The sequence below is a fragment of the Thermophilibacter gallinarum genome (assembly GCF_014982725.1).
In the GTDB taxonomy this organism is placed as follows: domain Bacteria; phylum Actinomycetota; class Coriobacteriia; order Coriobacteriales; family Atopobiaceae; genus Thermophilibacter; species Thermophilibacter gallinarum.
In genome coordinates this window covers 1-57,671 of the sequence record NZ_JADCJZ010000003.1, presented here as the reverse complement: position 1 = coordinate 57,671, position 57,671 = coordinate 1, and the positions used below count along the sequence as shown (strand labels likewise).

Below are 57,671 nucleotides of genomic sequence, written 5' to 3'. Positions count from 1 at the left end.
GGGGAGGTGATGCCGATGGATCTGACTGAGGTCGTCGCTCTTCTGACAGGGTGCGTTTCCCTGGTTCTGGCGATAGTAAGGCTTGTCCGAGAGGTGCGAGGTACGTCCGATGAACGAGAGGGCCGCCAGCGCTGAGCGCGAGCGGCCCGAATCAAGTAACGGCACTGCCTAGGTTCCCCAACGTAGGCGGCCGTCGAGCCTATTGTACCCACTCCCCAGCGACCCAAGCCCGCCAAACCCGACAAACCCACCGAGAAGAACCTCTCGCCAGCGCGTGAGAACCGACATGCGTCGGCCCTCCGACCTTCCGGAGAGAAGTTCCGCGCAGCGCACTTCTCGCAGGAAGGTCGGAGGGCCGCCACCTCGCGTAAGGGTCTACACCGCCACGATATTGACCAGGCGGCCCTTGATGACGATGACCTTCTTGATGTCCTTGCCGGCGAGCTGCTCGGCCACGGCGGCCTTGGCGGCCTCGGCGACCTCGTCGTCCGTGGCGTCGGCGGCGACCATGACGCGACCGCGGACCTTGCCCTTGATCTGGACCGCGATCTCCACCTCGTCGGCCTTGGCGGCCTCGGCGTCGAAGTCGGGCCAGGCGGCGTTGTAGACCGAGCCCTCCTGGACCAGCGCCTTGTGCCAGAGCTCCTCGGCCCAGTGCGGGCAGATCGGCGCGAGCATGGTCACGATCGCGTGCGCCACGGCGAAGCAGAGCGCCGGGTCGCGCTGCTCGGGCGCCACGTCGTTCACGTACTTGGACGCCGCGTTGGTGATCTCCATGACAGCGGAGATGGCGGTGTTGAACTGGCCGCGGTCGAAGTCGGTGGTGCACTTGATGCCCATGCCGTTAAGCGTGCGCCAGAGCTCCTTGCCCGCCGCGTCGAGCGTGCCCGCGCTCACGGCGCCGGCGGCCGCGCCCTGCGACAGCAGCCAGACCACGCGCCACGCGCGCTTGATGAAGCGGTTGGCGCCGGCGACGGCCTCCTCGTCCCAGTTGAAGTCCTTCTCGGGCGGGGCGATGAAGAGGATGGCCAGACGCATGGTGTCCGCGCCGTAGGGCTCGATCACCGAGGACGGCGGCACGACGTTGCCCTTGGACTTGGACATGGTGTCGCCGTTGGCGTCCTTGACCATGCCCTGGCAGAGCAGGTTCTCGAAGGGCTCGTCGATGCCGATCATGCCGAGGTCGCGCAGGACCTTGGTGAAGAAGCGGCTGTAGAGCAGGTGCAGGATGGCGTGCTCGATGCCGCCGATGTAGTTGTCGACCGGCATCCAGCGGTCCACGGCCTCGCGCGAGAAGGGCAGCTCCTCGTTGTGCGGGTCGCAGTAGCGCAGGTAGTACCAGCTGGAGCACGTGAAGGTGTCCATGGTGTCGGTGATGCGCTTGGCAGGCTTGCCGCACTTGGGGCACGTGGTCTCGTAGAACGGCGCGTAGGCGGCGAGCGTCTCGCCGGCGCCGAGGTCGAGCGCGTCGGGCAGCGTGACGGGCAGGTCCTCGTAGGGCACCGGCACGTCGCCGCAGCAGTCGCAGTGGATCATCGGAATCGGGTTGCCCCAGTAGCGCTGGCGGGAGATGAGCCAGTCGCGCAGGCGGAACTGCACGGTCTTGCGGCCGAGGCCCTGCTCACCGAGCCACTCGATGATGGCGTCGACGGCCTCGGAGTGCTTGCCGCCCTTCATGCCGGTGAAGCGGCCAGACTGCACGAGGTAGCCCTCAGCCTCCATCGCGTGGTCCCAGTCGACGGAGGTCACCACGAGCTCGCGCTCGTCCTTGAGCTGCTCGTAGAGCGGGTCGTCCTTCTCGCAGATGATCGGGGCGATCTCCAGGCCGTACTTCTTGGCGAAGTCGAAGTCGCGCTGGTCGCCGCAGGGCACGCCCATGACGGCGCCCGTGCCGTAGTCCATGAGGACGTAGTCGGCGACCCAGATGGGCGCCGGGCGGCCGTTCACCGGGTTGATGACGTAGCGGCCGGTGAAGACGCCGTGCTTCTCGCGCTCGGAGCCCTGGCGGTCGACCGAGGAGACCTTCTCCGCCGCGGCCTTGAGCTCGAGGAAGGCCTCCTCATGCTCGGTGCCGGCCACGAGCTCCGCGGCGAGCGGGCTCTCGGGCGGCAGCAGGAAGAAGCTCACGCCAAAGAGCGTGTCCGGGCGCGTGGTGAAGACGGTGATCTTGGTGTCGGTGGGGGTCACGCCGTCTTCCGCGGCCAGCGTGAAGTCGATCTCGGCGCCCTCGGAGCGGCCGATCCAGTTGGCCTGCATCGCGCGGACGCGCTCGGGCCACTTGCCCTCGAGCTTCTTGAGGTCGTCGAGAAGCTCCTGGGCGTAGTCGGTGATCTTGAAGTACCACTGGGAGAGGGCGCGCTTCTCGGGCACCGAGCCGCAGCGCCAGCACTTGCCGTCCACGACCTGCTCGTTGGCGAGGACCGTCTGGCAGCCCGGGCACCAGTTCACCGGCGAGTTGTCGCGGTAGACGAGGCCCTTCTCCCACATCTTGAGGAAGATCCACTGGCCCCACTTGTAGTACTCGGGGTCGCAGGTGTTGAACATGCGGTCGTAGTCGTAGGAGAAGCCCATGCGGCGCATGGTCTTGGTGGCCTGCGCGATGTTCTGGTGGGTCCAGACGCTCGCCTGCGTGTTGTGCTTGATGGCGGCGTTCTCGGCGGGCAGGCCGAAGGCGTCGTAGCCCATCGGGTGCAACACGTCGAAGCCGCGCATGCGGGCCTGACGGGCCATGGCGTCGCCGATCGTGTAGTTGCGCGCGTGCCCCATGTGCAGGTCGCCCGAGGGGTACGGGAACATCTCCAGCACGTACTTCTTGGGCTTCTCGGGGCTCTCCTCGGTCTTGTAGAGCTCCTCGGCGTCCCACTCGGCCTGCCAGCGGGTCTCGATCTCCTCAGCGTCGTAGGCCGGGACCTCGAAGTTCTTCTCGGCGTCGCTCATCTGCGTGACTCCTTCGTGTGCGATGGTCAACCGTGCCATTGTAGCAGCACGCCCGTAGGGGCGATTGGTGATGCTTAAGAAAACAGGGTTGTTGCAGGGCGTGGAGTATTTTGTGCTTAGGGTTTTGGGGTTGTTGCATCCTCGGGGCCGCCCAGGGGCGGCGAGAAGAACCGTCGGCTTGCAACCAACAGAGGTTTTGTTGGCGAGAAGTACTTCTCGCCGCGGACGGAGGTGCAACGACCCCAATTTCGTAAGCGCGCGCCGCGCGCGAAGGTGCAACGACCCCGATTTCCTAAGCGCATCGACAGCAGAAGGCCGCCCCGGGACGCGTGCCCGGGGCGGCCGGCAACTCGATCGTGCTTCTCGCCAGACTAGCGGTAGCTCACGCTGTGCTGGGAGTCCTTGACCACGACGTCGTGCGCGCCGCCCTCGACGATCGAGGTCGAGCTCACGAGCGTCAGGCGCGCCTTCTCCTGCAGCTCCTTGATGGTCTTGGCGCCGCAGTTGCACATCGTGGACTTAATCTTGTAGATCGTCTGGCCCACGCCCTCCTTGAGCGAGCCGGCGTAGGGCACGTAGGAGTCCACGCCCTCGACGAAGCCCAGCTTGGAGGCGCCGCCCTGGTCGTAGCGCTGCCAGTTGCGGGCGCGCGCGGAGCCCTCGCCCCAGTACTCCTTCATGTACTGGCCGTTGACGTTCACGCGCTCGGTGGGGCTCTCGTCGAAGCGGGCGAAGTAGCGGCCGAGCATCATGAAGTCGGCGCCCATGGCCAGCGCGAGCGTCATGTGGTAGTCGTAGACGATGCCGCCGTCGGAGCAGACGGGCACGTAGACGCCGGTCTCCTCGAAGTACTTGTCGCGCGCGCGGCACACGTCGATGACCGCGGAGGCCTGGCCGCGGCCGATGCCCTTGGTCTCGCGCGTGATGCAGATCGAGCCGCCGCCGATGCCGACCTTCACGAAGTCGGCGCCGCAGTCGGCGAGGAAGCGGAAGCCCTCCTCGTCCACGACGTTGCCGGCGCCCACCTTGACGGAGTCGCCGTAGTTGGCGCGCACCCACTCCAGCGTGCGCTTCTGCCACTCGGAGAAGCCCTCGGAGGAGTCGATGCAGAGCACGTCGGCGCCGGCCTCCACGAGCAGCGGCACGCGCTCGGCGTAGTCGCGCGTGTTGATGCCGGCGCCCACCATGTAGCGCTTGTTGGCGTCGAGCAGCTCGTTGGGGTTGGACTTGTGCTGGTCGTAGTCCTTGCGGAAGACGATGCCCACGAGGTGGTCGTTCTCGTCCACGACGGGCAGGGCGTTGAGCTTGTTCTCCCAGATGACGTCGTTGGCGCGCTTGAGCGTGATGTCCTTGTCGCCCACGATGAGCTTCTCGCGCGGCGTCATGAACTCGGCGACCTTCTTCTGGTGGTCGTCACGCGTGGGACGGTAGTCGCGGCTGGTCACGATGCCGAGGAGCTTGCCGCGGGAGGAGCCGTCGTCGGTGACGGGCATGGTGGAGTGGCCGGTGCGGGCCTTGAGCTCCATGACCTGCTCCATCGTCATGTCGGGCGTGAGGGTGGAGTCGGACTCGACGAAGCCGGCCTTGTGGTCCTTGACGGCCTTGACCATGGCCGCCTCCTGCTCGGGCGTCTGGTTGCCGTAGATGAAGGCGAGGCCGCCCTCGATGGCGAGCGCGACGCCCATGTCCACGCCGGAGACGGACTGCATGATGGCCGAGACCATGGGGATGTTGAGCGAGAGCGCCGGCTCCTCGCCGCGGCGGAACTTCACGAGCGGCGTCTTGAGCGACACGTTGTCGGGGATGTTCTCCGCCGAGGAGTATCCGGGAACGAGCAGGTACTCGGAAAAGGTGTGGGACTCCCCCTCGAAGAACGTTGCCATGTGCCGGCTCCTCTCCCCGCTCGCGGCGGTAGTTGGTTGAGTTCACGCCATTGTAACATCCGCTCACGGGTTTTACAGGCACCGTTTGCCGAGAAGTACCAGCTCACGAAACGCGCCAAAACAGCGCGCGGGCCTAGGCCTCCCCGACGACGTCCTTGACGTCGACGACGATGTCGTGCTTGGTGGGCACCCACTCGACCTTCTTGAAGAGCGCGACGACGTTGATGGGGATGTAGCTGAGCTCGAAGATCGGGAAGGTGAAGAGGTTGGTGACGACGCGCCACCGCTTCTTGGCGTGGATGTGCTCGCGCTCGGAGATCGTGGTGATGAGGCCCATAACGAAGAAAGAGAGGTACATGGACGCAATCGTCATGACGAGCGAGCCAACGCACATGTTGAGCTCGGCCTGGGTGGCGATGAAGCCGTGGCTGAGGGCGCCGATCGCGAGGTAGGTGAGGTTCACCGAGACGGAGAGCAGGGTGAGGACGTTGCCCGGCGCAACGGTGATGAGCAGGTCGTAGCTCGCGAAGCGGCCGCGCGAGATGCCCTTCAGCAGGTCACGTGCGTACGAGAAGAACACCTCGTACATACCCTTGCTCCACCGCAGGCGCTGGACCCAGGAGGCCTTGAAGGTGACCGGCTGCTCGTCGTAGAACTCCGCGGGGGCGTAGCCGATCTGCACGTTGTTCGCGCTGCAGAAGGTAGAGAACTGGATGTCCTCGGTGAGCGAGTGGAAGCCCCATCCGTGCATGCCGCGGATGATCCGCTCGGAGACGAGCCAGCCGGAGCCCGAGATCGCGCTGCTCGTGCCCGACATCATGCGGGCGTTGTTGAGGAACTTCGCCTCGCGCATGAACCAGAGCGCGTAGGCGGCGCTGATCCAGCTCGAGTCGAAGTTCTTGGAGTTTCGGTATCCGGTGCAGACGAGGTAGCCGGCGTCGAAGGCCCGGTTCATGACGGAGATGTAGTCCGGCGAGACGAGGTTGTCGGCGTCGAAGACGACGAACGCCTCGTAGGTGTCGGGATAGTCGTCGAGGATGCGGTTGAAGGCGTAGTCGAGCGCCCAGCTCTTGCCGCGGCGCGCCAGGTCGTTGCGGTCCCACACGACGGCGCCGGCCTCCTCGGCCACGCGGTGGGTGTCGTCGGTGCACGCGTCGCAGACGACGAAGACGTCCATGAGCTCGCGGGGGTAGTCCTGGGCGAGGATGGAGCGCACGAGGTTGCCGACGACCATCTCCTCGTTGTGGGCGGCGATCACGAACGCGTAGCGGTGGCGCCGCTTGGCCTCGGGGAGCTGGACCGAGCCCTGGAGCATGACCTTGACGGTATAGATCGCCTGGTAGAAGTAGGCGACCGTGAAGAGCGCGCCGATGATCAGGTTGAAGACGACGATGGGCGTGAGCGCGAACTGGTTGAACTCCATCTTATTCCCCGTGGTGGGCGCCTCGTCCGCCGGACGTCAGGAGCGGACAGATCCCCTCGCCCGCCGACGTCCGTCCCATGGACCTTTCGGAGAGCGATTCTAGTACATCGCGCAGGTCGTCCGGCAACGTGTCGGCAAGCTCCACCGTCTCTCCCGTTGCGGGGTGGTCGAAGCGAATGCGCCAGGAGTGCAGGAACTGCCGGGCGAGGCCGAGGTTCTGGCGGAGGTCGCCGCGGCCGTAGAGGGGGTCGCCCACGAGCGGGTGGCCCACGTGGCGCAGGTGCACGCGGATCTGGTGCGTGCGCCCGGTGTAGAGGTGGCACTCGATGAGGGTGTAGCCGTCGTCGCGCGGGCCCGCCTCGAAGCGCTCGAGCACGCGGAAGGTGGTGATGGCCTCGCGGGCCCCAGGCGCGTCGGAGACGGCCATGCGGATGCGGTCGCGGGTGGAGCGGGCGATCCCGGTCTCGATGGTCCCCTCGTCGTGGGCGATCGGCCCGTGGACGAGCGTGACGTAGCGGCGGTCGAGCACGCGCAGGCGGATCAGGTCCTGGAGCGCCTTCTGGGTGGCGTCGTCCTTGGCCGCCACCATGAGGCCGGAGGTCTCCATGTCGAGGCGGTGCACGATGCCGGGGCGCTCCTCGCCCTGGAGCATGCCGAGGTGCGCGTAGCCGCAGTGGGCCACGAGCGCGTTGGCGAGCGTGTCGTCAACGTGGCCGGGGCTCGGGTGGCAGACGAGCCCGGCCTGCTTGGAGAGGACGATGAGGTGGTCGTCCTCGAAGCGTATGTCGAGGGGGATGTAGGGGTTGGGCGCGAGCGGGCCGCCCACGGGCTCCGGCTCGTCCACGAGCGCGCGGATGCGGTCGCCGAGCAGGACCTTCTCGGACTTGGAGGTGGCGGGCGTCTCGTTGATCGTGACGGCGCCGTCCTCGACGAGGCGCGCGCAGGCGGAGCGGGAGGGCATGTCGGGCGCCGCGGCGAGGAACGCGTCGAGCCGCATGCCGTCGGACTCGGGTCCCACGAGCAGGTTGACGGGACGTTGCGCCATCTGATGCCTCCCTTGCGCGACAAGGCCGTCGAGTCTGTAGTTTATCGCCGCATCGCAAAGTACAGACTCGATGGACGAATTCTCTACCAGCGAAAACCTAATCGGAAATCGAGTCTGTACTCGACAGGTGGCGAAAAAAGTACAGACTCGACGAAAACTGCCCTCCGGGTGGCGCCTACTCCCCCGCCTCGGCGCGCTCGCGGGCGACGTCCCAGCGCCACCACAGGATGAGGGCGAGAGGAACACCGCAGGTCACGAAAATGTCGGCGACGTTGAAGATCGCGAAGTCCATGAACGTGGTCTTGAAGAAGTCCGTCACCGCGCCGAGGGCGACGCGGTCGATCGCGTTGCCGATGCCGCCGCCCACGACGCAGGCGAACGCGAGCAGCAGCGAAAGCGGGACGTCAGCGCGCCGCCACGCCACGCAGACGCCGGCGACGCACATGGCCGCCGCGACGAGCACGAAGAGCGGCCCCGCCCCCTCCCCCAGGGAGAATGCGGCGCCGGTGTTGTAGATGAGCGAGAGGTCCATCACGCCCGGGATCAGCGTGACGGGCTCGCCCGGCACGAGCAGGTCGCGCGCGGCGAGCTTGCTCAGCTGGTCGAGGAGCACGACCGCGGCGGCGACCAGCGCGAAGAGCGCCAGCCGCCGCACGCGGGCGGAGTTCGTGGCGTCGGGGCCGGCCAAGCCCTACTCCCCGAGCGCGGCCACGGCGTCGTGGCAGCGCGGGCAGAGGCCGTCCTCGCCGAGCTCGCGGAAGTTCCAGCAGCGCGGGCACTTCTCGCCGTGCGCGGGCTCCACGGTGCAGGCGAGCTCCTCGCCCTGAGCGAGCTCGACCTCGGAGCACACGAACGGCTCGGCCAGCTCGCAACCAAGCTCGCCGGCGAGAAGCGCGTGCAGCTCAGCGGGCGCGACCAGCGTGGCGCGCGCGGCCTGGGTGGTCTTCTCGGAGAGCGTGCCGTCGGCGATCGCGGCCTCGTAGGCCTTGGTGAAGGCGGCGCGGGCCTCGACGACGGCGTCATAGGCGGCGAGGTAGGGCTCGTACTCCTCGGCGCTCCAGGGCGCCTGGTACCAGTCGAGAAGGGCGGCGTACTGCTGGCCGTCGCGCAGCGAGGCGGGCAGATAGGCCATGACCTCGTCGGTGGTGTAGACGAGGATGGGCTGCAGGTCGTGGACAAGCATCGAGAGGATCTGCGCCCAGACGGTGAGGGCGCTTCGGCGCTCGAAGCCGTCCCTCTCGCCGCAGTAGACGCGGTCCTTGGTGGCGTTGAGGTAGCCGTTGGAGAGCTCGGTGATCACGTAGTCGTAGAGCGTGCGGTAGACCTGGTTGAAGCGGTAGCCCTCGTAGGCGGCGCTCACCTGGTCGTGCACCTGGCACAGGCGCGCCAGCGCGAGCTTGTCGTAGGGCGTGAGCTCGTCGTAGGGGACGGCGTCGGTCGCGGGGTCGAACTTGTCCTCGATCTCGCCCAGCAGGAAGCGCAGCGTGTTGCGGAAGCGGCGGTAGGCCTCGCCAACGTGGTCGAGAATCGAGTCGTCGCAGGGGATGTCGTTGGAGGTGTCGACCGAGGTGACCCACAGGCGCAGGATGTCGGCGCCGCGGGTATCGCACTCCTTGTTGGGGTCGATGACGTTGCCGAGCGACTTGGACATCTTGCGGCCCTGGCCGTCGAGCGTGAAGCCCTGGGAGACCACGGACTTGTACGGCGCCACGCCGTACGCGCCCACGGAGGTCATGAGCGAGCTCATGAACCAGCCGCGGTGCTGGTCGGAGCCCTCGAGGTACATGTCAGCCGGGAACGTGAGGTTGTCGCGGTGGCGGCAGACGGCGGTGTGGGAGACGCCGGAGTCCCACCACACGTCGAGGATGTCCCTGTTGGCCTTGAGGTGGTGCCCGCCGCACTTGGGGCAGACGCACGACTGCCCGAGGTAGCTCGCGGGGTCGTCGGTGAACCAGGCGTCGGAGCCCTTCTCGCGGAAGAGCTTGATCACGGCGTCGAGCGTGTCGTCGTTCATGACGGTCTCGCCGCAGTCCTGGCAGGTGAAGGCCGGGATGGGCACGCCCCAGTTGCGCTGGCGGCTGATGCACCAGTCCGGGCGACCCTCGACCATCGAGCCGATGCGCTTGATGGCGTGGCCGGGATAGAACCTGACCTTGGAGAGCTCCTCGAGTGCCTGCTCACGGAGGCTCTTGCCACCGCGCAGGGGCTTGTCCATCGAGACGAACCACTGGCTCGTGGCACGGAAGATGACGGGCTCCTTGCAGCGCCAGCAGTGCGGGTAGCTGTGGTTGATGTCCTCGTGGAGGATCAGCGTGCCGCGCTCGCGCAGCCACTCGATGATCTTGGGGTTGGCCTCGTTGACCTCCATGCCGGACCACGGGCCGCCGGTGCCCATGCCGTCGCCCACGAAGAAGCGGCCGTCGTCGTCGACCGGCATGACCGTGGGAATGCCGAACTTCTGGCCGGCGAGGTAGTCGTCCACGCCGTGGCCAGGCGCGCAGTGGACGATGCCCGTGCCGTCGTCCAGGGTGACGTAGTCGGCGTAGATGAACTCGCCCGTCTCGCCCTGGTCACCGAAGATCGGCTGCTTGTAGCGGTTGTGCGCGAGCTGCTCGCCCGTGGCGCGCCAGGGCTCGCCGTCCTCGCCGCGCACGAACTCGACCTCGCCGTAGCCGAACTTGGCGGCGCAGCGCTCGGCGAGCGCCTCGGCCACGATCTCGGCGCGGCCGCCCGCGACGAGCGCCACGTAGGTGGCCTCGGGGTGGCAGATGACCGCGTCGTCGGCGGGAAGGGTCCACGGCGTGGTGGTCCAGATGTCGACGAAAAGCCTGCCGGCCCAGGCCTCCAGGCCCTCCGGCACGGTGGTCATCTCGAAGCGCACGAAGATGGCGGGACTGACCTCGTCGCCGTACTCGATCTCCGCCTCGGCGAGGGCCGTGTGGCAGTGGGAGCACCAGTGCACGGGCTTGGAGCCCTGCGTGATAGCGCCGGCGTCGAAGATGGCCTTGAAGATTTCCACGTCCGTAGCGTCGTAGTCGTTCACGTAGGTGAGGTAGGGGTTGTCCCACTCGCCGAGAACGCCCAGGCGCTTGAAGCCCTGGCGCTGGGTGTCGACCTGCTCGACGGCCATCTTGCGGCACAGCTCGCGGATCTTCTCGGTGGGAAGCTGGTTGAACTTCTCGGTCCCGAGCATGGTCTCGACCTTGTGCTCGATGGGCTGGCCGTGGCAGTCCCAGCCGGGGACGTAGGGCGTCTGGTAGCCGCGCATGGACCAGTAGCGGTTGATAACGTCCTTGGAGATCTTGTTCTGCGCGTGGCCCAGGTGGATGGGGCCGTTGGCATACGGGGGTCCGTCGTGCAGGACGAACTTCTCGTGCCCCTCGTTCTTGGCGATCATCTGCTCGTAGACGTGGTTCTCCTCCCACATGGCCAGGCGCTTGGGCTCGTTCTGGGCCAGGCTGGCGCGCATGGGAAAGCCCGTGCTCGGCAGGTTGGTCGTCTTCTTGTACTCGTTCGCCACGCTCTCCTCCTTCGTGGCGGGGCCTCCCCCGCCGCCCTTCTCGGACACGAAAAAACGCGCCCGTCCCTCCTGCTGGGACGAAGCGCGCACGCGACTTCGCTTGTGAACCACCCAGCGAGCGGATATCCGCCGTACTCGGCTGGCCTGTGTCGGCGGCCACTCCGGCGACGCCTACTCGCTCGCGCTTTCGGGCCGCGGCTCGGGGGTGATCTTCGCCGGGACGCGACCGCGGGCTCCCACCGTCCCCGCTCTCTCTTGGCCGCGCGCCCCCGGGTACTCTCCCCGTCAACGCCTGTTGCAGCATGGTAGCACGTTTGCGCCGGAATTTGTGGACGTGTCGAGAAGGACGCTGCGCGCGCCGAAAACTGGTTGCTAAGACCGATACCACCCCGTCACGATGGAGTGGTCCGCCGCCGAGAAGGGAAGCGCATGCCTGACCGCAAGTACCTCGAGCTGCTCTCCGAGAAGTTCCCCACGGTCCGCTCGGCCCTCGCCGAGGTGATCAACCTCGAGGCCATCCTCAACCTGCCCAAGGGCACCGAGCACTTCGTCTCCGACGTCCACGGCGAGTACGACGCCTTCAAGCACATCCTCAACAACTGCTCCGGCGTCATCCGCGAGCGCGTGGCCACGACCTTCAGCCTCGAGCTCACCCGCGACGAGCAGGCCGACCTCTGCACGCTGATCTACTACCCCCATCGCAAGCTGCGCCGCCTGCGCTCGGCCGGCGTCGCGGGCCCCGAGTGGTACGCGATCACGCTCATGCGCCTCGTGCGCCTGGCGCGCTACCTCTCCGACAACTACACGCGCTCCAAGGTGCGCAAGGCCATGCCGCCGGAGTACGCCTACATCATCGACGAGCTGCTCCACGCCTCCCCCGGCGAGGGTGACGAGCGCCAGAGCTACCACCGCCAGATCATCGACACCATCGTCGACACCGGTTCGGCCGACGACTTCATCGTGAGCCTCGCCTCGCTGATCAAGCGCCTCGCGGTGGACCACCTGCACCTCGTCGGCGACGTCTTCGACCGCGGCGACCACGCCGACAAGATCCTCGACCGCCTCATGGAGTACCACTCCGTCGATCTGCAGTGGGGCAACCACGACATCGTGTGGATGGGCGCGGCGGCCGGCTCGGCGGCGTGCCTGGCGGCCGTGATCCGCAACAACATCCGCTACGACTCGCTGCAGATCCTCGAGAGCGCCTACGGCGTCTCCCTGCGCGAGCTGGCCCTCTTCGCCGAGGCCACCTACCAGGCCGACGAGGCCATGAGCCCGCTGGAGAAGGCGATCTCGGTCATCCTCTTCAAGCTCGAGGGGCAGACCGTCATGCGCCACCCCAACTGGCACATGGAGGACCGCCTGCTGCTCGGGCGCGTCGACCCCGCGCGCGGCACGGTCCGCGTGGGCGAGAAGGACCACGAGCTCGTCACCCGCGACTTCCCCACCGTCGACTGGTCGGACCCCTACGCGCTCTCCGACGAGGAGACGCTCGTGATGGACAACCTCCTCGCGGCCGTCCGTGGCTCCTACAAGCTCAACGCGCATGTGAACTTCCTCTACGAGCACGGCAGCGCCTACCTCGTCCACAACGACGACGTGCTCTTCCACGCCTGCGTTCCCATGAACGAGGACGGGACCTTCCACCCGGTGAACCACCAGGGGCAGCTCCTCGCGGGCAAGGCGTACTACGACTACGCCGACCGCCTGGCCCGGCGCGCCTGGCAGGAGAGCGACGAGGTCTCGCTGGACTGGATGTGGTACCTGTGGTGCGGCCGCTACTCGCCGCTGTCGGGCCGCGTCATGAAGACCTTCGAGCGGACCTACCTCGCCGATCGCTCAACCTGGGACGAGCCGCGCGACCCCTACTACGCCCTCACCGACGACGCCAACGTCTGCCGACGCATCCTCGAGGAGTTCGGCGTCGACCCCGAGCACGGCCACATCATCAACGGCCACACGCCGGTCCACACGGCGCAGGGCGAGAAGCCCGTGCGCGCCGGCGGCCGCCTCGTCGTCATCGACGGCGGCTTCTGCCAGGCCTACCACAAGACCACCGGCATCGGCGGCTACACCCTCATCTCCGACCCGCGCGGCATGCGCATCAAGGCGCACCGCCCCTTCGGCTCGATCGAGGACGTCCTCGACCTCAACGCCGACATCATGAGCGACGACGACCGCTTCGAGGTCGAGCCGCGGCCGCTCACCGTGGGCGACACCGACACCGGCGCCGACATCCGCGAGCAGATCTCCGACCTGCGGGCGCTTCTCGACGCCTACCGCGCCGGCGAGCTGCCCGAACGCCGGGGAGCCTAGCCGCGACTTTCCGCCGCGCGTGCCCGCCGGGCTGCTTAGGAATTCTGAGTGGTTGCAGCTTGAGGCGAGTTGATCGCTTACGAATCTGGGGTAGTTGTAGGTACTTCTCGCCCACCGTGGCGTGATTTGGAACTTTGGGTGGGGCTCAACTGGGGTTTCTCTGACGCAATGCCGCGATGGGCCGCCGCCACCCTGCAACAACCCCGAATTCTTAAGCATCCGCGCAGCGAGAAGATGCAACCACCCCAAAACCTTAAGCAGGAAGGTCGCGCAGGCGAGAAGTACGTCGTGGCAGTGGCCCGGGCCAAAGAGAAGGCGCGCACCCTCATGAAACTTCTGCAAAGCAGTGAGCGATGAGGTTGCGCGCCTTCCCTTTGGCCGCGCTCGCTACTCCGCGGGCGTCGGCATCTTGGGTGCGAAGCCGTCGTCGCGGGTGAGGATGTTCATGAACTCCTCGCCGGTGATGGTCTCCTTCTTCTGGAGGTAGTGCGCGATCTCGTGCAGCTTGAAGCGGTTCTCGCGCAGGGTGGTGAGGGCGCTCTGGTGGCCCTCCTCGACGAGCGCCTGGACCTCCGCGTCGATCTCCTGGGCGGTGCCCTCGGAGCAGGTGAGCTGCTGCCCGCCGCCGAGGTAGCGGCTCGCGGGCTGGCCGAGCTGCACCATGCCGAACTTGTCCGACATGCCGTACTGCGTGACCATGGCGCGCGCGAGCTGCGTGGCCTTCTCGATGTCGTTGGAGGCGCCGGTGGTCATCTCGTCGAAGATGAGCTCCTCGGCCGCGCGGCCGCCGCAGAGAACGGCGATCTTGTCCTTGGCCTCCTGGCGCGTGGTGAGGAAGTGCTCGTCCTCCTCGACCTGCATCGTGAAGCCGAGCGCGCCCGAGGTGCGGGGCACGATCGTGATCTTGGAGACGGGCGCGGAGCCCTTCTGCATGGCGGCGACGATGGCGTGGCCGGTCTCGTGGTAGGAGACGACCTCCTTCTCGTGCGGCGAGAGGACCGTGGACTTCTTCTTCTCGCCCGCGATGACCACGTCGACGGACTCGAGCAGGTCCTCCTGGGTCACGCGGCGCCGGCCGAGGCGCACGGCGCGCAGGGCGGCCTCGTTGATGATGTTGGCGAGGTCGGCGCCCGAGGCGCCCGGCGTGGAGCGCGCGATGATGCCGAGGTCGATGCCCGGCTCCATCTTCACGTCGTCGGCGTGGATCTTGAGGATGGCCTCGCGGCCGGCGAGGTCCGGGAGCTCCACGGGGATGCGGCGGTCGAAGCGGCCCGGGCGCAGCAGCGCCTGGTCGAGGGTCTCCGGGCGGTTGGTGGCCGCCAGCACGACGATGCCCTTGTGGTTGTCGAAGCCGTCCATCTCGGAGAGGAGCTGGTTCAGGGTCTGCTCGCGCTCGTCGTTGGAGGACAGCGACGTGTCGCGGCGCTTGCCCACGGCGTCGATCTCGTCGATGAAGATGATGCAGGGGGCCTTCTCGTTGGCCTGCTTGAAGAGGTCGCGCACCTTGGCGGCACCGCGGCCGACGAACATCTCGACGAAGGCCGAGCCCGCGATCTGGAAGAACGTGACGCCCGCCTCGCCGGCGACGGCCTTGGCGAGCAGCGTCTTGCCGGTGCCCGGAGGGCCGACGAGCAGCGCGCCGCGCGGGCAGCGGGCGCCGATCTCGGTGTACTTGTCGGGGTTCTTGAGGAAGCTGACGATCTCCTGGAGCGACTCCTTGGCCTCGTCCTGGCCGGCGACGTCCTTGAAGGTGACGCCGGTCTCCTCGCCCTTGATCTCCTTGGCGTTGGACTTGCCGAGGCCGCCGCCCCCGAAGCCGCCGCCGAAGTTCATCGACGGGCCGTCGTCGCCCATGGCCTTCTTCATGCGGCGGTTCAGCCACCAGCCGATGCCCAGGAACACCAGGATCGGCAGGCCGTAGGAGACGAGCAGCATGAGCCACAGGTCCCCGGAGGTGTCCTGGATCTGCGAGACCATCTTCACGTCGTGCTGCTCGAGCAGCTCCGCGGTGGACTGCTCGGTGCCGTTGTAGAGCACCGTGGAGTAGAGCTTCTGGTCGTCGCCCTCGCCGGTCGTGAAGGAGATCTCCGGGTTGCCGTAGACCGACGTGGCCTGCGTGACCTCGTCCTTCTCGACCATGTCGACGAACTCGCTGTAGTCCACGGTCGTCACGCGGGCGGCGTTGAGCCCGCTGCCGAGCGCCTGGCTGACGGCGAGGTACGCCACGATGGCGATCAGGATGTACACCAGCATGGAACGCCGGCGCTTGTTCTCGTTCATATCCATCTTCAGAGCTAACCCTTCGCTTCGGGTGGTCCTTGGGTGTAGAGATACCCAGAAATGACATTCTAGTCGCGCGAGAGCCCGGTCGTCCCGGCGTTCTCCACGGGCGTGCCCCTAGCGCAGCAGCTGCCAGAGCGCGACCGCGGAGCTCGCGGCGACGTTCAGGGAGTCGACCCCGTGCGCCATGGGGATGACGACGGACCGGTCGCAGCGCGCGAGCGTGCCTGGCGCCAGGCCGTAGCCCTCCGACCCGAACAGCAGCGCCCGGCGCTCCCCCGCCGCCCGCGGCGGCACGTCACCCAGGGGCACGGAGCCCGGCGCCAGGGCGAGCGCGAAGGTCGAGAAGCCCGCGCACGCCAGCTCGTCGAGGGCGCCGCCGGGCCACTGCCCCTCCTCGGCGCGGGCCCAGGGGAGCTTGAGGACGCACCCCATGGACACGCGCACCGCGCGGCGCGAGAAGGGGTCGGCGCAGTGCGGGGAGACGACGACCGCGTCCGCCCCGAGGGCGGCGGCGTTGCGGAAGACGGCGCCGACGTTGCTCACGTCGACAAGGTCCTCGAGCACCACGACGCTCTTCGCCGACGCGGCGATGTCGGCGACGCTGGGCAGCTCGGGGCGGCGCATGGCGCAGAGCAGGCCTCGCGTGAGGCGAAACCCCGTCAGCCGCGCGACCTGCTCGTGCGGCAGGACGTAGGCGGGGACGTCGTCGCCCGCGCGCCCGAGCACGTCCTCGCTCGCCGCGAGGTCGCGCTCGTCGACGAGGAAGGCGAGCGGCTCCACGCCGCACTCGAGCGCCACCTCGACGACCGTCCTCGACTCGGCGACGAAGACGGCGTTCTTCTCGTCAAGCCGGTTTCTGAGCTGATGGTTCGTAAGACGAGAGAAGACGTCGAGGCGCTCGTCGTCGATCGAGGCGAGCCTCACCGTGCGGGCCATGTCACTCCTTCGAACATTTTCGATTCCACGGCCACCTGGGCCGCTCCTAGGTTACGATAAGTTGGTTCAAGAATGTTGATGACGCACGGCGAGGTGCTACATGGCAAGCCACATGACCGTTAACGAGAACAAGAGCAAGGGCAAGGGCAGGCGCCTCGCGTGGATCATCCCGCTCGTCGTGCTGGGCGTGGCACTTCTCGCCTACCTCGGGGGCGTCGCCTTCTTCAACTTCTACTTCATGCCCGGCACCACGCTCGACGGCCAGGACGTCTCCCTCAGGAGCGCCCGCGAGGTCGCCGAGGAGAAGTCCCAGGCGCTCGCGAGCTACCAGACGCACGTCAGCGGCGCGGGCGTCGACCTCACCCTCACCGCCGCCGACATCAACCTCTCCTACGACGGCGACACCTACGCGCGGGAGGCCGTCGACCAGACCGAGCCCTGGGCATGGCCCGTCCAGCTTGCGTCCGGCACGCGCGACGTGAACGTGGAGAGCGGCGTGCTCTTCGACCAGCAGGCGCTCCTCGCGCTGATCAACCCCTTCGTCGACCAGGCGGCGCAGGCGGCGGGCGAACTCGGGGGCAAGGTCGTTGCCTACGACGCCGAGCAGGGCAGCTTCACCCTCGACCCGAGCGCGACCGCTCAGTACCTGGATAGCGACGCCGTGATCGAGACGCTCTCCCAGGGCTTTGCCGCGCAGGAGCCGGAGATCGTGCTCGGAAGCGACGTGATCGCCGTCGAGAAGGACGACGTCCACGCCGCCATCGACGCCGCGAACGCCTACCTCGGCGCCGCCGGCAGCACCCTCACGCTCGACGGCGAGACCGCCGCCGAGGTCACGAAGGACGACATCGCGGGCTGGGTGAGCGTCTCCGACGACCTGTCCGTCTCGCTCGACTCTGACGCCGTCTCCTCATGGGTGTCCTCGCACGTGAAGAACCTCAACACCAAGGGCTCCGAGCGCACCTTCGAGCGTCCCGACGGGAAGAAGGTCAAGGTCTCGGGCGGCAACTACGGCTGGAAGGTCAGCGCGGGCGACGCGGCCGACGCGCTCGTCCAGGCCGTCTCCGGCGGGACGCCCCAGGCCGTCGAGATCCCCTTCGAGGAGCGCGGCGAGGTCGTGCCCGACTCCGGCGGCCGCGACTGGGGCAACCGCTACATCGACATCGACCTCTCCGAGCAGCACGTGCGCCTCTATGACGAGAACGGCAAGGTCATCTGGGAGTCCGACTGCGTGAGCGGCAATGCATCCGACGGGCACGACACCCCCACCGGCGTCTATGCCGTGAACAGCTACAAGGCGCGCAACCAGACCCTCATCGGCTTCGACGAGGACAAGGACGGCGAGCCTGACTACGAGAGCCACGTCAGCTACTGGATCCCGTTCGTCGACAACGTCATCGCCTTGCACGACGCCAACTGGCGCGGCAGCTTCGGCGGCAACATCTACAAGTGGGGTGGCAGCCACGGCTGCGTGAACCTGCCCGTGAAGAAGGCTGCGGAGATCTACGAGCTCTCCAAGGTCGGCGACGTCGTGGTGGTCCACTACTAGGGTTTTGTCGGCGAGCGGTAGGCTCTGGTTTCATCGTCTATGAAGGGGCAGGTTGTTTGACCTGCCCCTTTCCTGTGCCGTGACAGCTTGCGTCACATTGGCGTCAGATTCGTGAACGACTTTTTTCGAACGTCGCGGGGCCCGCCTCCGAAGTCGCTAGGCTGTCCTCATGGCGATCCTACTGACATACACGAGCGCCCTCGAGGCGATGCGGTTGGAGGAGTTCCCCGACCTTCTCGACGCATGGGACGAGCGGACCGCCCACGTCCCAGAGAGACTCCCCAGCAAGGGGGAGCTCCTCGGCATGATAGAGGCCAATCCGCTCCTCCAGAAGCTCTCGCTCCCCCTCCATCTGCTCGTCTCCTCCGACAGCAACAGTCATTCCTACGACCTCGTCCAGCGGCACGTGAGCGGGTTCGCCTACCCCCGACGTGCCTTCGCGCGCATCGGCGAGGACGTCTACGTGGCCTCCCCCGAGCTCCTTCCCTTCCAGATGGCACGCGTCGGCGAGCCGCTCGAGCTGGCCCTGCTCATGTGCGAGCTCTGCGGGACCTACAGCGTGTGCCCGGACGGCGGCGGCATGCTCCAGCGCACCGGGCCCCTCACGACGCGAGAGTCGCTGCGGGACTTCCTGAGGCTGATGGGCACGGGATACGGGACGCGAAGGGTGCGCGCCGCCCTCCCGCTCGTGTGCGCGGACTCCGGCTCGCCGTACGAGAGCCGACTTGGCATGAGGTTCCGCGGCCGACGCGAGGTCGGTGGCTTCGAGCTGGAGTTCGTCTCGATGAACGAGGAGATCGGGCTCGAGGCGATCGGGAGGGAGCTCGACCGGAAGCAAATCCGCAAGCCGGACATACTCTTCCTCGCTCCCCCGCGCGTCGAGCGTGCGGAACGGATGCCCTTCCGGGGGATCGCCGTGGACTACAAGGGACGCGTCCACGACGAGCCGGCGGTCGCGGAGGTAGACGACACGAGGAGAAACGAGCTGCTCGCGCACGGCATCAAGCCCTACGAGCTGCGCAAGGCCCACTACGACGACTTTGACTACATGGAGTCGTTCGTCCAGAAGCTCAGAAGGGACCTCGGGCTCCCTCCCGACGACTTCTCGTACGGGAGGGAACTACGCGAGGACCTGTATCAGGACCTCGAGCGCATCGACACCGTGCACTGGAGCGGGCAGGACCCCGCCCGGAGACCGCCGCGCACCCGTCTGCCGTGACCCTCCCGACCCCCCTCCAGAGGGTTTGGGTTCGAGATTGCGACTTGGGCGCGTTAACACCTCAATGGTTAACGCGTGGACCAGCCAATATGTGGTTTCGAATCAACAGGTAGGTCCGTCCGTCCGAAAATTCGAACCCAAACCCGAATCGGGTTTGGGTTCGAATTTCGGGACATTCAACGACATAAATCGTCGTACGACGTCTCTAACTGGGGCGATGCGAACGGTCATCCGCGTGGGACGCGGTTTCCGAACCCAAACCCTCGAGAGGGCCTCGGGAGGGCTAGAACGGGAACCTTCCGCCGCCGCCCATGTTGCGCATCATCTGCTGCATCGCGCGGCGGTTCTTCTTGCCGGCGGCGCCGGGCTGCATCATGCCCTTCATCTTGCCCATCATCTTGTTCATCTCGTCCCACTGCTTGATGAGCTGGTTGACCTCCTGGACGCTACGCCCGGAGCCCGTCGCGATGCGGCGGCGGCGCTGGCCGTTGATGATCTTGGGACGGGCGCGCTCCTCCTTGGTCATGGAGCGGATGATCGACTCGATGCGCGTGAGCTGCTCGTCGCTCGCCGCCTGCGGCATCTGCGCCATCGCGCGCTCCATGCCCGGGATCATGCCGGCGAGCTTCTGCAGGCCGCCCATCTTGCGGATCTGCTGCATCTGCGAGAGGAGATCGTCCATCGTGAAGCCCTCGCGCAGCATGCGCTCGGCGTCGGCGACCTGCTGCTCGTTGGCGACCTTCTGGGCCTGCTCGATGATGCCGACGACGTCGCCCATGCCGAGGATGCGCTTGGCCATGCGGTCCGGGTGGAAGACCTCGAGCGAGTCGGGCTTCTCCCCCATCGACACGAACTTGATCGGCTTGCCGGTGACCTCGCGCACGGAGAGCGCGCCGCCGCCGCGGGCGTCGCCGTCGAGCTTGGACATGATCACGCCGTCGAAGTCCACGCGGTTGGCGAACTCGGTCACCACGTTCACGATGTCCTGGCCGGTCATGGCGTCGACGACCATGAGGATCTGGTCGGGGCGGACGGCCTGCTTGATGGCGACGGCCTCCTCCATCATCTCCTCGTCGATCTGCAGGCGGCCGGCCGTGTCCACGATCACGATGTCGCAGAGGCGGTCGACGGCCTCCTTGATAGAGCCGGAGGCCACGGCGACGGCGTCCTTGCCGTCCCCGCGGAAGACCGGCACGCCGATCTCGCCGCCGAGCGTCTCGAGCTGGTCGGCGGCCGCCGGGCGGTGCGTGTCGCACGCGGCCAGAAGCGGGCTGTGCCCCTGCCCCTTGAGCAGGTAGGCGAGCTTCGCGGCGGCCGTGGTCTTGCCCGAGCCCTGCAGGCCCACGAGCATGATCACGTTGGGCGTGCGGTTCTGCGCGAGCGTCAGGCGCGAGTCCGTGGAGCCGAGAAGGACCGTGAGCTCGTCGAGCACCACCTTGACGACGTTCTGCGCCGGCGAGAGCGATGAGAGCACCTCGGCCGTGAGGCACTTCTCCTTGCAGCGGGCGACGAACTCCTTGACGACGCGGTAGTTGACGTCGGCCTCGAGCAGCGCCATGCGAATCTCGCGCATCGCGACGTTGATGTCGGCCTCGGTGAGGCGGCCCTTGCCGCGCAGGCGCTCGAAGGTGTCCTGGAGACGGTCGGAGAGAGAGTTGAACATGGTCACATCCCTTCGCCCACGAGCGCGCGCGTGAAGTCGAGCGCGTCGAAGGTCTGGAGGTCATCGAGGGACTCGCCCACGCCGATGCGGTAGATGGGCAGTCCCAGCTGGCTGGAGATGGCGAGCGCGATGCCGCCCTTGGCGGTGCCGTCGAGCTTGGTGACGATGAGGCCGTCGAGCTCGAGGGCGTCGTTGAACTCGCGCGCCTGGTTGAGGCCGTTCTGGCCGGTGGTCGCGTCGATGACGAGGACCACCGAGACGGGCGCCGACGAGCGCTTGCGGGTGACGCCCACGACCTTGGCGAGCTCGCGCATGAGGTCGGAGGAGGTGTGCAGGCGCCCGGCGGTGTCGATGAGCACGAGGTCGACGGCGCGCTTCTCGGCAGCCTCGACCACGTCGTAGCACACGCTCGCGGGGTCCGCGCCGCGCTCGCGCGTGATCACCTCGACGCCGGCGCGCTCGCCCCAGACCTGCAGCTGCTCGATCGCGGCGGCGCGGAACGTGTCGGCGCCGCCGATCACGCAGGAGAGCCCGGCCTCGCGGGCGCGCCCGGCGAGCTTGCCCACCGTGGTGGTCTTGCCGGCGCCGTTGATGCCCACGAAGAGCACGCAGCTCGGGACGTCGGTGAACGGGTCGCGCGCGGCCTCCGGGAACTCGGCGGCCAGGCGCTGGGCCAGGGCGTCGCGGATCTGCTCAGCGCGCGTGAGGTTCTCGCGGGCCGCGCGGTCGCGCAGGTCGTCGGTCACGCGCAGCGCGAGCTCGGCGCCCATGTCGCCCATGACGAGCGTGTCCTCGAGGTCCTCCCAGAAGTCCTCGTCGACCTCGCCGCCCATGTAGAAGATCTCGTTGATGGCCTCGCGCGAGCGCTTGAGGCCCACCTTCAGACTGTCGAGAAGGCCCATCTTAAACATCAACCACCTTTCCCGTGGCTCGGTCGATTCGCTGGGACACCACGTGGCTCACGCCGTCGGCCTGCATGGAGACGCCGTAGAGGACGTCGGCCTGCTCCATGGTGCGCCGCTGGTGGGAGATCACGATGAGCTGCGTGGAGGCCTTGAGCTGCTCGATGGCGTCAAGCAGCTTGGAGAGGTTGGAGTCGTCGAGCGCCGCCTCGACCTCGTCGAAGACGTAGAACGGCACCGTACGCACCTTGTAGACGGCGAAGAGCAGCGCGAGCGCCGTGAGGGACTTCTCGCCGCCGCTCATCAGCATCATCTTGGAGAGCTTCTTGCCCCGCGGCTGCGCGACGATCTCGATGCCGGTCTCGGAGGGGTTGTCCGGGTCCGTCATCTCGATGTGCGCCTGGCCGCCCGGGAAGAGCAGCGAGAAGATCTCCGAGAAGTTCGCGTTCACGCGCTCGAAGACGGTGAGGAAGCGGTTGCGCATCTTGCGGTCGATCGCGGCGGTAATCTTGCGCAGCGAGGCCCGGGCCTCCTCGAGGTCCGTGACCTGCTCGTCGATGTAGTCGTAGCGCTCCTTGAGGCGCAGGTACTCGTCCATGGCGACGGCGTTGACCGGGCCGATCGACTCGATCTGGGAGCGCAGGGAGGCGGCGCGGCGCTCGGCCTCGTCGCGGTCCTCGGGCGCCGGGTATTCGAGCGCCTCCTCGAGGACGGCGCCCGTGGCGACGATCGCGTTGACGGCGGCCTGCACCTGGACCTCGAGCTTGCCGAGGTCGACCTTCACGCCGGTCGCCGCCGAGCGTGCGGACTCGAGCTCGGCGGAGGCGGCGCTCACGGCCTCACGCGCGTCGCCGATCGTCCGCTTGAGCGAGTCGGAGTCCGCCTCGGCGAGCGACGCCCGGTCGCGCAGGCGCGCGGCCCACTCGAGGGCGCGCTCGCGGATGGCGTCCATGCGGTCGTGCAGCGGGTCCACGCGCAGGCGGACCACCTCGAGGGCGCGCGAGGAGCGCCTCGTGGCGTCGATCCGCTGGTCGAGCTCGCGGACGCGAGAAGAGAGCTCGCGCTCGCGGCGCTCGAGGCTCGCGCGACGCTCGGCGCACATGGCGAGCTCGAGGCGCGCGTCGGAGAGCTGCTTGGAGGCCTTGCCCTGGGCGCCCACGGCCTCCTGGTGCTCGTCGGAGCGCTCGGAGAGCGTCGCGGCGAGCTCGTCGGCGAGCTCGCGGGCCGCGCGGGCGGCGGCGCGGTGGTCCTCGATCTGGGAGCGCGCCTCGGCGGCGCGCTCGGCGGAGGCCTCGCGCCTCTTGGTCACCTGCGCGCGCTCGGAGGCGGCGCCGGAGAGCTGGGCCTCAAGACGCCCGCGCTCGGAGGTGACCGACGAGAGCTCCGCGGTGATCCGGGCGACCTCGCCCTTTGAGGCGGCGACCTGCTCGCGCGCGGACGTGAGGGACGACTCGGCCTCGTCGACGGCGGCCGCGGCGACGTCGAGGGCGGACTCGAGCGCCCCCATGCCCCCCGCGAGCTCGCGGATGCGGCGCTTGCGCTCGAGGGCGCCGGCCTCGCTCGTGGCGGCGGCCCCCACGTGGACGCGGCCGTCGGGAAGCACGGTCACGCCGTCGGTCGTGACGTAGGTGAGCCCGGGCGCCGCCTCGTGGGCGCGCACGGCCTCGTCGGCGGAGCCCACCAGGCGCACGCCGCCGAGAAGGGACTCGAGCAGCGGCCGGGCGGCGTCGGAGACGCGCAGGCGCGAGACGAGCGGCGTGCCGGGCGCGTCGGCGCCCGCCGCCGTCCCGGAGGCGAGCGCGGCGGAGACGATCGCGGCGCGACCGTCGGTCCCCGCCATGCCGAGGGCGCGCTCGGCAAGGGCGACCGCGTCGGCGGAGCCGTCCACGACGAGCGCGGCGAGGTCGTCGCCAAGCAGCTGCTCGATCAGGGACTCGATGGCGGGGTCGGCGTCGACGAGGTCCGCGAGGCGGCAGCGGACGCGCCCCTCGTCGGAGGCGAGGGCCGCGGCGAGCGGGCTGGCCTTCTCGACGTCGGTGTCAACGGCGCGCAGCGCGTCGAGCGTGGCGCGGGCCGACGACAGCCTCCCCTGTGCCGAGGCATGCTCGGCGCGAGCGGCCTCGAGCCGCTCGGCGAGGTGCGCGATCGAGGCCGTGAGCTCGCGCTCGCGGCGGCGCGCGTCGTCGAGGGAGCCCGCGAGCTCCTCGGCGCGCCCAGCGCGCTCCGCCAGGGCCTCCTCGGTGGTGCGCACGGTCTCCTCGAGCTGCTCGAGGCGAGAGGCGAACATCTGGTCCTCCACCTCGGCGCTCGAGATCTGCTCCTCGAGCTTGGCGTAGGCGAGCGTCTCGCGGTCGGCCTCGGAGCGGGCGGCGCGCTCCTGCGCGGTGAGCGCGGAGAGCTCCTCGTCGATCGCGCGGCGACGCTCGCTCGCCTCGCGCGCGGCACGCGAGAGCTCCTCGACCGTCGCGCGCAGGTCGCGCTCGCGGACGCCGGCGTCGGAGAGCTCTCCGGCGACGTCGCCCTGCTCGCGAGCCGCGTCTCCGCGCTGCTTCTCCATGGCGGAGAGCTGCATGCGCAGGTCGGAGAGGCGCGAGACCATGTTCTTGCCCTTCTCCTCCAGAAGGCGCATGTCCGCGTCCATCCGGCCGAGAAGGTCCTGCATCCTGCGGCGCTGCTCGCCGAGGTCGCCGACGAAGAGGCCCTTCTGCTCGAGCAGCGACTGGAGCTTCTCGAGCTCGGCGCTCTTCTCGTCGAGTCGGTACTGGGCGAGCTCGCAGGCGGCCTCGGCCTCCTTGCCGCGGCCCTCCAGCCGGGCATACTCCTCCTGGAGGCGACGCAGGTCGTCAACGGCGAGCTGGACCTCCAGCTCCTTGAGCTCGTCCTCGAGCTGGCGGGCGCGCTGGGCCTTGTCGACCTGGCGCTCGAGCGGCTTGAGCTGGCGCGCGATCTCGCGCGAGAGCACCTTGGCGCGCGCGAGGTTCTCGTCCATGGAGTTGAGCTTGCGCTGGCTGCGCTCCTTGCGGCGGCGGTGCTTGGAGATGTCGGCCGCCTCCTCGATGAGGGCGCGACGCTCCTCCGGGCGGCTCGAGAGGATGGAGTCGAGCTTGCCCTGGGAGATGATTGAGTGGGTGTCCTTGCCCAGGCCCGAGTCGTGCAGGATGTCCTGAACGTCCATGAGGCGGCTCGGCGCGCCGTTAATGAGGTACTCGGACTCGCCCGAGCGGTACATCCGGCGGGTGATGCCCACCTCGGTGAAGTCGATCGGCAGGGTGTGGTCGGAGTTGTCGAGCACGAGCGTGACCTCGGCGACGCCCACGGCCGAGCGCGCCGACGAGCCCGAGAAGATCACGTCCTCCATGGCCTGGCCGCGGAGCTGCTTGGCGCTCTGCTCGCCGAGGACCCACAGGATGGCGTCGGAGACGTTGGACTTGCCGGACCCGTTGGGGCCCACGACCACGGTGAGGCCGGGGTCGAAGACCATGTGGGTGCGGTCCGCGAAGGACTTGAAGCCCTTGAGTGTCAGAGACTTGAGATACAACGGCGTCCTCCCGGCGCTCGCTAGTTCGTGGTCCCGGCGCCCGAGAAGTCGTCCTTCTCGGCATAGCCGAGACGGACGAGCGCGTCTATGGCGGCGGCGCTCTCGGAGGACTTCTTCGACGAACCCGTGCCGCGCCCGATCCGGCGGCCCTCGACGAGCACGACCGAGGTGAACGTGGGGTCGTGCGCCGGCCCCTCCTCGGAGACGAGCTTGTACTCGGGGCCGCAGTGCAGGTCGCGCTGGGTGACCTCCTGCAGGCGGGACTTGGGGCTGATGGGCTTCTCGGCAAGCGCCGGCGAGACCTCGGGGCCGAGGGTCGCCGTCACGAATGCGTGGGCCGGCTCGTAGCCGGCGTCGAGATACAGGGCGCCCACGAGGGCCTCGTAGACGTTCTCGAGCGCGGAGTGCATGCCGCGCTCGCCGGTGCCGCGCTCGGACTCGCCCATCACGATGAGCGGGGCGAGGCCCAACCGCTCGGCCACCGCCGAGAGCATGCGGCCCGAGACGAGGCTGATCTTGGCCTGCGTGAGCGCGCCCTCGTCCATGTCGGGGAAGCGCTCGAAGAGGTCGGTGGCGACGATCGCGCCGAGGATCGAGTCACCGAGGAACTCGAGCCGCTCGTAGGAGGCGGAGACGGGACGCCCCTCGGCCGCCGACGGGTGCGTCAGCGCGGAGACGATCAGCTCCTGGTTCTCGAAGTGGTGGCCGCAGATCCGCTCTGCCTCGGCCAGGCGCGCCTGCATCTTCAACGATCGGACCCCTTACTGGGCGGCCGCGATCGCGTCGACGACCTCGCCAATCGTGGAGATCTGCGCGGGGGCGTCGTCGTCGAAGGTCATGGAGAACTCGTCCTCCAGGGCGGTCACGAGCTCGAGCAGGTCGAACGAGTCGGCGCCGAGCTCCTTCAGGTTGGTGTCGGCCGAGAGCGTGACGTCGGAGCCCAGCGAGAGCGTGTCGTTCACGACGTCGACGACCTTGGCGAGAATAGCGTCGCGGTCCATGGTTCCTCCTCAGGTTTGCCTACCGTACGATTCTACCCCGTCGGCGCCGCGAGCGGGCGCGCGGGCGGGCGGCTACGCGGAGAGCTCGCAGGCGTCCGCGATCTTCTCCGTGAGCCCGGCGCGCACCACGCGGACGGCCGCGAGCGTGCCCTGGCAGACGGCGCGCGCCGACGTGGCGCCGTGGCCCTTGAGCACGGGCGCCCGCAGGCCGAGCAGGACCGCGCCGCCGTACTCGTCGCCGGAGAGCTCGCCGGCGAGGGACTTGAGCGAGCCCGCGAGCAGCGCCATGCCGATCTTGTTCTTGAGCGAGGCGCCCATGGCGGCCTTCAGGCGCTTGAGCACGAACTTGCCCGTGCCCTCGATCGACTTGAGCGCGACGTTGCCGGTGAAGCCGTCGGCCACGATGACGTCGAAGGTGCCGGCGAGGATGTCGGTTCCCTCGGCGTTGCCGGCGAAGCCGCAGTCCGCGGCCGCGAGCGCCTCGTGGTAGGCCAGCGCCATCTCGGAGCCCTTGGTCTCCTCGGAGCCGTTGCACAGCAGCCCCACGCGCGGCTCGGCCACGCCCAGCACGGCGCGGGCGTAGGCGCGGCCCATCTGCGCGAACTGCACGATCACGTCCGGGCGCACGTCGGCGTTGGCGCCCATGTCGAGAAAGACGGTCGGGCGGCCGGAGATGCCGGGGAACGGCAGCGAGAGCGCGGGGCGCTTGATGCCCTTGAGGCGACCGACGCCGAAGGTCGCCGCCGTGAGGACGGCGCCGGTGGAGCCGGCGGAGAAGAGGCCGTCCGCCTCGCCCGCGCGCACGGCTGCCGCGGCGCGGACGATGCTCGCGTCCTTCTTGGCGCGCACGGCCTGGGCGGGGTGCTCGGACATCGTGATGACCTCGGTGGTGACCAGCGCGCGGGCGCGGTCGTGGGAGGCGGCGAACGGCTCCACGAACTCGGCGGCGCCGGCGACGAGCACCTCGAGGTCGGTGTCGGCGGCGAGCGCCTGGGCCACGCCCTCGAGAAGGACCGCGGGCTCCTTGTCCGCGCCCATGACGTCTACGCAGATGGTGGTCATGACTCCCCCTTCGTTGTTCTCAGCACTCCCCATTATGCCACGCAGGGCGGGGCGCCGCGCCCTTCTCGCCCCCGGCGCCGCCCCTCGCCGCTGCGGGCGCTTCCTTCTCGCCCCCGGCGCCCCTCCTCGAGGGTATGTACACGGTTGCGGTATTAATACGGTACCTTGTAATCAAAGAACCGCAGGTAGACGGCTCGGCGAGAAGAACATCAGGGTTGCAACAGTGTACATACCCTCGTGGCGGGGCCGAGACACCACAGAAAAGGGGCCGGACCCGTGGGCCCGACCCCTGGCTTCGCACTCTCTTGCGACGTCACGCTACTCGGTGACGATGACCTCGCGGTCCTTGTAGTGACCGCAGTTGGGGCACACGTGGTGCGGGAGCTTGGGAGCGCCGCACTGCGGGCACACGGAGCGCGCCGGAGCGGCGAGCTTGCTGTTGGCCGAACGACGGGAGTGGGTGGCGCCGCGGCCCTTCTTCTGCTTGGGTACTGCCATGTCACAAACCTCTCTTCACGAACCTACGCCCGCCGATCGCCCACGGGAGCGCTCTGGTACCAATTCACGCAAGGAGACACTATAGCACGAGTCCGCGAGAAGGGCACGTGCTCAGCAATTCTTCACTCCTTGGGGGAATCCTCCCCCTCGCCGCCCGTAAGGTCCAGCCCCGCCAGGGCCGAGAAGGGCGACGCCTCCAGGCGCTCCCGCTCCCGCTCGGCCTCGAGCTCGGCTGCGTGGCCGCAGTCCCCCTCGTTGAGGTTGGCGCCGCAGACCGGGCAGAGGCCAGCGCAGTCCTCGCGGCACAGCACCACGAACGGCGTCTCCATCACGAGGGCCGAGAGCAGCGCGCCCGCGAGGTCGATCGTGCGGTCCGCCGAGACGAGCTCGTAGTCCGCCTCGTCCTCGTCCTCCGCGAGGTGCTCGGGCTCCTCGAAGAGGTAGTAGCCGTCGACCTCGGCCGCGACGTCGAACTCCGCGGGCTCGAGGCAGCGGTCGCAGGTGCCCACGACGTGTGCGCGCACCAGTCCCGTGGCGAGGATGCCCTCGCCGGCGTTGGTGAGCACGAGGTCGTAGTCGATTCCCTCGGGCAGGGCGAACTCGTGGTCGCCCAGCTCGTATCCGGTCTCGTCGAGATGCCCGGCGAGCGGCAGGGTGTCGCCGGCGCTCGCGAGACGCTCGTCGAGGGCGAAGGGCAGCGGCTTCATGGGGCGCCCTACCAGGGCACGTTGTTGGTGGTGTTGCGGGGGCCGGAGTTCTCGTCCAGCGTCTGGCGCACGCGCGAGACGGAGCTGGTCAGGCTCTTGAGGTTCTCCTCGAGGTGGGCGAGCACCGTGTCGGCGTACTCCTCGGCGTTGTAGCGGGTGTCGCGCTCGTACTGGGCCGCCTGGTCGCGGATGCCCTCGGCCTGCTGCTGGGCCAGGCGCACGACCTCCTGGTCGCCCGCGAGGATCATCGCCTGCTGCTGGGCGTCGGCGATGATCGCGTTGGCCTGCTGCTGGGCGCGGTCGAGGACCTCCTGCTCCTCCTTGAGGATGCGGCGGGCGTCGGAGAACTCCTGCGGGAATACCCGACGGATCTCGTCGAGGATCTCGTAGACGTCCTGCGAGTCCACGATCTTCTTCTGGCCGTTGTCCATGAGCGGGGACTTTGCCTCGTTCACGATCTGCTCGAGCTCGTCCACCAAGCTCTCGATTTCCTCACCTGGCTGCATCTATGGTTCCTTTCGCGTGACTCATCGGCGGTGGGCGCGGTGGCTCCATCAAACGCCATAGTAGCAGATTGCGCACGTCCCGATAAAGGCGCGGTTGACGGACGGTGTTTTGTGTCGGTTTCGCGGCGGGCGCGGTCGGGGCTGTCGGGGCGTCCCGGAATCGGCGGGGTTCCGCGGATGGCCCGGCGGGGCGTCCCGGAATCGGGGACCTTCCCCGCCTGGGCGAGAAGGACGTCCGAGAATCGCCGACCTTCTCGCCCGCGCGTCCAGAAATCCGGGACCTTCCCGCGCTGGGGACGTCGCCGGCCGGAGAAGGTCGCCGATTCCGGGACGGCAAAGCTCGCACAGCGGAGAAGGTCGCCGATTCCGGGACGAGAAGAACGACGGACCAGGAAATCCCGGCGATTCCGGGACGAGGCGGCGCCTAACGGCCGTAGCGCGCGCGAAGGCGCTCGTTGACGTTGGCGGGCACGAGCGTGCTCACGTCCGAGCCCATCGAGGCGATCTCGCGCACGATCGAGGACGAGACGTAGCCGTACTGTGGGCTCGACATGACGAAGACGCTCTCGAGGTCAGGCGAGAGGTGGCTGTTGAGGTCAGCCTGCTGCAGCTCGTACTCGAAGTCCGTCATGGCGCGCAGGCCCTTGACGATGCCGCCGGCGCCGATCTCGTGCGCGAAGGCGACGAGAAGCCCGGTGAAGGGCGCGACCTCGACGTCGTCCGGCAGCCCCTCGAGCGCGAGCGCCTCGCGGATCATCTCCACGCGCTCGTCGAGCGTGAACGTGGTGCCCTGGCCGCGCTTGTTGACCGAGGCCGCCACGGCGACGGTGACGCGCGGGAAGAGCCGGCGCGTGCGACGTATGACGTCGACGTGGCCGAGCGTCACCGGGTCGAACGTGCCCGGCACGACAACGTGGGTGATGGTCCCGTCGCTCATTGGCTGTCCCTCCCCGCGTCCGCGACCAGAAGGTCGACGGCGCTGATCCCATGCTCCCTCGTCCGCACGAGCCTCAGGGCGGCGCTCTCGAGCCCGCCCGCCTCGGCGGCACGTTCGTAGACTACCACGGCTCCGGGGGCGAGCTGGCCGGAGGCGGCGAGCTCGTCCACGAGCGCGGTGACGCGCTCGGCGGCGACGGCGTAGGGCGGGTCGAGAAAAACGACGTCGAAGGGGGCGCCGGCCAGCCCGCGCGAGACGAGCGAGAACACGTCGCCCGCAAGCGAGCGCACCTCGCCCTCCCCCGCCCCGAGCGTCTCCGCGGAGCGGCGGACGCGCGCAGCGGCGCGGCGGTCGCGGTCCACGAAGGTGGCGCGCGCGGCCCCGCGCGAGAGCAGCTCGAGCCCCATGGCGCCCGAGCCCGCGAACGCGTCGAGCACGGAGTCGCCCGTGAGGTCGAGCCCGCGCGCCGAGAGGATCATCGAGGTGATGGCCTCGCGCGTCCGGTCGGTCGTGGGCCGCGTGGTGCCACGTCCCTCCGGCGCCTCGATCTGGCGCCCCCGCCACTTTCCGCCGACGATCCTCATGCGCGCTCCAGCTCCTCGAAGTAGGCACCGAACCTGTCCCGCACCTCGAGCGCCATGGCCCGGTGCGCGGGCGCGGCGAGGCGCGGGTCCTCGCCCGCGATCTGCCGGGCATCCTCGTGCGCCCACTCCACGAGGTCCCGGTCGGCCTCGAGGTCGGACACCTCCAGGCTCACGCCGCCGCTCTGACGATACCCCAGCACCTCGCCCTCGTGGCGCAGGCGCAGGTCGAGCTCCGCGAGCTCGTAGCCGTCTGAGGTGGCCTCGAGCGCGGCCAGGCGCTCACGGGCGCGGCTGTCGCGCTTGGCGGCGCAGCTCAGATACACCGTGCCCGCCGCGTCGCCGCGGCCGACGCGCCCGCGCAGCTGGTGCAGCGTGGCAAGGCCGAAGCGGTCCGCGTCGAGCACGACCATGACCGTGGCGTTGGGGACGTCGACGCCCACCTCCACCACCGTGGTGGCCACGAGCACCTGCGTGGCGCCCGTGCGGAAGCGCTCCATCGCGAGGTCCTTCTCGACCGCGGACATGCGGCCGTGCAGGACGTCGCAGGCAAGGCCCGGCAGCACCTGGGTCCGCAGCCACTCGAGGGTGGGCACGGCGGAGCGGGGCCGCCCGACGGCGGATCGCAGCGCCTCGGGGACGTCGTCGAGAGCGGAGCCGTCGTCGGCGTCGTCGACGAGCGGGCAGATCACGTAGGCCTGGTGGCCCGCCGCCACGGCGTCGCGGACCGCGCCCCAGGCGAGGTCGAGGTTCTCGGGCGCCACCACGTGCGTGGAGACGCCGGCGCCCGCGCGGGGGCGGCGGCGGATGCGCGAGAGGTCCACGTCGCCGTAGAGGGAGAGCGCGAGGGTGCGCGGGATGGGCGTCGCGGTCATGGCCAGCAGGTCGGCGCCGGCGCCCTTGCGGCGCAGGGCGGCTCGCTGGTCCACGCCGAAGCGATGTTGCTCGTCGATCACCACGAGCGTGAGCGCGGAGAACTCGAGGCCCTCCGAGAGCAGCGCCGTGGTGCCAAAGGTCACGCACGTCTCGCCGCGGCGCACGCGCCCCTCGGCGGCGGCGCGCTCGTCGGCCGGCGTGGCGCCCGTGACGAGGTCCCAGCTCACGTGGGCCGCGTCGAGCACGGGACCGAGCTTCTCGGCGTACTGCCGTGCGAGCACCGAGGTCGGAGCCATGACGGCGGCCTGCGTGCCGGTGTCGGCGGCCGCGGCCAGCGCCACGGCGGCCACGGCGGTCTTGCCGGTGCCGACGTCGCCCAGGAGCAGGCGGTTCATGACGCGCGGGGCGGCCATGTCGGCCAGGATCTCGTCGGCTGCGGCGCGCTGCTCGTCGGTGAGCTCGAAGGGCAGGGCGGCGAGAAGGGCGGCGAGGTGCGGCCCGTCGGTCACGTGGCTCGTGGGCTCGACGCCCGAGAGCTCCAGGCGGCGGCGCGTGAGCAGCGCGAGCTGCAGGCAGAGCAGCTCGTCGTAGGCAAGGCGCCGCCGGGCCAGCCCGGCCGTGGCGACCGTCGCCGGGAAGTGCACCTCGCGCAGGGCGCGCGCCAGGCTCATGAGGCCGCGCCGCGCCGCGAGCCGTGCGGGCAGCCAGTCGCAGACGTCGCCGGCGTCCGCCAGGGCGGCGGCCACGATGCGGCGCATCCAGCTCGCGCTGAGCCCCTCGGTCACCGGGTGCACCGGCAGCACGCGCGCGTAGTCGCCCGCGCCGCCCGTGGCGGTGACGACCTCGTAGAACGGCGAGCGCATCTGCCTGAAGCCGTAGGCGAAGGTCACCTTGCCGGAGAGCGCCACGACGTCGCCCTCGTGGACCTGCTCGGCCACCCAGGGCTGGCGGAAGAACGTGGCGAGAAGGACGCCCGTCTCGTCGACCACGGAGAGCTCGACGATCTGCAGGCGCGGCCGCGGACGCTTCACCGCCACGCGGTCGACCGTGGCGACGATCGTGGCGTCGGAGCCCACGTCGGCGCGCGCGATCTTCTCGACGCGCGTGAAGTCCAGGTAGCGATGGGGCACGTGCAGCAGCAGGTCGCGCACGCGGCGGACGCCCAGGCGAAAGAGCGCCTCCTCGCGGACCCCCTTCACGTAGCGCAGGCGCGACACAGAATCGGAGAGGGCGCAGGTACGCTGCACCCTCTCCGACGCGGTAGCTATGGCGGGGCGCTCCCCCACTGCCTACTCGATCGAGAAGATCACGGGGTAGAGCGGCTGCTCGCCGCGGTGCGGGTCGACCTCGAGGTCGGGCTGGGCCTCCTCGATGGCGGCCACGAGCGCCTCGAAGGCCTCATCGTCCATGTCCTGGCCGGCGAGGATCGTGAGGGCGTCGCCCTCCTCCTCGGCCTGCATCTTGTTGATGAGCTCGAGGGTGACCTGCGTCACGTCGGAGCCCACGACGTCGATGGAGTCGTCCTGGATGCCCATGACGTCGCCGTCGTGGATCGGCGTGCCGTCGGCGGCCTGGGAGTCGCGCACGGCGGTGGTGACCTCGCCGCCGCGGACGCCGGCGATGGCCTCGGTCATGGCCTCGACGTTGTCCTCGAGGGTGCCCTCGGGGTCGACGACGAACATGGCCGAGAAGCCCTGCAGGACGGTCTTGGTGGGGACCACGGCAACGTGCGCGTCCTCGCAGGCCGTGGCCGCGGCCTCGGCGGCCATGCGGATGTTGCCGTTGCCCGGGAGCACGATGACGCTCTCGGCGTTGGCGGACTCGATGGCGGCGAGGATGTCGGCGGTGGAGGGGTTCATGGTCTGGCCGCCGGAGACGACGACGTCGACGCCCAGCGAGCGCAGGATCTCCTCCTCGCCGGAGCCGGCGGCGACGGCCACGAAGCCGAGCGGCTTCCTGGGCTCGTCGGCCTTCTCGGCCTCGGCGGCCTGGTCGGCGGCAATCTTGGCGGTGCGGTCGTGGGACTCCATGTCCATGTTGTGGATGAAGACCTCGTAGACCTGGCCGAACTGGAGCATGTACTCGAGCACGCGGTTGGGCTCGTTGGAGTGGACGTGCACCTTGAAGTCAGGGTAGGAGCCCACGATCAGCTCGCAGTCGCCGAGGGTGGCGAGGTGCGCGAGGGAGGCGTCGACGTCGAAGTCCTTCTCGGCCTTGAAGAGGAACTCGTTGCAGTAGCGGAACTCCGAGCCCTCCCAGTCGTCGTTGAGCTCGATGGCGACCTTGGAGGAGACGTCGGCCTTGGCGTCCACGGTGGTCTTGAAGTCGGTGAGCTCGCCGGCCTTGCCGGTGGCGGCGTTGACGAAGGCCTCGAAGAAGACCGCGAAGCCGAAGGCGCCGGAGTCGACGACGCCGTTCTCCTTGAGGACGGGCAGGAGCTCCGGCGTGCGGGCGACGGACTCGTAGGCCTCGACGACGAGGGCGTCGAGCATCTCGCGCCAGCCGAGGCCCTTGTTCTTCTCGAGCTGGTCCGCCTTGGCGGAGACGTCGCGCAGGACGGTGAGGATGGTGCCCTCGACCGGCTTGCGGACGGCCTTGAAGGCGACCTTCACGCCGCGGCGGAACGCGTGGGCGACGTCGGCCGGGGTGGCATGCGCCGGGTCCTTGGCGTCGCAGAGGCCCTCGGCCAGGCCGCGCAGGATCTGGCTCGTGATGACGCCGGAGTTGCCGCGGGCGCCCATGAGCGAGCCGTGCGTGATCGCCTTGGAGACGTCCTCCATGGAGGCGCTGGCGGGCAGGGCCTCCACCTCGCGGACGACGGTGCCCAGCGTGAGCGACATGTTGGTGCCGGTGTCGCCGTCGGGCACGGGGAAGACGTTGAGCTTGTTGATCTCCTCGGCGCGGTCCGCCACGACCTTGGCGGCAGCGGGGAAGCAAGTGCGGATGACGGTCGAAATCATCTTCGTGGACCTCTTCTTGACGCGGGCCTGTCTTGTGCGGGGGTTCTAGCGCGCGTTGCGCAGGCCCTCGATGTGGACGCGGACGTCCACGCTCTCAAGCTCGGCGATCTGCTTGAGGAGGAACTTCACGGAGCTCGTGAGGTTACCCACCAGCGCCGCCATGTTGACGCCCTGCTCCACGATGACGTGCAGGTCGACGCTCACGCGGCCGTTTGCGGCGGCGACGTCGATGCCCTTGCGCAGGCGCGCGGAGGGGAGCAGGCGGGCGACGCCGGCCTGCTCGTCGATCACGGCCATGCCCACGACGCCGTAGCACTCGAGCGCGGCATAGCCGGCGAGGTCTGCGATGCAGTCGTTGGAGACCCTCAGCGTACCCGGAACAACACCTGACATGCGGAACTCCTCTCGGGACGGAAGAGCTGTCTTGTGCAGACGATTATAGCGCAGGGACCGCGAGAAGGACGCGCGCCCGCGGCGGCACAGAAAAAGGGGCCGTCCGCGGACGACCCCCTGCTTCTTGATCCCTGTGCGGAACTAGCTGCGCGCGATCTTGCCGGACTTCAGGCAGCGGGAGCACACGTTGGCCTTGCGACGGTGACCGTCGACGACCACGGTGACGCGCTGGATGTTGGGCTTGAACGTGCGGTTCACCACACGGTGGGAGTGGCTGATGGAATGACCGGCGACGGCGTGCTTGCCGCAGAACTCACAGACCTTGGACATGCGAACCTCCTCGGGGGCGCGGCGCTCTTCTCGCGCCCGCTTTTACACAGCTCGCCAACTATAGCACACGCCGCCGGCGCCGCAACACAAAACAACAAGCATTTGTGGCGTTTCTGTCGTGAGGCGCAACCGGTGGGGTCTGCGGGGACGGCCGAACCCAAACCCAAAACGGGTTTGGGTTCGGAAAACCGGACGTGCGAGGACATCAATTACTTATCGACCCGCCTACCTGCGGGTTCGTAAACCGTGCGCGCCGTCCGGGCGACGCAGCGAACCCAAACCCTCGGGGGCGGCGCCGCGGGCGCGGAGGGTTTGGGTTCAGTCGCGCAGCAGGAACGCGGCCACGGCGCCGTAGCGGCAGGTCACGGCGGCGTCCGGCGCGGTCACGACGTTGGAGATGCCCAGGTCGCCGAGAAGGTCCATCGGCTTGTCAGCGAGCTCCCAGCGCATGCCCCTCTCGTCCACGCGCGTGCCCGGCGCCACCGCGATGGCCGAGAACGTGCGCCCGACGGCCTCCGGCCCCAGCTCCCAGCGGCTCTCCCCCGCCGCGGAGACGACGCGCATCTCGAAGCCGTCCTCCACGAGGCGCGCCGACGCGCAGCCGGCGCCCGCGAGCTGGCCCACCACCGCGAGCGCGTGGTCGGGCCGTCCGCCGGAGGCGCACGTGAGCGTGAGGGCGAGCGGGGCCCCGCGGCGGGCCGCCTCGTGGCGGGCCGCGTCGATGGCGAGCGCGAGGTCGGTCGCGTACTTCTCGACCGGGAAGCTCACGGTCGCGCGGGCCGCGTCGCGGGCCCAGGCAGCGGCGCCCTCGCTCGCGGAGTCACCGTCGCCGCAGAACAGGTCGGGCACCACGCCCGCCGCGCGACAGACGTCCGCGCCCGCGTCGGCCACGACGACGTAGCCCGCCTCGTCGGCAAGCCGCGCCACGAGCGCCGGCGAGCTGGGCTCGGGCGAACCGGCCACCACGAGCGCGCGCAGGGGCTCCCCGTGCGCGGCGACCGGACGCTCGTAGTCGCGCAGCAGCGCGAGCGAGAGCTCCGCGAAGCCGTGCGCGAAGACGTCGCACCAGGGCCGCACGTCCTCCTCGCGCCGGCCGTCGTGGTCGTTCATGAGGCCGACCACGGCAAAGCCCGCCCGCCGCGCCGTGCGCACGCCGAAGGGGGCGTCCTCGAAGACCCACGTGCTCTCGCGCGGCGTGCCCAGACGGTGAGCTGCCTCCAGGTAGACGTCGGGGAACTCCTTGTCGCGGCCGCCCACGTCCTCGGTGCTCACGACGTCCGCGAAGTAGCCCTCCAGGCCGTGGGCCGCCAGCGCCGAGCGCAGCTCGCGCACCGGCGTGGAGCTGGCCAGGACCATCGGCACGCCCGCGGCGGCGAGCTCGTCGAGAAACGCGCGCGCGCCGGGCATGACCGCCACCTCGTGCTCGTAGGAGTCGCGCACGAGGGCGCAGAGCTCCTCGTAGAGGGCGTCGGCCGACTCCCCCATTCCGTACTCGTCGTGCATGAGCGCGCAGCCGTCGCGAAGCGAGATCGGCTCGAGGCGCTCGGTCGGCGCCTCGCCGGCGCCGTACGCGTCGAAGAGCCGCTGGCAGACCGAGTGCCACATGCCCATCGAGTCCACCAGCGTGCCGTCGCAGTCGAAGATCGCGCCCGAGATGTCCATCGCTCCCCCTTCGCTCGTGAGGACCATCATAGTTCGGCGATCCCGAGAGAATTCGCCGCCAGGTTGGGTAAAGTATCAGACGTTTGAACACGCGTCACGTTCGGAGGGTACCATGGCACGCTACGACTATCACTGCCCGGACTGCGGGATCACGTTCGAGGTGGAGCACCCGATGAGCGCCCACCCCACGGTGAGCTGCCCCAGCTGCGGTCGCGAGGCCGAGCGCGTCTTCGATCCCTCCGGCATCGTCTTCAAGGGCTCCGGCTTCTACAACACCGACCAGCGCGGCAAGGGCGGCGCGCCCAAGAGCGAGAAGTGCGAGTCCTGCGGGGCCTGCGACTAGCGGTCCTTCTCGCCCGGCGGAATCTGGACCCCGCCACCACCAAAACGCCGAGAAATGCAATCCGACCAGAACGGGGCCTCTGGGGCTCACATTTTGGTCGGATTGTCTTTCTCGGCGTGACCAGGGCGCGCCCGCGGCGCGCAACGATGGCGCAGGCGGGAAGGAATTCTTCGGTACAAGTTGTACGTAATTCGCACGCTAAGGCTGCGACTTACGCTTAAATGACGGCAAACTTCGCGCATTAGTTATGAATTTAATTTATGCGGCGCGACGCCACGCTCGACGCGGGACAATCCCTCCCACGAGAGGGGGTCCGCATGAGCACATCGAGGGACAAGGCGCTCGCGACAGCGTTCGACGCGGCGGAGTGCACAAAAAGCTGCTACGCGCCGGGCGACTACGCGGAGGCCAGGGCGATCAGGCATCGCAAGGAAACATTCATAGAGCCACTTCCCGGCATGTTCTTCCGCCGGGAGGCCTGGCGGCGGCTCACGCCAGCGGAGCGATCGCTCCATCTCATGCGAGCACTGGCTCGTCAGCACCCCACGTGGCTCTTCTGCGGCGCCTCCGCCGCCGTCGCCTACGGACTGCCCGTCACCTGGTCGCTGCTCACGCACGTCTTCGCGGTCGCCCCTCCGGGAGCGAGAAAGCACCCCGCCCCCGGAATCCAGTGTCGCCAACTCCAGGGAACCGAGACGCAGACGCACGGCGAGCTCCCCCTCGTGCCGTTCTGGCGGACCGTCTTCGACTGCCTGGCAGAGTTCGAGCTCCCCGACGCGCTCGCGGTCGCCGACGCGGCCCTGCGTTGCAGCGGAGTTACCGCAAAAAGCCTCGCGACGTTCATCGAGGAGAACTTCCGTGGCCATCGGAACGTACGCCGCGCGCTCCGGGCAGCGAGACTCGCCGACGCCCGGGCGGAGAGCGGCGGCGAGTCCATCGCCCGGGCACAGATGTACCTGCTCGGCTTCGAGCGACCCGAACTGCAGGTGTGGATAGAGGATCCGATAGAGCCCGGGAAGTGGTTCCGGGTTGATTTCTTGTGGCTCACGTCGGACGGGCGCATCATCATCGGCGAGATGGACGGCAGGCAGAAGACGGAGCGACCTGAATTCATGGGAGGCCGCGACGCCCTGCGCGTCATGCAGGACGAACGCCTGCGGGAGTCGCACCTGACCGCGCTCCGGCCCGCGATCATACGCTTCTCGTACGATGACGTGATCGACCCGAAGCGGTTTGAGGCCCTACTCAGCGCCTACGGCGTGCCGAGAAGGACCGTCAAGCCCCCGGACGAGGCGCCAAGGTACGCCGTGCTACGGTCCGAGCTCGTGCACCGAGACGGCATCGTCCACCTCGCCCGAGAGTCGATGAGGGCGTGAGAGCCGGCTCACCCGGTGGGATCAGAGCCCCGCCACCACCAAAACGCCGAGAAATGCAATCCGACTAAAACGGGGCCTCTGGGGCTTGCACTTTGGTCGAATTGTCTTTCTCGGCGGGACCAAGGCGCGCCCGCGACGCGTCGCGGGGCGAGAAGAACGGCGCGGCCGCGGTGCGCTACGCGAACTGAGAGCGGTACAGCTCGGCGTAGGCGCCGCCGGCGGCCAGCAGCTCCTCGTGCGTGCCCTGCTCGATGATGTTGCCCGCCTCCATCACGAGGATGAGGTCGGCGTCCACGATCGTCGAGAGGCGATGCGCGATCACGAAGCTCGTGCGGTCCTCCATGATGGCCTCCATCGCGCGAACGATGGCCTGCTCGGTGCGGGTGTCCACGCTCGAGGTGGCCTCGTCGAGGATGAGGATCGCCGGGTCGGTGAGCATGGCGCGCGCGATGGTGAGCAGCTGGCGCTGGCCCTGGCTGATGTTCTCCGCGTCGTTGGAGAGCAGCGTGTCGTAGCCGTGCGGCAGCGTGCGCACGAAGAAGTCCACGCGCGCCGCGCGGGCCGCGGCCTCCACCTCCTCGCGGGTGGCGCCGGGCTTGCCGTAGGCGATGTTCTCGGCGATGGTGCCCTCGAAGAGCCACGCGTCCTGCAGCACCATGCCGAACTGGCGGCGCAGCTCGGCGCGCGTGAGCTCGCGGGTGTCCACGCCGTCCAGCGTGATGCGCCCGCCGTCGACCTCGTAGAAGCGCATGAGCAGGTTGATGAGCGTCGTCTTGCCCGCGCCCGTGGCGCCGACGATGGCGACCTTCTGACCCGGCTCGGCCACCAGGGAGACGTCGCGCATGAGCGGGCGGTCCGGCGCGTAGCCAAAGCGCACGTGCTCGAAGGCCACACGGCCCTCCACGACCTCCGGAAGCTCGGCCGGCGCCGCGGGGTCGGGCACGACCTCGGCCTCGTCGAGCAGGCGGAACACGCGCTCGGCGGCGGCCAGCGCGCCCTGCAGCATGTTCACCGTGAGCGAGAGCTGCGTGAACGGCTCGGAGGCCTGCATGACGTACTGGAAGAACGCCTGGAACACGCCGACCGAGATCTGCCCCATCACGAGCATGCCGCCCGCGAGAAGACCGACGGTCACCTGGCACAGGCGCATCAGGAAGCGGATGGCCGGCGCGATGACGTTGGTCACGAAGTCGGCGGTGCCGCTCGTCTCGGCGAGGCGCTCGGCGGCGTCGCGCACGTCGGCCAGGCTCGCCTCCTCGCGACCGAACGCCTTGATCACGGCGCGGCCGGAGTAGGCCTCCTCCACGCGCCCGGTGAGCTCTCCGAGCGCGGCCTGGCGCGCGGCGGCGACCTTGAGCGTGGCGGCGGTGACGACCTTGGTGACGACGGTCGCCACCAGCGCGAACGCCACGAAGACACCCGTGAGCGCGAGGTCGTAGGTGGACATCATGACGATGGCGCCGCCCACCATGGTGACGGCGATCAGCAGCTGGAGCAGGCCGCGCTGCAGCACCTCGGAGACCTTGTCGAGGTCGTTGGTCACGCGGCTGATCGTGTCGCCGGGCTGGTGCGCGTCGTAGTAGGACAGCGGCAGCCGCGCGCACTTCTCGCCGATGCGGCGGCGCAGGCCGAGGTTGAGCCGCTCCGCGAAGCTCGCCATGACGAGCACCTGCACGGTGTAGAAGAGCCACGCGGCGGTCCAGATGCCGAGAAACACGAGGATCTCCTCGCCGCCGTTGCCGATGGCGGCGACGAAGGGCTCGCCCTCCGCGAAGGCGGCCTGGATGTTGGCCCAGAGCAGGTCGATCAGGTGCGCGCTGTAGGCGGTCGCCCCGAGCGAGCCGCACACGTAGAGCACCGAGCACACAGCGGCAACGACGAGCCTCCAGCGCTGGCCGCGCGCGGCGTCCCACAGGCGCCGGGCGGTGCCGAGCGCGTCGGCGGGCACCTCGAGCTCCTCCACCGCGGCGGGCGCAACGGCCTCGCCGCGCTCGAGCTCGGTCGCCAGGTCGAGCTCGCGGTCCTTCTCGCTACTCATCGGCGGCACCTCCCCTCGACTGGGACTCGGCGATCTCGCGGTAGGTGGGGCAGCTCCCCATGAGCTCGTCGTGGCGTCCCAGGCCCACCACCTCGCCGTCCTTCAGGACCACGATCTGGTCCGCGTCGTGGATCGTGCTCACGCGCTGGGCGATGATGAGCGTCGCCGCGTCCGTGAGCTCGCCGGCGAGCGCGTGACGCAGCGCAGCGTCGGTCTTGTAGTCGAGCGCGGAGAACGAGTCGTCGAAGACGTAGAGGTCCGCCCGGCGCACGAGGGCGCGGGCGATCGCCAAGCGCTGGCGCTGGCCGCCCGAGAAGTTCGTGCCGCCCTGGGCCACACGCGTCCCGAGCGCGTCTGGCAGATCGCGCACGAAGCCCGCCTGGGCCACGTCGAGCGCGTGCCACAGGCGCGCGTCGCTCGCGGAGGCGTCGCCGTGGCGCAGGTTCTCGGCGATGGTGCCCGAGAAGAGCCACGCCTTCTGCGGCACGTACGCGATGCGCGCGCGCAGGTCGGCCTGGGTGAGCCGGCGCACGTCGACGCCGCCGAAGCTCAGGCTGCCGCCCGTCGCGTCGTTGAAGCGCAGCAGCATGCGCGCCACCGTCGACTTGCCCGACCCGGTGTTGCCGATGATCGCGGTAACCTCGCCGCGACGCAGCGCGAAGCTGATGTCGTGGAGCGTGTCCTCGTCGGCGTCCGAGAAGCGCATGCTCACATGGTCGAAGCGCGCGACCTCCTCGCCGCGCTCGCCGGCGGGCAGCGCCACGGCGCACGCGTCGTCGGCGATCTCCGGGTCCACGTCCAGCACGTCGGCGGCGCGCGTGAGGCACGCCAGCGCGCGGGGCACCTGCAGGATCGCGAACTGCGCCATCATGAGGAACAGCATGATGAGCATCGCGTACTCCACGAGCGCCGAGATCGAGCCGATCTGCATGGCGTGCGCGCCCACGCGGTCCGCGCCGACCCACATGATCGCCGCCTCAACGGCGTTCATGAGGAAGAACGTGATCGAGTCCGTGAGCGCGAAGACCACGTTCACGCGGATCGCGTTGGTGGCGAAGTCGGTGAAGGTCTCGTCCAGCCGGCCGCGCTCGTGGGCCTCCTTGCCGAAGGCGCGGATCACGCGCACGCCGGTGATGGACTCGCGCAGGCGCGTGTTCATGTTGTCGATGAAGCCCTGCAGGCGCGTGAAGATCGGCGCGGACTTGGCCACGGCCACCACGCAGATCGCGATGACCGCGAGCGTCACGGACAGCAGCAGCCAGCCCATGACCACGTCCGTGGAGAAGGCCAGGGACACCGCGATCACGCAGGCGATGGGCACCGGGAAGATCATGAGGATCGACATGAGCAGCGTCTGCTGGACCACGTTGGCGTCGGAGAGCGTGCGCGTGATCATGGAGCCCGTGCCGAAGGCGTTGAAGTCGGAGGCCGAGAAGGCCAGCGACGCCTCGTAGACGCGCAGGCGCAGGTCGCGTCCGACCTTGGCGCACAGGCGCGACGTGAGGTAGACGGTGGCGATGTAGCCGCCGGAGCCCACGAAGGCGGCGATCAGCATGGCCACGCCGTGGCCCATGAGGGCGCTCATGTCGCGCGAGTTCACAGCCACGTTGATCATGGCCGAGAGCTGCGTGGGGATGTAGAGCATGCCGCTCATATCGCAGAGCGCCGCCACGAGGATCGCGGCGAGCGTGACCTTGTACGGCGCGAGCAGGCTCAGCAGGAGCCGCGCGGCGGTGCGCTTGCTGTAGTCGCGCTTCGGCTCGCTCATGCGTCCGCCCTCCCCTCGCGGAGGCCCGTCAGCTCGGCGTCGATGGCGTCCGCGTAGGCGCGCACCAGGCGCACGAGCTCGGCGCGCTCGGCGGGCGCGAGCCTGGTGAAGGCGCGGTCCTCGGCCGCGATGGCCGGGCGGATGCGCTCGTCGGCGAAGGCGCGGCCCGCGGCGGTGAGCGAGACGAGCTTGGAGCGCCGGTCGCCCTCGGCGGGCGCCAGCTCCACCAGGCCGCGCGCCTCGAGGGTCTTGAGCGCGGAGTTGACGGTCTGCTTGGAGTACGAGAAGTCGCCGGCGATCTGGCGCTGCGTGACGCTGCCGCCCGAGACCTCGAGCGCGTACATGATCCAGTACGCGGTCTCGGACAGGCCGCAGTCGCGGGCGAGCTCGTAGTAGAGCTTGTCGCTCTCGCGGTAGAGCACGTCGATGTCTCGCGCGCTCGTGAGCTGGTCGTGCGTGGTCAACGCTCCCCCCTTCTGGTCGGCGTGCCACGTTAGTCCGATTTCGGATTGTTGTCAAGGGGCGGCGGGTGGTACACACGGCGACTTTTCTCAGCAGATCATAGTGGGTATCTACCTGCGCCGATTCACGTTTGCGCAGGTCATGCGAGTGCGAAAAATCTCGCCCCGTGTACCACGCTGTCCCTCGCCCAAACGCAAAAGGGGCCCGGACCGAAGTCCGAGCCCCTCCAAGTCGCTGTTCGCTGAAGCTTAGAGCTTGCGGACGTTGGAAGCCTGGAGCTTGCCGTTCTGACCGGTGGTGACGTCAAACTCGACGGCCTGGCCCTCGTCCAGCGTCTTGAAGCCGTCCATCTGAATCTCGGAGTAGTGAACGAACAGGTCGTCCCCATCCTCACGGGAGATGAAGCCGTAGCCCTTGTCCGGATTGAACCACTTAACAGTACCCTGAGCCATGTCGTGCCTTTCTTTCTCTGCCCCGCGGGGCAAAAGCTGCGCTTGCGCGCGATACCCGTGGCCGTTCGGCCACAGGGGCTATCTTACCCCGAAACGGACCCTCCAGACGCGACAATCCGCTGGGGGCCGATTCGCCACCGGTGGGACGAGAAGGACGAGGCAGCTAGCTCCTCCCGCTAATGGCAAGACCAATCGCGCGCGCCAACTCGCGACGACGCGATCCAATCGGCAGGAGCGGATCGACGACCTTGCGCAGAGGACTGTTCTCCCCTATGGCGCGGGGTGACGACGCGCGGGCCCTGACAGGGGAGCCCATGAGCCTTGCGGAAAGCTCCTCGTAAAATGGTGTCTTGCGGGCGTAGCGCCAGTAGCGCTCCGCTTGGTCGGTCCCAACGGCGTTCCACGGCTTCTCAACGCCGGCGTAGTGCACGATGCGCGGAGCCTGCCTTGACTGCTGGTATGCCTTGAAAGCCCAGGCGGGGGCAAACGAGAAGACACGCTCCGCTCTGCCAGAAAAGTCGGTCATGACGTTCCACGAGGCGTCGAGGTAGGTCACGCGCCCCTCGCACTCTGCGTTGAGGACGTCCTGGTCGTTGTAGATGAGACTCTCGTTACCAGCGAGGCGCAGCCACTCATCGACCGAGTGGAGTCGACGCATGGCAGCGGTATTGAGCAGGAGAACCCCCGCTTGAAAGTAGCCGTAGGGGTCACTCATTCCCAGCACGTCATGAGCGTAGGCCTTTCTTTTGCCATCCCGGTAGCCCACGTTGCCCGCAAAGTCGATGTCTCGAACGGCCCCCAGGGCAGACTCACCAAGATCAACGTCAAAGAGCTCGGCAACGTCCCCCTCAACGATAAGATCGGCATCAAGATAGAGGACCTTGTCGTAACCTGGGAGCACCTCTTGAATCAGGAACCGATAGTACGTCTCTATGCTGATATGCGCGTTGTTGGTCGTGAGGCGATAGCCGTCAACAAGCGAGCCCGCATCACTGAAACGCAGCGTTGCGTTTGGGAAACGCTCGAAGAACCTACGCATGAGCGACTTGTGCTCTGCGGAGATGTCCCTCTCGAGGATAACGACGTCATAGTGCCGCTCGTTGGACGCATTGGAGAGCATTGAGAAAATCGTCGTGGTGAGCATGGGGACATAGGCGTCATCAGAGGCAAGTACCACGGGCACCACTCGCCCCGAAACAGAAAGCGGTTCAAACACGTCGCCGCGCTCCGGATGCAAGAAGTGAACGCACTGGAGCTCACGTGTACGCCAGCCTACGCCGATGCGCATCTGGTGGGCGTAATAAATGTTAAACAGGCGCTCCGCAAGGTGTCCAGGGGTCCGCAGCGCTTCAACGCTATAGTCGCTCATGTCCGTCTCGGCGACAAAACGCTCAAGGATTGGAAACAACCAGGCGCAGTATGCAAAGAAGGGCTCGCGGCGCATGATGAACATGTTGCAGAAGCACGAGCGGTGACCATTGAGAAACGCATCGGCATCCTGAGCGTAGTCAGGGTGTGTCTCCTTGAGAATCGCAAGAACGCGGTCAAGGTCCTCGGGATGCAGGCGCTCGGCCAGCTCGAAGTGGTGGCGCGGCGTACTCACGCCCCCTGGGAATCTGCGCAGATCCTTGAACTCGGTCGTAATGACATCGTAACCCTTTATGACCGAGGCAATCGTCGCATCATCGAGACCATACTCCGTCTGGGAGTGAGCGTTGATATAGTCCGCCATGACCTCGCCCCAGGGGTTCTCACAGTGCAGCTCAGACGAGAAGTCGAAGTAGCGCCGATAATGGCAGAAACCATAGTAGTCGGCCTCGATGTTCTTCCATGCCCAGTACTGAGTGGTGAGTTCGCAGTACAGCGGGTTTTGGTCGGAGATATTCTCTCCGTCGTCATCATGAAGCGCCCAGGGATAACGCTCCGCGGCGAGCGCGCTTCCCACTTGAACGGGACGGAGAATCTCGCTATCGAAAAGAGCAACCGGTCTGTGCGTGGAAACAAAAACTGCGATTCTTGGCGTTGGCACGTCGGCCATATGCATCCCCTTGTCGCGCAATCTTCTTGTAGATAGTAGGGGCAGCCGAACCGCCCACTCTGACCCCAGATATAAAGCGAAGGCCTCGTGAGTCTTGGCTCAGGTGCTCCTTTGCCATCTTAGATGCTTCTGAGCCAATCCACCCAAAAAACAAGTCGCCAGCAAGCAAGCAAGCAAGCACGGACCCGCACCCCGACAGGGACGCCCGCCCTCTGCCGATTCTATGGCCGCATGCCAGCTGTGATAGCATTCTATGCTCAGAAGAGCAGAGGGACTTGGAGGAACCTTGACCCAAAAGAGAGCGCAGAAAGCCGAGATACCCCATCTTGCCGGCCACTACGCCAAAGATGGCTTCATTCTTCAGCAGCTCGTGAACAAGGATTTCAAGCTTCGATATCGCCGCTCGGTTCTGGGCGTCGTCTGGAGCGTGCTGAACCCCCTGCTCATGATGATCGTCATGAGCTTTGTCTTCTCCTATTTCCTGCGCGGGTCAAGCGTTGAGAATTATCCACTTTATCTCATCGTGGGCAACGTCACCTTCGGTCTCATGAACGAGGCGACCAGTACAGGCCTGCGGTCGATAATCGATGCGGCTCCACTCCTTAAAAAAGTCAGGGTTGACCGCTGGGTCTTCCCCATCCAAAAAGTGCTCTCCGCAGTGGTAAATTTCGCGCTTTCGCTCATTGCGGTCGTCATTGTCATGCTGTTCTTCCGCATCGCGCCCACCTGGCACCTTGCTTGGATGATTCCGGCGCTGCTCCTGCTCATGGTCTTCTGCGCGGGAGTCTCTCTGCTCATCGGCGCGCTCGCAGTCTTTTTCCGCGACATGATCCACCTCTGGAGTGTCCTGCTCACCGCATGGACCTACCTAACCCCCATCTTCTGGGACATGTCGCTTCTCACCAACTCCAACGCTCCGTGGATCGTCACGGCGGTGGTCAAGGCCAATCCCATGTACAACTACATCGACATGATGCGGTGCGCCATCGTCTATCAGACCTCCCCCGGCCCTACGGTCATCACCCTCGCTGTTTTGTGGGCAATTCTGGCGCTTGTCATCGGCGTACTCGTATTCCGCAAGACCGAGCATAAGTTCATCCTTTACATCTAAGGCAGGAATCGCATGACAGACACCTCTATGCCTGAGCACGTCATTGAGGTCAACGACGTCTCGATGATCTTCAACATTGCCTCAGAGCAGCTCAACAACCTCAAAGAGTATTTCATCAAGCTTGTGCGGCATGAGCTGTTCTTCAAAGAGTTTCGCGCTCTCAACCATGTGAGCTTCAAGGTGCGCCGCGGAGAGGTTGTGGGCCTCGTAGGTACCAACGGCTCAGGAAAGTCCACCATGCTCAAGTGCATCGCCGGCGTGCTGGAGCCATCTGAGGGTAACATCATCGTACGAGGCAACATAGCGCCACTCATCGAGCTTGGGGCCGGCTTTGACCCAGAGCTCACGGCCCGCGAGAACATCTACCTTAACGGCGCCCTCCTCGGCTACTCCAACGACTTCATCGACGAGCATCTCCAGGAGATTATCGACTTTGCCGAGCTCCATAACTTTATGGATATGCCACTCAAAAACTACTCCTCTGGCATGGTGGCAAGAATCGCTTTTGCCATCGCCACGGTTACCGAGCCCGATGTTCTCATCGTAGACGAGACGCTTTCCGTGGGCGACGTCTTCTTTCAGGAAAAGTGTGAGAAGCGCATCAAGAACTTCATTGACTCCGGCAGTGTGACCGTGCTCTTTGTCTCCCATTCCATGGAGCAGGTCGAGCGCATCTGCCAACGCGCCATCTGGATCGAGAAAGGCGAGCAACGCATGGACGGTCTTGTGGGCGACGTGCTCAAGGCCTATAAGGCTCAATTCGCGTAGATCGCACGACGCGGTCGGCAATCCCTTTCGTGGAATACTTTATCCAAAAGGAGTCGCATGAGTTTTGTTGCTCACGTATGTTCCTTCCTAGAGCAAAAGAGGAACGAGTTCCTGGCGCTCGATTCGTCTCGCCAGAGAAGAAGAAGGTTCCTGTTTTTCCTCACCATGCTCATTCTGCTCACCCTCGTCATGTATGCGACGTTTCTCGTCTGCGACAGATATCTCATCTACTATGACGTTGGCTCGGATAGCATCGGGCAGTCAGTGCCTTTCTTCCTAAATGCCGCAAGCAGATTCTCAGAGCTGAACTTTTCAACCTGGAATCCATCACAGTTTCTGGGAACGACCACTGTTCAGCTCTTCAATCCAGAATATATCGTCTCGTGGTTTGGCCGCGATGCCGTCCCGACCATGATGCTAGTCTCACAGATGCTTAAGGTCATACTCGCGGGGGTATTCTTCTACCTATTCATCGGGTATTTCGGTGTGCGCCCCGAAACCCAAATTGCATCAAGCCTCGGAATAGCTTTCTGTGGAAGAATGCTCGCGCTCGCCCCTTGGACCGCCTATACCGCAGAGGTCACACTTCTCGCGGCACTTCTCTGGAGCGTAGAGCGCGCGCTCTCCAACCCTAGAAAGATTATCTCCCTCCCCATCTCATTCGCCCTCATCGTGATGACCTTGAGCGTGTACGGTCTTGTGCTCTACACGCTCGTTCTAGCCATGTACACCGCGTTCAGCCTTGGGTTTCATCACGATGATTTGAACCAGCAGGCCCTCTCGCGCTCAATCGGCAGAATCGCCCTTCTTTATCTGTGCGGCGTCCTGCTCTCTATGCCTTCCCTGCTCGTTTATCTTGATTCCTACGCACACAGCGCCCGGGTCTCACAGGACGTGTCGCTCGGCTCAATGCTCTTGGGCCTAGCCGAGGCACCTGACGCGCGCGTTCTCAGCGAGGCATACCTCAAGGCCCTCAGCCCCGCCGCTTCCGGATTCATGAATGATCCCATTGGCTACATGGGCTTCTTAGACACACCCTACCTCTACTGCGGCCTACTATCTCTCGTGGGCCTGCCCTTTGCCTTCAAAGACAATTCTCGTCGCCAGACTATCTGGTTGGCGGTCATTAGCCTCTTCTCTCTCGCGTATATTGTGTTCCCGGGCCTCAGGTTTCTCCTAAGCGGAGGATCAATTGAGGCCAGCAGTTTCCGCATGTCCTCAACGTGGGTAATCTTTGTCATTGCGCTTTTAGGAGCACTTGGACTCGACAAGCTTTGGAAGCTTCGCGCGCCTCGCCCGTTATTGTTCTGGACCATCGTGCTTGTTATCTTTTCTACAATTGCCTGCCTGAGCCTCCCAGGCCACTATCGTCCTCTGCGCGTTATCGCCGCATGCGCACTCCTTGTTGTATATACGGTACTCCTCCTCAAACACGGCGCGACGGGTAATATCATTTTTGCGCTTGCCATTGCAGCTCTCGTGCCCGTAGAAATACTCGTACAGGGGTTTGAGTTTGTAAATCGTGTACCAGCCCAAACCCGGGAAAGCTATGAGCAAACATTCAACAGCGGACTCTCCGAATTGCTCAATGAGACGGGTGCCGACAGCGGACTCGCGCGCGTAGACTATCAAACCGATCTGCTTACCAGCCCAATGGCCTATACCTACAGGGGTACTGAATCCTATATCGGCGGCGTAGGGTCATATGCAAATGTCACTGAGTTCATGAGCACTATTGGCAACGACTATATCGAGACACTCGGCTATTCCCGTTACACGTATGGCTTTAGCGACCCATATATCAATGCCCTCCTGGGTGTTAGCTATGTGGTTTATCCCGCCGATGACAACCACTATGTTCCACTCGGCTATGAGGAGGCTTCTTCCGACATCAACCAACGCATTCTCGTGAACACAAACACTCCTGAATTCTTCTCCTTCTTTAGCGAAGATGAATCCATTACTGAAGACGCCTATCTGTCTACCCCAAGGGAGCTTCGCGAGGAACTCCTGCTTAGCGCAGTTATGGTTCCGGAGGATATTGGCTCTCCTTCGAACAGCCAAGTCATACAAGAGCTCAACTCAGCCATGAGACGAGGACGGGTGCTCGGGAGCGCCTCCGGAAGCGCTGACAAGAACCATGAGCTTAGTTTTGAAATCAGCCCATCGCAGAGCGACTACCTTGCCCTATGCTTCAACTTGACAGCCACTTCAACGGCAAGCGGTAACCTCCGCATAACTGCCAGTTTTTATGACTCATCCGAATGCCAGAACCCCGTTACCGTGCCGCTCTATCTTGCCGCCGGAAACGAGAGCATCTATATCCCCGTTCCAAACGATGGATTCACGCGGGCAACCGTCGCAATATCAACGACAAACGCCTGCGACGACGCCACTCTTGACAACATCCGCGTTGAGGAGGTTCCGGACGAATATGTGGACTACTACCTAGATTGCTGTACGAAGAGGCGCGCGGCGAATCCCGAAATTACCTCCTATACAAGCGATTCAATAGTAGCCCAAGTTAATGCGCCTGAAGCTGGATACCTCTTTGTACCCATCCCATACAGCGAATCATGGCACGTTTATGTTGATGGCATCGAGCAGGATGCGTTCTTAGCTGACTATGCGTTCATTGGGTTTGAGATCGAGGACGGCAAGCATCAGATTGAGCTCGTGTACCAGGATGCTGCCTACAGCACAGGCATAGCCCTGTTCGCGGTGAGTTTTACTGGACTCATCACTGTCAAGATTGCCATCCTGAGACGAAGCGCGAGTAGAAACCGGGGAGCGACGATTCGCACGGGGCGATAGACGAGACGGACAATCCGCCTCTCTTTAGTCCTCCTTATGTCAGAACAAGCACTATAAACCCCTGTTGGCGACGCCCATCAAAACGGCAATGCCAACAGGGGTGTTTGCATAATTCACATATGCTGTTATCAAACCGAGCTACTTCCTACCCCTGATTCCCCTCACAAATGCCTTTACAGCCTCACGACGATTTGAGCCGAGGGGTAAAATAGAATCGGCAATCCACCTGACAGCGTTTTCTTGCGAAATTGCTCGCTCATGCTGAATGGGATCACTCGTATCGGACTTGGCCATCCCGACAAAACGCGCGAGCAACGACTCATAGAACGGCGTCCTGCGCGCATAGCTCCAATAGAGTTCCGCACGGTCGCAGTCAGGGGTATTCCACGGCTTCTCAAAACCGGCATAGTGAACAATCTTTTCCTGAGAGCGAGATCTCAGGAAGGCGTCATACATCTCTCCTGGTGCAAACGAAAAAACAGCTCCGATTCTCTCGGCACAGTCAATCATCACATTCCATTCGAAGTCGAGGAATACGACTCTCCCCTCACAGTGGGCGTTGAGGACATCTTGGTCGTTATATATCAGCTTATCGTCAGACGCGTACTCGAGCCACTGAGTCATAGGATGAGCGTCGCGCATCGCACGCGTGTTTAGGAGGAGGACGCCAGCTTGGAAATAGGCGAACGGGTCCTCGAGGTGAAGGACCTCTCTGGCATAGCGGACCCTCTTGCCATCCTTCATGTTGACGTTACCCGCAAAATCGATGTCGGGGACCGCGGCGAGAAGGTTGTCCCCAAGCTCTACGGAGAAGAGCTCGGAGATATCTCCCTTAACTATCAAATCTGAATCGAGATATATCACCTTGTCATAGAACGGGAGCAGCTCTTGAACGAGGAACCGATAGTAGGTCTCCACGCTGATGTGTGCGTTGCTAGTGGTCAACTTGTACTTGCCGATGATGTTTCCCACATTGTGAAACCTGACTGACACCCCATCAAGCTTGCCAAGCCATCCGGACATCAGGTCCCTATTCTCCCAGCTAATATCGCGATGGAGAACGACGACATCGTAGCGGTATGCGCGAGACGCGTTTGCCATGGCGGAATACACCGTTGTTGCAAGCATGGGAACATAGTTGTTGTCCGCTGCAAATACGATCGGTATCACGGGCCTGGCGTCATCCAACTTGATAGGTATCTCAAGATCGGGCTGATACTCAGGATGCTCAAAGTGGACACATTGGAGCTCTCCAATCCTCCAGCTTCTTCCCAGCCGTTCGTTATGCAGCAGAAAGATGTTCAGGAGTCTCTCTGAGAGGTGCCCAGGCGTGCGTAGCCCCTCCTTGCTATAGCGTGACATGTCTGTCCTGCGGCAGAACTCTTCAAGAATGGGAAACATCCAGGAGCAGTACTCGTCGAAGATGTCTCGGCGCATGATAAACATATTGCAGAAGCGCGCCTTATGACCGCACAGCAGGGTTTTCACGTCCTCCTTATATGAAGCATCTCTCTCGATGACAATATCCATCACGCGATCCAAGTCCTCCACGTGGAGGTGAGGGGCAGCAGCGTAATGGGAGCGAATGGTGGCCCCCGGTCCCATGAATTTACAGACATCAATCGATGGGGTGGCAATCACATCAAATGATCGGACAGTATCGGCGATTGTCATGTCATCGAGCAGATATTTAACTTGAGAGGCTTCGTCAATGCTTCCATCGATGATCTCACCAAACTCGTTTTCTTTATGCCACTCCGGGTTGAAGTCAAAGTACCGACGATAGTGGCAGAAGCCAACGTAGGTGGAGACAGTGTTTTTCCATGCCCAGTACTGGGTGGTCAGCTCGCAGTACATTGCATTGAGCTGAGAGATGTTGGATCCCTCGTCGTCGTGCAGAGCCCATGAGAACCGGTCGTTCCTGAGCGCACATCCAACCTGCACGGGCTGGAGAATAACGCTATCAAATGCATTCACATTCTTATGTGTGGAGACAAAGATGCGAATATCGCTGCCCGAGTAAGACGCGACCGTCGCGCGCCGCCTCAGATCCTCGATATGGCTCTTTGCCTTAACGTAATAGCAGAGAAAATCTTTGGAGTTGACGCCAAGGTTGCCGGCAAGGCCCTTTGCCTGCTCATACAGCGCGTAGTATGAGCTCTCATCGTCAAACATCTCGTCATGCATCAATGCGGCATATGCCTCATCACGGGCAAAGCGCATAAGGTGCGTGGCTACGATCTCGTTGCCGCACAAATCGATTGCATGCGACAGCATGCGTGCGCGCTCATCTACACACAGGCGCTCGTTCCAATCGTTCATGCCGCTCTCTATCAGCTTCTTTCTGAGAGACGCAGCATATTCGAGGAGATTGCGATCGTCCCCCGCAAATCTCATGGCGGCATCGCTGCATGCCATGTAGGCCTTCATGTTTGCGCGCCAAGACGATGCGTCTAGGTCCTTGAAGCCGGTGCCCCCCCTACTGAGATAGTACTCATAGCCAATAATGGTATTTGCATATCGGATTCTCGAGGCCAGCGCGCAGAGAACGAAGTTCTCATAGGCATCTTCTCCAACCCCAAAACCATCTCCTTCCATCAGGGAGAAGGCCCTCTTTGCTAACGAGGCCGAGAAAACCCTTTGCGTCACACGCCAATCGCAGTCAAAGGTAAGGTAAGATGCCCTCATGACGTCAAGAGCACTTAACCCGCCGGGATTGGCGTTCGCCTGTCGGGCAAGGGAGTTGGCGGTTTGCACATCAATCGAAGCGCCGGGGATTACCCTCATTCCAAAATGAAGGTAATCTGCATTGGTACGAGTTAGCACGGAGTCAAGCGCCTCGAGAGTCCCAGGGGCAAGACAGTCGTCCGAGTCAAGAAACAGAATATAGTCACCAGTTGCAGCGGCCACCGCATCCATACGTCCGCGATGGACTCCCTGGTTGACCTCTTTGTTTATGGGCACAATCCGGCTGTCAACATTGGCAAAGGCCTGCAGCACCGTGCCCGAGTCATCTTCGCTTCCATCGTTCACGATGATAAGCTCGAAATCAGAGAACAACTGCTCGGTCACACTTTTGATGCAGAGGGGGAGATACTCCGCGTCGTTATACGATGAGACGCATACTGAGAATCGGGGCATCGAGACTCCAATACAATTTGACGTACGTAATAGGACTGATTCTATCTAATTCTCGAAAGCTGGATATATGCGGCTTGCAGATACGTTGACGCACCCGCCCGTCCCCCCCCGCTTAGCTGATGTCGGCCCTCACATTGTCCAAAAACAATTGCATCGAGTGACGTGTTGCCACCATGCATCGCGCATTTGTAACCCATTCGGATGCCTTTTGTGGATTATCGCGAACAAACTCAAGCGCTCGGACGTATCCGTCAATATCCTCGATCTCCACAAGGGCACCAGTGATGCCATCCACTATGAACTCCCCGACCCCACCATCGTTGCTCGCAACAATTGGGAGCCCGGCACGGACGGCCTCAAGCAAAATATTTGGCAAGCCGTCCGTGTCGGCGGTATAGAGAAAGACGTCAAACTCGTCTACAGGCAGGTCGTTAAATCCCGCGAACGGCCTCTCATACCGCACAGATTTGACATCAGCGAAGATGGAACTCGAAATCCCCTGTTCCCTGCCAAACACGGATATGGAGATCGCCTGGTCATCACGACCATCCAAGGCCAGACCAATTTGTCGGACAATATCCGGACGCTTTTGAGGCGCAAGGCGACTTGCCCAGAGTACACGCAGCCGCCCATCGGACCTCTCCCCACTGATGGCATGGCAGTCCCCCTCGTCCGCCGGTTGATAGTGCACAACGATCTGAGAGGGCGTAAAGGGGTTCAAGCTGAGAGCTTGCTGGCGTATCATCTTATTGTCGGTGACGATACGGGTTATCACTGGTTCAATTTCCCTCAGAAATGGGTCCGCGAGATTGAGCAGCCTTCCTCTCTCGGACGCCGGCACCGCCTCGTTCATGAACAGCGCAGGATAAACTTTGATACTCTTATGGAGAAGGTACTCAATCCGCGACCGCACCCATCTATAGGAAAAATCACCGAGGGCCCAACCGGCAAAGAAACAGAAAAGCCTGCCTGGGCTCAAGTACGCAATGAGCCGATCCATGAGCAGGAGGCGCTCCTGCTCATCCATCCCATCGCTGACGCCAAAGAAGTCGACAAAGGCGCAGTCTCCCGGAACACTATAGGGAAACGATTCCGGCTTTGATCGCATGACGGCAAGCCTCCACGATGGGTGAAGCACGTGCAGCGCAGTCGCGTATCTCGCCAACACCTTTTCAGTGCCACCCGCTCCCAGAGGGTCATACGTAAAGAACAACAAGTCTAGATTGGCCGCCACACCACCAGCCAACCTATGAAAGGCCTCCGCGAACATCAAATCCAGATATGTAGGAGCATGAAGCAAAACATCCGCAGCATAGACAGCATCCTCGGTGGGCCAAAGATGGTTATCTACGGCATTCATGGCTTTCCAAGCATTAATCAGCCAGCCGGGCAGCCGAGAAGATGCCGATGACTCCCGCCGGATATCGGATGATCGGTCGCCCCCGTCAAACAACAGCTCTCTGAGCTTCCATCCTATCCTAAGGCCAACTCTTTTCACAAGGGATGGGCCACTTGCGTCCGCCACAGCATTGGCGGGAGCGCCTTGAGAATACAGCCCCTCGAATGCATCGGCGGGGTTGTTGAGAGGCGTCGCCCAGTAATCCATCAACCCATTACGAGGGCAGACAGCAGATGAGGGGTAATGGTAGCAGTAGTCTTCGTCTTTCAGGATGCGGTGAAAGGCCGCCGTTTCGCTAACGGCCTCGTGACAAATACCCTTAGCCAAGCTGTCGGCAACAAAGGCATGGTGCACATACCCAAGGTAGTCCACATCTTCAACAAAACGAATCAATCGGAAGACGTTCCTCTTTCCAAACATGGGGCCGGGCCAAGGATTTCTCCTGAGGGCAACCAAGCGGTCCTCGACGATGTTCCCCACTTCAGGTTGGAGCCAAATCAAATGCTTCCAAACGTCTGTGCCAAACTCGACAACCGCCTCCGGGTGCCAGATGACACTTCGCCCATCATCCTCCAAATCAAGCACATCGGAGATCGTGTTTGAGGTAATGAGGTCAGAGGCACGCAACAATCCGATGTAGTCGCTTTTGGAGCCGTCTATCACCTTGTTCAGCGTAGCACCAAGGGAGAACCTGTCACATTCGCACAGAATCGCACCCTTGTCCGTAAAAATCCTCAGACCTCGCAGCGTTGTCTCATCGCATTGGTGGGCAACAACGAAAACGTCCCAAAAGTGCAGGGAGCCCTTTAGGCAGTCAAACGCGCACTCCAGGGAAACCCAGGTCTTGAATGAGGCAAGGCCCTCGTCATGTGCAACCACCACGATGGTGATGCTTGACTCCTGTTGCTGTGTCACGGCCCCTCCTTAGGCGCATCTCCAACCGGAAGTCAAAAACGTTCTAAGATTCGCCTGCGAACGCCCCTGATGAGCCAGTAGAGGCTCGTGGTTTTGACCTGATTGTAATTCCTCTCCAAATGGTCACGCTCTTTGACAAGAACGTCGAGTTCCTCCTTGGAGGACTGTAGCTCCGCAGCAAGCTGATCAACCTGCGTCTGGAGCCTCTCGACCTCCCATCCTGCAAGCATGGCAAGATGACGCTTATGAAAGCTATCAAAGAAGGCGCTGAGGAGGCTACCGTCTTGCACCAATGCGGCAACTGACTTTGAGACCGGCGATTCGCCCCTATCGTAGCCAGTAAAGTCTCGGCATCTATCGATAAGATCACGCCGAAGTGCCCAGTAGTCGTCAGGGTTGCTCGGAGGATCATCCAAGTCAAAACTAAGGTTGGAGTCCATGAATTCTTCAACGCTGGCTCGCGATGCCAAGACATCCAGCCCCGAATACCGCTCCTCGTCGTATTTCCCAGACTCTTCAATAAGGAGCACGGGGGTTTCGAAGGCAAGACACGGTAGAAGCGCGTGCAGGCGGGTGGTGACCACGGCGTGCGCAGACTGATAGGCACCCAGGAACAGCTCGGCCACGCTCATTCGACCAGCACCCGAGAGCGAGAAGTCCCCAAATGGTGAGACGCGTATCACTGGACGGTCGGTTCTTGAAACCATCGCTTGGTACAGAGAGTCGGGAACGTCGACCGCGAGCACGTAGTCTTGCCTCTCGAGCCGATTATCCCTCTTCAACGTCAGGGTCAGGCAGCCGGAGAAATAGGCATCAATTCCTTCGCTCTTTAGGAACTTGAGAGTGCTCAAATCTCGAGCACCGACCGGTCCATAGGTTTTGAGGTACGAGCGGCTGCCATCTGCGAGAAAAACCTCCGACGGCTTCACAAGGTTCGGGCCAACGCCGCTCTTTTCTATATATATTGAAATCAGAAGCGGATTAATCGATGGGTCGCGAGGCGGCCATGCGAACGGGTCTCTCATATACCATCCATTGGCGAGCAGCTTTACCGCCTCGTCCCCAAACGGAGATGCCCACTCCCCAATCCGGTCCCTGTCGATATAGGCATCAACCTGCGGAAGAAACCTGCGCGCAGCAATGCTCTGGACCTCGTCGCCGATGTTTTCCGTTGAGTAGCTGTACAGCGCAAATCGTGTCATATCTCACCCCGGTTCATAAGAGGTCGCTCGCCAGATAACTGAAATAAACTTTCATCTTGAAACCAACTCAACACCCTATATTAATGATGACAGCCAAAAAGGAGGCCACCGCAAGCTTCGGCAGCCCCATTAGAAGTCTGGAAAACGACAAGAGAGAAGCACTTATCTATAGGTGACAACCGTAGTGCCTCTCGGAATATTGTCATAGATCCACTTTGCATGGTCAAGGGAAAGCCGGACGCAGCCAAGCGAGATATTCATCCCCAGCCTTCCGTCCATCACATTGAAGGTGCCCGGGTAATACTTTATAGAATGAATGAGGTAGTCACCGAAAAACTGTGTGTAATAATAGCAGGTATAACCATGCCCAAATGAATACCCTTTTGCTCCAACAACATATTGACCCGTCACCGTTGGCGAAGAAGGAGCCCCTGAAGAGCAGCGCCAATACTTGGAGAGCGTCCACGCGCTTCCATTCCATGTAAACACGCCAAGATAGTTGTTGCTCGTGTCTATCATCACGAGATAGTTTGTGCCGCTACCATACCTTTGAGCCTTCGAAGCCATCTGGGCCATACCCGGCGGTATCGTTACCTTCCCATCTTCACCAAAATCGTAGGTGACACCATCAATGACGTGTCTACCTCTATAGATTGCACCATCCGATCCGGAGTAATACCATGATCCATCAACATCAAACCACCCAATCCACAGAAAACCACGATCTCGATCAAGTCGGAACCTCCTGTCACCAAGATCGAGCCAACCGAAGATTATTGAGCCGTCCTCGCACCCGTAGTACCACAGGCCGTCAACCGTGTACCAGCCGGTCCAGAGGTGGCCGTCGTCGATGTCGAGGCGGTAGCGCTTGCCGTCGAGGTCGAGCCAGCCGCGATGCGCTGCCCCGGTACCTGGGTCAAGGTAGAACGTGCGGCCATCAACGCTCACCCAACCGCTGCCCGTGAGGATGGAGCCGTCCTCGCGCCCGTAGTACCACAGGCCGTCAACCGTGTACCAGCCGGTCCAGAGGTGGCCGTCGTCGATGTCGAGGCGGTAGCGCTTGCCGTCGAGGTCGAGCCAGCCGCGCACCATCTCGCCCCTGGCGTCGTAGTAGTAG

At 65.2% G+C, this 57,671-nt stretch carries 41 protein-coding genes; 8 read left to right on the top strand and 33 right to left on the bottom strand.

Features of this window, described 5'->3' with window-relative positions:
- Nucleotides 1-375: 375 nt before the first annotated feature.
- The 6 genes from leuS to ileS all read right to left on the bottom strand — a co-directional run bounded on the left by leuS (nucleotide 376) and on the right by ileS (nucleotide 10,808).
- Nucleotides 376-2,937 carry a leucine--tRNA ligase gene (leuS, locus tag INF26_RS06910; RefSeq protein WP_193530181.1) on the bottom strand — a complete coding sequence of 854 codons (2,562 nt, stop codon included), beginning with the start codon at nucleotides 2,935-2,937 and terminating at the stop codon, nucleotides 376-378.
- A 371-nt stretch (nucleotides 2,938-3,308) separates the two neighbouring features.
- Nucleotides 3,309-4,820: an IMP dehydrogenase gene (locus tag INF26_RS06905; protein WP_193530180.1), complete on the bottom strand. Its 1,512-nt coding sequence runs from the start codon at nucleotides 4,818-4,820 to the stop codon at nucleotides 3,309-3,311.
- 133 nt (nucleotides 4,821-4,953) lie between these two features.
- Nucleotides 4,954-6,243 (bottom strand): glycosyltransferase family 2 protein, encoded by a 1,290-nt coding sequence (locus INF26_RS06900; protein WP_193530178.1) that lies wholly within the window; start codon nucleotides 6,241-6,243, stop codon nucleotides 4,954-4,956.
- A gap of 1 nt (nucleotide 6,244) precedes the next feature.
- The gene (locus tag INF26_RS06895; RefSeq protein WP_193530176.1) at nucleotides 6,245-7,288 is read right to left on the bottom strand and encodes an RluA family pseudouridine synthase; all 1,044 of its coding nucleotides are present in this window, start codon (nucleotides 7,286-7,288) and stop codon (nucleotides 6,245-6,247) included.
- A 175-nt stretch (nucleotides 7,289-7,463) separates the two neighbouring features.
- Nucleotides 7,464-7,976, bottom strand: a complete 513-nt coding sequence (gene lspA, locus INF26_RS06890; protein ID WP_226371954.1) for a signal peptidase II — start codon at nucleotides 7,974-7,976, stop codon at nucleotides 7,464-7,466.
- A 3-nt stretch (nucleotides 7,977-7,979) separates the two neighbouring features.
- A complete protein-coding gene (gene ileS / locus INF26_RS06885; protein WP_193530174.1) occupies nucleotides 7,980-10,808 on the bottom strand; it encodes an isoleucine--tRNA ligase in 2,829 nt (942 codons plus the stop codon).
- Between the two features lie 429 nt (nucleotides 10,809-11,237).
- Between ileS and INF26_RS06880 the strand changes: the two genes are divergently transcribed.
- Nucleotides 11,238-13,124, top strand: a complete 1,887-nt coding sequence (locus INF26_RS06880) for a fructose-1,6-bisphosphatase (RefSeq protein WP_193530172.1) — start codon at nucleotides 11,238-11,240, stop codon at nucleotides 13,122-13,124.
- 387 nt (nucleotides 13,125-13,511) lie between these two features.
- Here INF26_RS06880 and ftsH read toward each other — a convergent pair whose 3' ends face one another.
- Together ftsH and INF26_RS06870 are read right to left on the bottom strand one after the other, a co-directional pair.
- Nucleotides 13,512-15,410: an ATP-dependent zinc metalloprotease FtsH gene (ftsH, locus tag INF26_RS06875; RefSeq protein ID WP_193530171.1), complete on the bottom strand. Its 1,899-nt coding sequence runs from the start codon at nucleotides 15,408-15,410 to the stop codon at nucleotides 13,512-13,514.
- Between the two features lie 111 nt (nucleotides 15,411-15,521).
- On the bottom strand, nucleotides 15,522-16,343 hold the full coding sequence (locus INF26_RS06870; RefSeq protein WP_193530169.1) for a TrmH family RNA methyltransferase: 822 nt from the start codon (nucleotides 16,341-16,343) through the stop codon (nucleotides 15,522-15,524).
- 100 nt (nucleotides 16,344-16,443) lie between these two features.
- Between INF26_RS06870 and INF26_RS06865 the strand changes: the two genes are divergently transcribed.
- Nucleotides 16,444-17,892 (top strand): L,D-transpeptidase family protein, encoded by a 1,449-nt coding sequence (locus tag INF26_RS06865; protein ID WP_193530168.1) that lies wholly within the window; start codon nucleotides 16,444-16,446, stop codon nucleotides 17,890-17,892.
- 169 nt (nucleotides 17,893-18,061) lie between these two features.
- Nucleotides 18,062-19,111 (top strand): hypothetical protein, encoded by a 1,050-nt coding sequence (locus INF26_RS06860; protein WP_193530167.1) that lies wholly within the window; start codon nucleotides 18,062-18,064, stop codon nucleotides 19,109-19,111.
- A 283-nt stretch (nucleotides 19,112-19,394) separates the two neighbouring features.
- Here INF26_RS06860 and ffh read toward each other — a convergent pair whose 3' ends face one another.
- From ffh to INF26_RS06780, 16 genes are all read right to left on the bottom strand, one after another.
- Nucleotides 19,395-20,774 carry a signal recognition particle protein gene (gene ffh / locus INF26_RS06855; RefSeq protein ID WP_193530166.1) on the bottom strand — a complete coding sequence of 460 codons (1,380 nt, stop codon included), beginning with the start codon at nucleotides 20,772-20,774 and terminating at the stop codon, nucleotides 19,395-19,397.
- 2 nt (nucleotides 20,775-20,776) lie between these two features.
- Nucleotides 20,777-21,676, bottom strand: coding sequence for a signal recognition particle-docking protein FtsY (ftsY, locus tag INF26_RS06850; protein WP_193530489.1), 900 nt, complete (start codon nucleotides 21,674-21,676; stop codon nucleotides 20,777-20,779).
- 1 nt (nucleotide 21,677) lies between these two features.
- Nucleotides 21,678-25,214, bottom strand: coding sequence for a chromosome segregation protein SMC (gene smc / locus INF26_RS06845; RefSeq protein WP_193530165.1), 3,537 nt, complete (start codon nucleotides 25,212-25,214; stop codon nucleotides 21,678-21,680).
- Nucleotides 25,215-25,234: 20 nt separating this feature from the next.
- On the bottom strand, nucleotides 25,235-25,963 hold the full coding sequence (gene rnc / locus INF26_RS06840) for a ribonuclease III (RefSeq protein ID WP_193530164.1): 729 nt from the start codon (nucleotides 25,961-25,963) through the stop codon (nucleotides 25,235-25,237).
- A gap of 12 nt (nucleotides 25,964-25,975) precedes the next feature.
- Nucleotides 25,976-26,215 (bottom strand): phosphopantetheine-binding protein, encoded by a 240-nt coding sequence (locus tag INF26_RS06835; protein WP_193530163.1) that lies wholly within the window; start codon nucleotides 26,213-26,215, stop codon nucleotides 25,976-25,978.
- Between the two features lie 72 nt (nucleotides 26,216-26,287).
- Complete coding sequence (plsX, locus tag INF26_RS06830) at nucleotides 26,288-27,277, bottom strand: phosphate acyltransferase PlsX (RefSeq protein WP_193530161.1); 990 nt, start codon at nucleotides 27,275-27,277, stop codon at nucleotides 26,288-26,290.
- A gap of 318 nt (nucleotides 27,278-27,595) precedes the next feature.
- Complete coding sequence (rpmF, locus tag INF26_RS06825; RefSeq protein WP_075576485.1) at nucleotides 27,596-27,775, bottom strand: 50S ribosomal protein L32; 180 nt, start codon at nucleotides 27,773-27,775, stop codon at nucleotides 27,596-27,598.
- Nucleotides 27,776-27,897: 122 nt separating this feature from the next.
- Nucleotides 27,898-28,482, bottom strand: a complete 585-nt coding sequence (locus INF26_RS06820) for a YceD family protein (RefSeq protein WP_193530160.1) — start codon at nucleotides 28,480-28,482, stop codon at nucleotides 27,898-27,900.
- 8 nt (nucleotides 28,483-28,490) lie between these two features.
- Nucleotides 28,491-28,988 (bottom strand): ATP synthase subunit B family protein, encoded by a 498-nt coding sequence (locus INF26_RS06815; RefSeq protein WP_193530159.1) that lies wholly within the window; start codon nucleotides 28,986-28,988, stop codon nucleotides 28,491-28,493.
- Between the two features lie 424 nt (nucleotides 28,989-29,412).
- Nucleotides 29,413-29,925, bottom strand: a complete 513-nt coding sequence (gene coaD, locus INF26_RS06810; RefSeq protein WP_193530158.1) for a pantetheine-phosphate adenylyltransferase — start codon at nucleotides 29,923-29,925, stop codon at nucleotides 29,413-29,415.
- A complete protein-coding gene (rsmD, locus tag INF26_RS06805; RefSeq protein WP_193530157.1) occupies nucleotides 29,922-30,509 on the bottom strand; it encodes a 16S rRNA (guanine(966)-N(2))-methyltransferase RsmD in 588 nt (195 codons plus the stop codon). Before rsmD ends, coaD begins: the two co-directional genes overlap by 4 nt.
- Entirely contained in the window at nucleotides 30,506-32,668 is a 2,163-nt protein-coding gene (recG, locus tag INF26_RS06800; protein WP_193530156.1) for an ATP-dependent DNA helicase RecG, read from the bottom strand. The genes rsmD and recG overlap by 4 nt, the downstream gene beginning before the upstream one ends.
- A 3-nt stretch (nucleotides 32,669-32,671) precedes the next feature.
- Nucleotides 32,672-34,342, bottom strand: a complete 1,671-nt coding sequence (locus INF26_RS06795) for a DAK2 domain-containing protein (RefSeq protein WP_193530155.1) — start codon at nucleotides 34,340-34,342, stop codon at nucleotides 32,672-32,674.
- Between the two features lie 45 nt (nucleotides 34,343-34,387).
- Entirely contained in the window at nucleotides 34,388-34,735 is a 348-nt protein-coding gene (locus INF26_RS06790; RefSeq protein ID WP_193530153.1) for an Asp23/Gls24 family envelope stress response protein, read from the bottom strand.
- Between the two features lie 141 nt (nucleotides 34,736-34,876).
- On the bottom strand, nucleotides 34,877-35,065 hold the full coding sequence (gene rpmB, locus INF26_RS06785; RefSeq protein WP_072371255.1) for a 50S ribosomal protein L28: 189 nt from the start codon (nucleotides 35,063-35,065) through the stop codon (nucleotides 34,877-34,879).
- Between the two features lie 318 nt (nucleotides 35,066-35,383).
- Entirely contained in the window at nucleotides 35,384-36,727 is a 1,344-nt protein-coding gene (locus INF26_RS06780; RefSeq protein ID WP_193530152.1) for a thiamine diphosphokinase, read from the bottom strand.
- Between the two features lie 112 nt (nucleotides 36,728-36,839).
- Between INF26_RS06780 and INF26_RS06775 the strand changes: the two genes are divergently transcribed.
- Nucleotides 36,840-37,070: an FmdB family zinc ribbon protein gene (locus tag INF26_RS06775; RefSeq protein WP_193530151.1), complete on the top strand. Its 231-nt coding sequence runs from the start codon at nucleotides 36,840-36,842 to the stop codon at nucleotides 37,068-37,070.
- 317 nt (nucleotides 37,071-37,387) lie between these two features.
- Complete coding sequence (locus INF26_RS06770; protein WP_193530150.1) at nucleotides 37,388-38,446, top strand: hypothetical protein; 1,059 nt, start codon at nucleotides 37,388-37,390, stop codon at nucleotides 38,444-38,446.
- A gap of 175 nt (nucleotides 38,447-38,621) precedes the next feature.
- Here the strand turns inward: INF26_RS06770 and INF26_RS06765 are convergent, their stop codons facing one another.
- From INF26_RS06765 to INF26_RS06745, 5 genes are all read right to left on the bottom strand, one after another.
- Complete coding sequence (locus INF26_RS06765) at nucleotides 38,622-40,484, bottom strand: ABC transporter ATP-binding protein (protein ID WP_193530149.1); 1,863 nt, start codon at nucleotides 40,482-40,484, stop codon at nucleotides 38,622-38,624.
- Nucleotides 40,477-42,252 carry an ABC transporter ATP-binding protein gene (locus tag INF26_RS06760; protein WP_193530148.1) on the bottom strand — a complete coding sequence of 592 codons (1,776 nt, stop codon included), beginning with the start codon at nucleotides 42,250-42,252 and terminating at the stop codon, nucleotides 40,477-40,479. Before INF26_RS06760 ends, INF26_RS06765 begins: the two co-directional genes overlap by 8 nt.
- Nucleotides 42,249-42,716: a MarR family winged helix-turn-helix transcriptional regulator gene (locus INF26_RS06755; RefSeq protein WP_193530147.1), complete on the bottom strand. Its 468-nt coding sequence runs from the start codon at nucleotides 42,714-42,716 to the stop codon at nucleotides 42,249-42,251. Before INF26_RS06755 ends, INF26_RS06760 begins: the two co-directional genes overlap by 4 nt.
- Nucleotides 42,717-42,962: 246 nt before the next feature.
- Nucleotides 42,963-43,166 carry a cold-shock protein gene (locus tag INF26_RS06750; RefSeq protein WP_075279965.1) on the bottom strand — a complete coding sequence of 68 codons (204 nt, stop codon included), beginning with the start codon at nucleotides 43,164-43,166 and terminating at the stop codon, nucleotides 42,963-42,965.
- Between the two features lie 163 nt (nucleotides 43,167-43,329).
- The gene (locus INF26_RS06745) at nucleotides 43,330-45,204 is read right to left on the bottom strand and encodes a DUF4422 domain-containing protein (RefSeq protein WP_193530146.1); all 1,875 of its coding nucleotides are present in this window, start codon (nucleotides 45,202-45,204) and stop codon (nucleotides 43,330-43,332) included.
- Between the two features lie 286 nt (nucleotides 45,205-45,490).
- Between INF26_RS06745 and INF26_RS06740 the strand changes: the two genes are divergently transcribed.
- The 3 genes from INF26_RS06740 to INF26_RS06730 are packed head-to-tail and all read left to right on the top strand — an operon-like array spanning nucleotide 45,491 to nucleotide 49,897.
- Nucleotides 45,491-46,315, top strand: a complete 825-nt coding sequence (locus INF26_RS06740) for an ABC transporter permease (RefSeq protein ID WP_226371953.1) — start codon at nucleotides 45,491-45,493, stop codon at nucleotides 46,313-46,315.
- 12 nt (nucleotides 46,316-46,327) lie between these two features.
- The gene (locus INF26_RS06735) at nucleotides 46,328-47,083 is read left to right on the top strand and encodes an ABC transporter ATP-binding protein (protein WP_193530143.1); all 756 of its coding nucleotides are present in this window, start codon (nucleotides 46,328-46,330) and stop codon (nucleotides 47,081-47,083) included.
- A 57-nt stretch (nucleotides 47,084-47,140) separates the two neighbouring features.
- The gene (locus INF26_RS06730; RefSeq protein ID WP_193530141.1) at nucleotides 47,141-49,897 is read left to right on the top strand and encodes a YfhO family protein; all 2,757 of its coding nucleotides are present in this window, start codon (nucleotides 47,141-47,143) and stop codon (nucleotides 49,895-49,897) included.
- Nucleotides 49,898-50,035: 138 nt separating this feature from the next.
- Here the strand turns inward: INF26_RS06730 and INF26_RS06725 are convergent, their stop codons facing one another.
- The 4 genes from INF26_RS06725 to INF26_RS06710 form a co-directional block, all read right to left on the bottom strand.
- Nucleotides 50,036-53,038 carry a DUF4422 domain-containing protein gene (locus INF26_RS06725; RefSeq protein WP_193530139.1) on the bottom strand — a complete coding sequence of 1,001 codons (3,003 nt, stop codon included), beginning with the start codon at nucleotides 53,036-53,038 and terminating at the stop codon, nucleotides 50,036-50,038.
- A 112-nt stretch (nucleotides 53,039-53,150) separates the two neighbouring features.
- A complete protein-coding gene (locus INF26_RS08635) occupies nucleotides 53,151-55,352 on the bottom strand; it encodes a glycosyltransferase family 4 protein (RefSeq protein WP_193530138.1) in 2,202 nt (733 codons plus the stop codon).
- A 32-nt stretch (nucleotides 55,353-55,384) separates the two neighbouring features.
- Entirely contained in the window at nucleotides 55,385-56,554 is a 1,170-nt protein-coding gene (locus INF26_RS06715; protein WP_193530137.1) for a polysaccharide pyruvyl transferase family protein, read from the bottom strand.
- Between the two features lie 162 nt (nucleotides 56,555-56,716).
- The coding region (locus INF26_RS06710) for a L,D-transpeptidase family protein (RefSeq protein WP_193530136.1) at nucleotides 56,717-57,671 on the bottom strand (955 nt) is incomplete at its 5' end.

Excerpts from the sequence above, each read along its gene's own strand:
- coaD (WP_193530158.1), bottom strand. The coding sequence starts at position 29,925 with ATGAGCGACGGGACCATCACCCACGTTGTCGTGCCGGGCACGTTCGAC.
- INF26_RS06895 (WP_193530176.1), bottom strand. The coding sequence starts at position 7,288 with ATGGCGCAACGTCCCGTCAACCTGCTCGTGGGACCCGAGTCCGACGGC.
- INF26_RS06860 (WP_193530167.1), top strand. The coding sequence starts at position 18,062 with ATGGCGATCCTACTGACATACACGAGCGCCCTCGAGGCGATGCGGTTG.
- INF26_RS06815 (WP_193530159.1), bottom strand. The coding sequence starts at position 28,988 with ATGCAGCCAGGTGAGGAAATCGAGAGCTTGGTGGACGAGCTCGAGCAG.
- INF26_RS06900 (WP_193530178.1), bottom strand. The coding sequence starts at position 6,243 with ATGGAGTTCAACCAGTTCGCGCTCACGCCCATCGTCGTCTTCAACCTG.
- INF26_RS06865 (WP_193530168.1), top strand. The coding sequence starts at position 16,444 with ATGGCAAGCCACATGACCGTTAACGAGAACAAGAGCAAGGGCAAGGGC.
- ftsH (WP_193530171.1), bottom strand. The coding sequence starts at position 15,410 with ATGGATATGAACGAGAACAAGCGCCGGCGTTCCATGCTGGTGTACATC.
- INF26_RS06795 (WP_193530155.1), bottom strand. The coding sequence starts at position 34,342 with ATGATTTCGACCGTCATCCGCACTTGCTTCCCCGCTGCCGCCAAGGTC.
- INF26_RS06880 (WP_193530172.1), top strand. The coding sequence starts at position 11,238 with ATGCCTGACCGCAAGTACCTCGAGCTGCTCTCCGAGAAGTTCCCCACG.
- INF26_RS06715 (WP_193530137.1), bottom strand. The coding sequence starts at position 56,554 with ATGACACGATTTGCGCTGTACAGCTACTCAACGGAAAACATCGGCGAC.
- INF26_RS06790 (WP_193530153.1), bottom strand. The coding sequence starts at position 34,735 with ATGTCAGGTGTTGTTCCGGGTACGCTGAGGGTCTCCAACGACTGCATC.
- INF26_RS06730 (WP_193530141.1), top strand. The coding sequence starts at position 47,141 with ATGAGTTTTGTTGCTCACGTATGTTCCTTCCTAGAGCAAAAGAGGAAC.
- INF26_RS06770 (WP_193530150.1), top strand. The coding sequence starts at position 37,388 with ATGAGCACATCGAGGGACAAGGCGCTCGCGACAGCGTTCGACGCGGCG.
- INF26_RS06775 (WP_193530151.1), top strand. The coding sequence starts at position 36,840 with ATGGCACGCTACGACTATCACTGCCCGGACTGCGGGATCACGTTCGAG.
- rpmF (WP_075576485.1), bottom strand. The coding sequence starts at position 27,775 with ATGGCAGTACCCAAGCAGAAGAAGGGCCGCGGCGCCACCCACTCCCGT.
- INF26_RS06725 (WP_193530139.1), bottom strand. The coding sequence starts at position 53,038 with ATGCCCCGATTCTCAGTATGCGTCTCATCGTATAACGACGCGGAGTAT.
- leuS (WP_193530181.1), bottom strand. The coding sequence starts at position 2,937 with ATGAGCGACGCCGAGAAGAACTTCGAGGTCCCGGCCTACGACGCTGAG.
- ftsY (WP_193530489.1), bottom strand. The coding sequence starts at position 21,676 with ATGGGCCTTCTCGACAGTCTGAAGGTGGGCCTCAAGCGCTCGCGCGAG.
- INF26_RS06745 (WP_193530146.1), bottom strand. The coding sequence starts at position 45,204 with ATGGCCGACGTGCCAACGCCAAGAATCGCAGTTTTTGTTTCCACGCAC.
- INF26_RS06870 (WP_193530169.1), bottom strand. The coding sequence starts at position 16,343 with ATGGCCCGCACGGTGAGGCTCGCCTCGATCGACGACGAGCGCCTCGAC.
- INF26_RS06760 (WP_193530148.1), bottom strand. The coding sequence starts at position 42,252 with ATGAGCGAGCCGAAGCGCGACTACAGCAAGCGCACCGCCGCGCGGCTC.
- plsX (WP_193530161.1), bottom strand. The coding sequence starts at position 27,277 with ATGACCACCATCTGCGTAGACGTCATGGGCGCGGACAAGGAGCCCGCG.
- rpmB (WP_072371255.1), bottom strand. The coding sequence starts at position 35,065 with ATGTCCAAGGTCTGTGAGTTCTGCGGCAAGCACGCCGTCGCCGGTCAT.
- rsmD (WP_193530157.1), bottom strand. The coding sequence starts at position 30,509 with ATGAGGATCGTCGGCGGAAAGTGGCGGGGGCGCCAGATCGAGGCGCCG.
- ffh (WP_193530166.1), bottom strand. The coding sequence starts at position 20,774 with ATGTTCAACTCTCTCTCCGACCGTCTCCAGGACACCTTCGAGCGCCTG.
- INF26_RS06835 (WP_193530163.1), bottom strand. The coding sequence starts at position 26,215 with ATGGACCGCGACGCTATTCTCGCCAAGGTCGTCGACGTCGTGAACGAC.
- INF26_RS06820 (WP_193530160.1), bottom strand. The coding sequence starts at position 28,482 with ATGAAGCCGCTGCCCTTCGCCCTCGACGAGCGTCTCGCGAGCGCCGGC.
- INF26_RS06780 (WP_193530152.1), bottom strand. The coding sequence starts at position 36,727 with ATGGACATCTCGGGCGCGATCTTCGACTGCGACGGCACGCTGGTGGAC.
- INF26_RS06750 (WP_075279965.1), bottom strand. The coding sequence starts at position 43,166 with ATGGCTCAGGGTACTGTTAAGTGGTTCAATCCGGACAAGGGCTACGGC.
- INF26_RS06765 (WP_193530149.1), bottom strand. The coding sequence starts at position 40,484 with ATGAGTAGCGAGAAGGACCGCGAGCTCGACCTGGCGACCGAGCTCGAG.
- INF26_RS06905 (WP_193530180.1), bottom strand. The coding sequence starts at position 4,820 with ATGGCAACGTTCTTCGAGGGGGAGTCCCACACCTTTTCCGAGTACCTG.
- INF26_RS06735 (WP_193530143.1), top strand. The coding sequence starts at position 46,328 with ATGACAGACACCTCTATGCCTGAGCACGTCATTGAGGTCAACGACGTC.